Here is a 57,671-nt window from a genome sequence, read left to right on the forward strand (position 1 = left end):
CCGCCCCCCGCCGAGCAAAGCTCGTCGGGGCCTCCACTCCGCGATCCAACCGCAGTTGCCAGAGCGCTTTGCCGCTTCGGGCCTGACGCCCGTCGCCTCGGGAAGCGGACAATGTCCCCGGCCGTATGGATCAGTCCGCGTCGAGGATCTGCTCCACCCCCGTCCCTTCCACCGCCATCCATCCCTCTCCGTCCGCCTGGATCAGCCCATCGCCGCGCTCGGCCAGGGTGGCGGCCACGGCAATCGCCACGGGCCAGCCCATTCCCTCGACGGCTCCCAGATCGACGGCCACCTGCACCACCTCCACTGCCTCTCCGAGGCAATCGAGCACCTCGTCCACGTCCTCTTCGTCGCAATCGTCGAGCGCGGACCGGAGCGCGGCCACCTCGGCGTCGCGCTCGGCACCCTTCTGCAGCCGCACCACGGTGCAGATCAGCCGGTCCTCACCGCCCTCGGCCTCTCCCCTGGGCGCACCTGTGCCTTCGCCGTGGCCCCCCTCCAGCACCGAGAACGCCTCGCCAGGGGAGCGCCGCGCCCCGCCCGCATCGCTCACGAGGAGGCGCGCGAGGAACGTCTCGGGGTCGGGCTCGCCGTAATAGGTCGCGAGCGTCGGCAACCGGAGAGCGATGCCTTCCCGCAGCGCCTCGGCCGACACCTCTCCCAGACCTCTCGTGCAGACCGCGCGAACGAAGATGCTCATGATGCTCCTGGGGATACCCTTGCGCGCGAGACTGCCGTGGCTTGCGGAGAACCTGGCCGCGCGCCGCCCTGCCACCGCGCGAGCGCCTGCATGCGCGAACGCCTGCAGGCCCGAGTGCCGGACCCTACCGGACGCCCTCGGCCACCACAAGCCGGCGACAGGCCGGCCCCGCCGTTGACGGTCCCCACGGCCTGCGATTCCATCTCCTTACGTGTGACCTGCACGTGTTACCTGCGCGGGCCAGGCCCGGCATCAGGCGCTCGCCACCCGGTGATCGCTGCGGAGAGAACGCCATGCAGACCTTTCGCCTCGCCCGTTCCCTGCTCGCCTTCGCCCTCCTCGGCGCGAGCGCCTGCGGGGGTAACGTCGTCGTGGACCCGCCCGCCGACGACCCGCCGCCTTCCACCGGCAGCACCGAACCGCTTCCCCCTCCCACGCCTTTCGAGGATCTCGTCTGGGATCAGCCCGGCGAGGTCGACACGGTGACCGTTCCTGCCGGCGTCACGTCCGTCGCGTTCCTGGTCTGGGGGGGCGGAGGCGGCAGCGGCGCGCCCGGACCCGGCGGAGGCGGCGCGTGGATCAATGCCCGGATCGCCGTCAGCGCGGGGGATGAGCTCGAGGTGCGGGTCGCGAGCGGGGGCGAGGTGTTCGGTGGGGGTGGCGGCGCCTCGTACGTGCTGCGCAACGGGGAGATCATGGTGGTGGCTGCTGGAGGGGGTGGCGGCGGCGTCGACGGGTGCAACGGCTGCGATGGTGGACCCCTCGTGGGCAGCGGCGGCGGCGGTGGCGCAGTCGGTGAGGCCGGACAGAATGGCACCCCGAACAACGAGGACCCCGTGAAGTCCGAGGGCGGCGGCGGGGCCACGGCGAGCACGGGAGGCATCGCGGGCCGCTACAGCCCCCAGGGCCCTGCCAACCCCTGCGCCGCCGACGGCTCTCCCGGCAAGGAGCACGAGGGGGGCGGGGCGAGCATCTGCGGGGGCGACCCCCTCCGACCAGCACAGGGCCACCTCGGCGGCGAGGGGCTGGGCAACGGCACCGGGGGCGGCGGCGGCGCGGGCTTCTTCGGCGGTGGCAGCGGCGCCTCGCAGTACACGTACAGCGGCGGGGGCGGCGGAGGCGGCTCCTCCTGGATTCACCCGAGCATCGAGGTCTTCTCGACCGAAGGCGGCAGCGGGCAGATCGCGGGCGGGGCAGGCATTTCTGACTACCTGGGCAACGCCGGGCGCGGCGGAGATGGGGTGAGGTCCTACGAGATGACGGGCGCCGCCGGATCTCCAGGGCTCATCCAGCTCAAGATCTGATCGAGATTCGGAGCCGGTCCTCTCCTCGTCCTCATCACCGACGCGCTCCGGAGCCGCGCGCCCCCCCCGCGCACGCCGAGCCTCCCGCGCATTCTCCCCGCCCTCTTCCCTCGCGCCCTCCGCCCTCTCCCGTCCCCTTGCCGCCGGCTCTCGCCGCGCCTCGCATCCCATTGCCAGCCCGTCGTCTTTTCTGGTGCGGCCATAGCAATGCGCTCGCCGACCGCACGCCACGAAACCACCGTGGCATTTTTCCCTGCCTGCCCCGCCAAGATTTTTCCAGAAGAGTCCATGGGTTACCGGCATCCTCGATTCACACATCGAAGAAGTGTAATTTTGGATCTTCGAAGAATCGCATCGACGCACTGCATTCGCACTTGCCATAACATGCACCTCGCGAGCACACTGCCACGCCTCTCACCGACGCATTCAACCCCCATACAGGACAGTGGAAACATGACGAAGCACACGAGTCTTCTGTTCGCCGCGGTGTGTCTCACGGGTGTGGCGTGTTCCGTCGATAGCGTCGAGGAACAGGGCCAGGAGGCAGTGCTGTCGGACGCGCAGGAGATTGTCGGCGGCACGGCGGACACGGGGCATACCTTCGTGGTCGGCGTCGGCGACAACAGCGGGGCGTTCTGCACCGGCACCGTCATTTCCAAGCGCACGGTCATCACCGCCGGCCATTGCTACGGCGGCATCACCAAGATCTTCATCGGCAACAACATCAACAGCGGGGGCGGAGCGCAGACGGTGAGCGTCGTGCAGGAGATCCGCCACCCGGGCTACAACAACTCGACGCTGGCGAACGACATCGCCATCCTGAAGCTCGGCGCCGACGCGCCGGTGCAGCCCGCGCCGCTGCTCCGGGAGACGATGGCGAACAACAGCACCTATGTCGGCCCCAATTACACCTTCGTCGGCTACGGCTACGAGAACGGGGTGACGGACACCGGCTTCGGCATCCGCCGGGTCGCCAAGTTCCCCATCAACAAGGTCGGTCCGGCGACCGTGGGCGGCACCCCGGGCTCCATCAACAACACCCAGTTCTATTACAAGGTCCCCAGCAAGAACACCTGCAACGGGGATTCCGGCGGCCCCGCGTTCATCGTCCGCAATGGCGTGGAGATGCACGCTGGCGTCACCTCCTTCGGCGACGGCCCGTGTACCCTCGACGGCGTGCAGGCCCGCACCGACCAGCCTGCGATCACGGGCTGGATCCAGGCGCGCATCGACGAGTTCGAGGGCGCCTCCAACGCCTGCCGCTCGAATGGCGTGTGCCAGGAGTCGTGCAACACCAACGGGAAGATCGGCGACCCCGACTGCGCGGTGAACCACTGCGGCGCCGATGGCATCTGCGCGGAGACGTGCGTGGCTCCCGCCGACCCCGACTGCGGCAGCAGCGGCAGCGGCGGCGCGGGCGGCAGCGGCGGCGCGGGCGGCTCTGGCGGCTCCGGCGGCTCCGGCGGCAGCGGTGGGGGCACCGGGGGGACCTGCGCCCACGACAAGTGCTCGACGGGCACGAAGCTCACCGCCTCCTGCGACCCCTGCGTCGCCAGCATCTGCGCGGTGGACTCCTTCTGCTGCAACAACTCCTGGGACAGCACCTGCGTCGGTGAGGTGCAGAGCGTCTGCGGCCTGAGCTGCGGCTCCTCGTCCACCTGCGCCCACAACAAGTGCTCGACGGGCACGAAGCTCACCGCCTCCTGCGACCCCTGTGTCGCCAGCATCTGCGCGGTGGACTCCTTCTGCTGCAACAACTCCTGGGACAGCGCCTGCGTCGGCCAGGTCCAGAGCGTCTGCGGTCAGACCTGCAACTGACCTGATGCGCCCGGCGCGAGCCGCGGACCCGAGAAGACCTCGGGTCCTGGCTCCGGCGCCGCCGTGAGCACGCCCTGCATGCCCTCCTCGCCCGGCGCGCCCTGCACGACGGGCGCGAGCGGCACCCCGTCCCGGTAGATCACCACGTTCCCCATCACCGACGGCACCCGCGGCCCTGGCGTGACGATGCCCGACAGGTTCAGCGGGTCGCACGCGCACAGGGTGACGATCTCCCCGGCCGGCGGCTCCCGCCGCACCGCCCGCAGCGCGTCCACCGCTTCGGGCAGCGCGAACTGCTCGCCCACGAAGCTCGCCACGAGCCGCCCCCCGCGGATCTCGCCTGCCATCTCCAGCCGCCGGTAGACCCGGAGCAGCGCGCTCCACGGCGGCGCCCCCGGCTCCCGCGCGAGCAGGTCGCGCATCACCACCCCGTAGCGGCACAGGTACTGCCGCGCCAGCGCCTCCACCACGTCTGCCTCGGGCACCACCGCGGGCCGCAGCAGCGCCCAGCGCCCCGAGGCCACCGGCGCTCCCCGCGAGAGCCGCCCCGCAGCGCTCCCGCTCCGCGAAGGCTCCAGAAGAGCCCGCAGCGCTGCGAACCCGTCCGCGGTGACGGCCCCCGCGGCCACCAGCTCCCAGAGCGCCTCTTCGAGCTCCACCGTCGGGCACACCGCCGCAGCCACCAGGTCGGCGTGGAACGACGCCCCCGAGTGCCGCAGCACCGCGAGCACCGCGCGCGCCCGATCCGACAGCAGCACGCCCGCTTCTTCTTCCCTTTCCCCCCCACCCGGAGCCCTTTCCCCCCCACCCGGAGCCCCTCCTCCCTCGCCCATGCGCTCCCCGCGCGGCGAGAGCAGCCACCCCAGGTCTCGCCGCAGTGCCAGCGTGATCGGCGCCGCCCGCGTCGGCCCTGCCGCCGCCGTCGCCCGCGGCACCACCCGCCCCCACGCCACGTCCCCCGACAGGCACAGCGCATCCAGCAGGGCCGGCGCATAGCCCGCCACCCTCGCCGGCAGCACCTCCCGCTCCCAGGCCCCCGCGGCCAGCTCGAAGCCCTGGAGCTGCTCGATCACCCGGAAGAGCCCTCCGGCCCCCCGCCGCTGCGTCCCCGACCGGACCCCCTGCCACCCCAGCAGGAAGCGCATGAACTCCGCGGGCATGGCCGGCTCGATCGCCTTCCGCAGCCCGTCCACCGTCCGCTTGTGGATGCGCGCCAGCAGCCGCCGGTCACACCACTCCAGCGCGCGCGCCTCGCCCGCGCTCTCGTCGCCCACGCTCCCCTCCCCCGCACTCCCGACTTCCGCACCCGCCCCGCTTGCACCCGCCCCGCTCGCACCCGCCCCGACCGCTCCTGCCGAGAAATACCCCCGCAGCGCGGCCCCGTGCGCCTCCAGCCGCCCGAGCGCGATGCGCGTGTCGCCCCCGTCGAGCCCTACCCGCCGCGCCAGCACCGCCTCCGTCACGGGCCCCAGCGTCCCCATCCAGCCGGCCACCAGCGCGTGCAGCGCGTCCTCCCGGCTCGCGGGCGCCGCGGCGCGCACCGCAGGCGGCACCGCCACGTCGGGCGCGAACGCCGCCTCCGGCCAGATCGCCTCGGCCCACGGCCGCCGCTCCGTCGCCACCCAGCGCGGCTCCGGCCCCAGCGACGCGACCAGCATCTCCGCCGCGCGTCCCTCCGCCACGAGCCGCGCGAAGTGCCGCGACCAGCCCGCCCGCGCCCCCTCTGCGCCGCACATCGCCACCCGGTCGAGGAGCAGCTCCAGCAGCTCGTCGTGGCTCCGCACCGCGGGCTGCGCCGACGCCACCACCGCGGCGATGGCCTCTCCGTCCAGCCCCCCGAGCCGCTCCCGGATCACCGGCGGCAGCCCGCGCCGCACCGACACGGCCCGCGCCCGCCGCTCCTCCAGCGGCGCGTCGTCGAGGAAGGTGTACGGGTTGGAGTTGAGGATCTCGTGCGACAGCACGCTGGGCTCCGGCGTCATCCGCGCCACCACCTGGATCCGCCCGTCGCGCAGGCCCTCCAGCAGCGCGCGCAGCCGCGGCACGTCCATCAGCTCCGTCAGGCAATCGCGGAGCGCCTCGTTCACGAGCGGGTGGTCGGGCGGCGTGAGGTGCGCCCCGATGCCGTGGTTGTCCTGGCATCCCGCCTGCTCCGGGAACACCGCCAGCAAGAGGTCATCGGCGCGCATCCGGAGCTGCGCCGGGGGCACCCTCCGCCCCGCGCGCTGGCGCAGCATCATCAGCGAGCGCGAGAGATCCCAGCGCCACCGCACCCGGAACATGGGCGCCTGCAGCGCCGCCTGGGTGAGCACCTCCTCCAGGCCCTCGGGACGCACCAGGTCCAGGATCTCCTCCGGCGTGATCCCGTGCTCGGGCGAGAGCGACAGCAGCACCCCGTCGTCGGTCGCCGCCGCCTGGAGCTCGAAGTCGAAGGACCGGCAGAACCGCTTCCGGAGCGCCAGACCGAGGGCCCGGTTCACCCGCCCCCCGAACGGCGCGTGCACGATCACCTGCGTGCCCCCCGCCTCGTCGAAGAACTGCTCGACCACCAGCGTCTCCTGGGTGGGCAGCGCCCCGAGCGCCGCCTTCCCCGCCGCGAGGTACGTGCACAGAAGCTCCGCCCCTCGCGCGTCGAGCGCGCACGCCTCCGCGACCCAGCGCGCCGCGTCCCCTGCCGCGTCGCCTGCCGCGTCGCCCCCGCCCTGCGCGAGGCGCGCCCCCACCTCTCTGCGCAGCGCCGACACCACCTCGCTCAGCTCCGGCGTGCGCGCGGGCGCCTCGCCCAGCCAGAACGGCACGTTCGGCGGCGCCCCGTGCGCGTCCTCCACCCACACCTTGCCCATCTCCACCCGCCGCACGCGCCACGAGGTGCTCCCCAGCAGGAACACGTCGCCCGCGTTCGACTCCACCGCGAAGTCCTCGTCGAGGTTGCCGACCTTCGTCCCCTCCGGGAGCGCCAGCACGTCGTAGTTGCCGTTGTCGGGGATGGCCCCGCCCGAGGTCAGCGCCGCGAGCCGCGCCCCCCGCCGCCCCCGGAGCTTCCCCCCGATCGCGTCCCGGTGCAGGAGCGCCCCCGCCCCGCGCTTCCCCTTGTCCCGACCGAGCCCCTCCGCCGCCATCGCCACCACCGCGTCGAAGTCGTGGCGCGAGAGCGAAGCGTACGGCGCCGCCCGCCGGCAGAGCGCGAACAGCTCCTCCTCGCCCCGCTCGTCGCACGCGCACGCCGCCACGATCTGCTGCGCCAGCACGTCGAGCGGCGCCTCCCGCAGCACCAGGGTGTCCATCGCCCCCGTGCGCGCCGCCCGCACGATCGCCGCGCACTCCACGAGCTGGTCCCGCGTCAGCGGGAAGAACACCCCGCGCGGCGTGCGCCCGATCCCGTGCCCCGAGCGCCCCACCCGCTGCAGCGCCCCCCCGATCGACCGCGGCGACCCCACCAGGCAGGTGAGATCCACCGCCCCCACGTCGATCCCCAGCTCGAGCGACGCCGTCGCCACCACCACCCGCAGCTCCCCCGCCTTCAGCCGCTGCTCCGCCTCGTGCCGCCGCGCCCGCGACAGGCTCCCGTGGTGGGGCAGCACCGCCCCCTCCCCGAGCCGCATCGCCAGGTGGTGGGCCACCCGCTCCGACAGCTTGCGGGTGTTCACGAACACCAGCGTCGACCGCGACTCCTGCGACAGCGCCGCGATCCGGTCGTAGATCTCCTCCCACTGCTCGTGGGTGCACACCGCCCCCAGCTCGTCGCGCGGCACCTCCACGGACAGGTCCAGCGCCCGCGCCACCGTCGCGTCCACGATCTGCGGCAGCGGCCTCCCTCCCACGAGCAGCCGCGCCGCGACCTCCAGCGGCCGCACCGTCGCGCTCAGCCCGATGCGCTGCGGCGGCGCGCCCCCCGCCTGCGTCACCAGGTCGTCGAGCCGCTCCAGGCTGAGCGCGAGGTGTGCCCCCCGCTTGTCCCCGGCCACCGCGTGGATCTCGTCCACGATCACCGCCTTCACCCCTGCGAGCGCCTTCCTCCCCGAGACGCTGGTGAGCAGGATGAACGCCGACTCCGGCGTGGTCACCAGCACGTGCGGCGGCCGCACCGCGAGCGCGCGCCTGTCCTTTGCCGAGGTGTCCCCCGTGCGCACCGCGATCCGCACCCCCGAGCGCGGCAGCCCCGCCGCCTCCAGGGCCTCGTCGATCTCCGCGATGGGCTCCGCGAGGTTCTTCTGCACGTCGCTCGACAGCGCCTTGAGCGGCGAGATGTACAGGACCTCGATGCGCTCCTCCTCGACGCCCGCGGCCTCGCCTGCCGCCTCACCCACGGCCTCGCCCTTCACCGCGGCGGACAGCACCAGGCGCCGCGCCAGGCGGTCGAGGCACGCCAGGAACGCCGCCAGCGTCTTGCCGGCGCCCGTGGGCGCGACGAGCAGCGTGTCCTTGCCGGCCGCGATCTCCGGCCACGCCGCCACCTGCACCGGCGACGGCGTCCCGAACCTGCCCTGGAACCAGCCCTCGATGACCGGGTGAAACACGCCCGGGAGCCTAGAGCATCACTGCGCCCCCAGCCACGCGCAGCCACCCGCGTCCACCCGCGCCCTCTCCACGCGCGCGGGATTTCTCCAGCCCGCGCCAGCCCACGGCTCCCGTTTCGTACGCTCCCCTCCCTGTCGCGCCGCAGTTCCCGGTTCAGCGCACCGACGCCTGCGCCATCACCGCCGCGTGCCCGCGCTGCAGCGCGCGCTCCCAGAGATCGCTCCGCCCTTCACCTGCGTGCCCCGCGCGCGACAGCTCGGCGCAGATCGCCGCCGTGAACACGTCCCCCGCGCCCTTCGGCCGGAGCGCGCCGATGCCCCGCGGCGCCAGCGCGATCTCCCCGCTCGTTCCCGTCGCCCAGGCGTCGCCCGCGCCGTTGCTCAGCACCAGCACCGCCGCGGGCCGCAGCCACCCGCGCACGGTCGCGGCGTCCGCGCGGAGCACCTCCAGGTCTGCCGCGCTGCACCGCACCACGTCGGCCTCGCGCAGCACCGACCGGATCGCCCTCTGATCCTGCCCCACCCACAGGTGCCACCGCGCGTTGACGTCCACCACCACCAGCGTGCCTTGCCGCCGCGCCGCCCGCGCCGCCTTGCACAGCGCCGCCGCGCGCGCGAGCACCGGCGACAGCCCCGACAGGAGCAGCACCGTCGACGTCCACCCCGGCGGCACCGTGATCGGCACCTCTCCCTCGCGGGTGGAGACCACCGTGCGCGCGCCCGCGATCCCCTCCACCCGCAAGAGGCCCCCGTACCGCGGCGCGAGCACCACCCCGCCCACGTCGATCCCCGCTGCCGCGATCTTGCCGAGGAACGTCCGCCCGAACGTGTCGTCCGTGAGCGCCGTCGCGAGGCCCACGCAGAGCCCTCCCTGCGCCAGCGCGAGCGCCGCGTTCACCGCCCCGCCGCCGGGCTTGAAGCGCAGCGACGCCGACCTCCCGAAGAGCACGCCCCCGGCCTCCGTGAGGTCCCAGAGCGCCTCCCCCGCGCAGATCACGTCGAAACTCCGCGCCGACCCCGCAGCCCTGTTCTGCGATTCCATGGACATCCCCACCTGCTCACCCCTCCTGCAGCCGCGCGTCGCCGCCGGCCGCCCACACTGCCCCGGAACGATCTGCCATCTTACCAGATCCCGGGGAGGCGTGAGGAGCATCACTGCCACGCGCGTGACGCCGTGCACGACGGCGCGCACACCTACATGCGCATCGAGGCGTCCTCGTGGAGGCTCAGAGCTGACTGAGGCGCCGCACGTCGTCGTGCTTGAAGTCGCTCCAGATGTCGTCCGCGGTGTCGAAATTGCGATCGTTCCCCGCGGAGATCACGAAGATGTCGCCGTCCTGGCACTCGATCTCGTACGGGATTCCCCACGGATCGTCGATCCTGGCGCCATCGATCTTCCTCGCTTCCACGAGGTCGTCGATGGTCGGGCAAGCCTGGGCGCCGACGGGCATGTCGAGCTCGATGTAGGCCTCCGTCGCCATCTTGATCACGGAGGCGCCGATGAGCGCGCTCCGGATGCGCGCCTTCTTGTACTCGGGGAACACCAGGTACGTCGCGCCGGAGGAAATCATGGCCATGATCGCGACCACGATCAGCACCTCGACGAGCGACACACCGCGCGAAAGTGAGCGTAAAGCCCGCTGGATCCGTCTGGCGTCGTTCCGCATGTCCTGCTCCCTTGCCCTGCTCACGCAGCGCCCCGCCTCGCGGTGAGACCCCCGCAGACGACGCGCTTCCCCACTCCGGCCCCCCCCCGCGACCCCTTCAACAGGGGGTGGCCACCTTGAAAGGGTTCCAAACGCCCCCCGGAGTGTCAACAGAAACACAGGACTCCAGAGTCTCGCGCACCCTGGACGTAGTGAATGCGGTCCCGGCGACGCCGCGCGCCCCCCCGCGACCTCGCGGTTATCCGCGCCTGCTCACAGCGTCACCGCGCAGACGCCGACCGTGAGCTTCACATCCAGGTGGAATGGCCCCACCGCGAGGGTGCCTCCACCGGCCTCGTTCACGCCTCTCGCGGCGGCTCCACCCGGAGCGCGTGGTCACGGTGCTGAGCAGGTGGACCACCGCCGCGACGCGCATCCCGCTATGCTCGTGCCGCGCGGGCATGATCGTCTTCGAAACAGAGCGCATCCTCCTCCGTCGGCTCACCCCCGACGACGCCCCTTTCATCCTCCAGCTCCTGAACGAGCCCTCCTGGCTCAAGTTCATCGGCGACAAGCAGGTGCGGACCCTCGACGACGCCCGCGCCTACATCGAGCGTGGCCCCGCCGCGCTCTACGAGCGGCTGGGCTTCGGCCCCTACCTCGCCGTGCTCCGCGACGGTGAGGTCCCCATGGGCATCTGCGGCCTGTACAAGCGCGACACCTTGCCCGACGTCGACCTCGGCTTCGCCTTCGTCCCCGCCTTCTGGGGCAAGGGATACGCCCGCGAGGCCGCCGCCGCCGTCCTCGCCCACGCGCAGCACGTCCTCCACTTCCCCCGCATCCTGGCCCTCACCAGCCCCGACAACGAGCGCTCGGCGCGGCTCCTCGAAGCCCTCGGCTTTCACCTGGAGAGCGTGACCCGCCTCTCCAGCGACAGCCCCGAGGTGAAGCTGTTCGTCCGTCAGCAGGGGTGATCCATGGACGTCCTCCTCGACATGGAGACGTGACCCGATGCCTGCCCCGCCTTTCTCTCGGCCCCCTCGCGTGCTCCTCGCGCTCGCCCTCGCGCTCGCCCTCGCGCTCGCCGCCAGCACCACGCCCCCTCCCTCCTTCGCCGCGCCGCAAGGACCTGCGCCCGCTGCACCTGCGCCCGCGGCCCCCCTCACCGGGCGTGACCGCATCCTCGCCGACGTGCCGCGCATCTCCGCCCTCGTCCGCACCGAGGGCGTGCGCCGCTTCCTCGCCCGCGCCGCGATGCTCCCGCGCATCACGCCCCGCACCCTCTTCCACGACGCCGCCCGCACCCGCTACTTCACCGCCGCCGAGGCTGCCGCCCTCCCCGCCTCCGAGCGCGACGCGCTCCTCCGCCGCGTGGTCGACGAGGAGTACTACTACACGACCCGCTACGGCTCCCCGCTCTCCTATGCGCGCCCCCTCGACCTGCTCTTCGCGCGCGGCGTGACCCTCCCCCGCACCGCGCGCATCCTCGACTTCGGCCACGGCTACAGCGGCCACCTCCGCATGCTCGCCGCCCTCGGCCACGACGTCACGGGCGTCGACGTCGACCCCTTGCTCCGCGCCCTCTACGCCGAGCCCTCCGATCAGGGCAGCCTGCGCGGCTCCGACGGCCAGTGGGGCCGCCTCCGCCTCCTGCACGGCAAGTTCCCCGCCGACCCCCACGTGGTGCAGGCCATCGGCAACGGCTACGACCTGATCCTCTCCAAGAACGTCCTCAAGAAGGGCTACATCCACCCCGACCGCCCCGCCGAGGAGCGCCACCTCATCCGCCTCGGCCTGCCCGACGACGCCGTGCTCGCCGCCTTCTTCCGCGCCCTCAAGCCCTCTGGCCAGATGCTCGTCTACAACATCTGCCCCGCCCCCTCCCCGCCCGACAAACCCTTCCTCCCCTGGTCCGACGGCCGCTCCCCCTTCACGCGCGCCCAGTGGGAGGCCGCCGGCTTCCGTGTCCGCGCCTTCGACGAGGACGACACGGCGGCCATCCGCACCCTCGGCCGTGCCCTCGGCTGGGACCAGGGCGAGGACGCCATGGACCTCGACCACGACCTCGACGTCCTCTTCACCTGGGTCGAGCGTCCCTGAGGTGCTCCCCGCGCGCCTGATCCCCGCCGAGCGCGCGCTTCGCCTCTCGCCCGCGCTCCGCCTCTCGCCCGCGCAGTGGCGCATGCTCTTCGTCGTCTGGGTGACGTACGGCGCCTTCTACCTGTGCCGCGTCAACATCGGCCCCGCCCGCACCGAGATCGAGGCCACCTTCGCCCTCGACCCCCTGGAGATGGGCTTCGTCCTCGGCGCCCTCAAGGTCGGCTACGCCCTCGGCCAGCTCGTGAACGGCCAGCTCGCCGAGCGCTTCGGCCCGAAGCGCATCCTCCTCACCGGCATGCTCGGCTCCGTCGTCGCCTGCCTCCTCGTCGCCGGCGCAGGCCCGCTCGCGGCCTCCCTCGGCCCCGCGCTCCCCGTCCTCGCCCGCGGCGTCTCCGCCCTCGTGCACCTCGTCTCCCCGGCCACGACCCTGAGCCCCATCGCCGCCCTGCTGCTCGTCCTCTGGTTCCTGAACGGCTGCTTCCAGGCCGGCGGCTGGCCTCCGACCGTGAAGATCATGGCGAGCTGGTTCACCCCCGCCCAGCGCGGCCGGATGATGGGCATCGTCGGCACCAGCTACCAGCTCGGATCGGCCCTCACCATCGTCGCCTCCGGTGCCCTGGTCACCGCGTTCGGCAGGGACTTCCGCGCAGCCTTCGTGATCCCCGCCCTCTTGCTCACCTTCGCCGCAATCCACGCCGCCGTACGTCTCCGCGAGGCCCCCACCGCCGCCGACCTGCACGCGGACCTGCCCGCCGACGCGCACGCGCCCACGCGCACCGACGCGCGCGCGTCCCTGTCCGACGAGGGCAGTTCCGCGCCGCCCCCCGCTGCTGCGCCGTCCCCCTCCCCCTCTCGCCCGCCGCTCGGCGAGACCCTCTGGATCACCTTCACCAACGGCCGCATCTGGATCCTCGCCCTCGCCCTCTTCGGCCTCGACATCGTGCGCTACGGCTTCCTCGACTGGGCGCCCGGCCACCTCAAGACGCTGCACGGCTCCGGCGTCTTCCTCGCCGCCCTCAAGGTCGCCGTCTTCCCCCTCGCGGGCGCGGCCGGGGCGCTCGCCTCGGGCTGGATCACCGACCGCTACTTCCAGGCCCGGCGCGCGCCCGCCATTGCCTTCGCGCTCCTCATGGTCGGTCTGCTCACCCTCGCTTACGACCGCATCGCGCCCCTCGGCGCCGCGCCCACCATGGCCTGCCTCGGCGCCATCGGCTTCTTCCTCTACGCCGCCCAGATCCTCCTCGTCGGCACCGCCGCCCAGGACTTCGCGAAGAAGCGCGCCACCGCCGCCGCCGCCGGCTTCGTCGACTTCATGGGCTACATGGGCGCGTTCGGTGGCGACGTGGTGACGGGATGGCTCCTCAAGCACCACGATTTCCACGCCGCAATCCACTTCTGGGCAGCCGCCGCCATTGCCGCCGGCCTCCTCGCCGCGACGCTCTGGAAGGCCACGCCGCGCGCGGCGGACGAGGGGTGAGCGGTTGAACGAGCGTGGGGCTCGTGCTTTGCTCGCCCACCACGCGAGGAGCGTCGACGCGCGCGGTGCGGGCAGCGCGGGCAGCGCGGGCAGCGCGGAAGATGCGGGCAGCGCAGGCAGCGCGGGCAGCGCGGGCAGCGCGGACGGTGCGGGCAGCGCGAACGGTTGAGGAGAGATCCCTGCGATGAAACATCCCATCGACGACTACAACGACGCGCAGGAGCCGAGCCGCCGCGCGATCTGCGCCGCGCTCGCAGCGCGGATCAACGAGGCCCTCCCCAAGGCCGAGAGCAAAGTCTGGCACGGCGGGCCCGTCTGGTTTCTCGCGGGCAATCCCGTGGTCGGCTACTGGGTGCGCAAGAGCGCCGTGCAGCTTCTCTTCTGGAGCGGGCAGTCGTTCGACGAGCCCGGGCTCGAGCCGGAAGGAAAGTTCAAGGCAGCGCACGTGCATTATGACGATGTGTCCGAGGTCGACCCCAAAGCGCTCGAGCGCTGGCTGCGCAAGGCCGAGACGATTCAGTGGGATTACAAGAACATCGTGAAGAGGCGTGGCGTCCTCGAAAAGCTGGGCGACTGGTAGCGAGAGATTCTGACCAGAAGATGTCGGAGGTCTGGCTCAGCCCGGCCTGCATCCTCCGAGGAATCATCGCTGCCCTGGCTTGCAGCGACGGATCCGGGCACACTAGATTCCCGCCGACCGCTGCTCCTCGCTCTCTGCTCCCCGTTCGCAGAGCAAGGAACCCGAGATGAACTAGAAACATCCTGGCCGGAGCCAGCGCACCTCCAGATGCTCGGACTCGTTCACCCGCCTCAGCCTCTGTCCCCGGTGCAGGAGACGCTCCTCCGTGCGCTAGCGCTCCTCAATGGCCGAGCTCGTTGCTTCCGTTTCACCGCACTCCATCTGTTCGGTCGCGCCCGTGGCTCGACGGTCTTCGATCGCGCGCACGTCGGCGCTCCCCTCTCCACGGAGGCCTCTCCGACCGCCGCGCTCGACGCCCTGGTCCGGCGGGCTGGAAAAGCGTGGAGCACGGAGGATGCGTCCGTCGATCCCCGCCTCGCCCGGCAGACCCTCCCTGCCCTGACCCACCGCGCGTATGCAGGCGTGCCCCTGCGTGACGACGCCGGCACCACCCTCGGGGTCCTCTGCCACTTCGACGAGGGCCCCGCGCGGCTCGACGAGGGCGAGCACGAGGTCCTCACGGACGCGGCGCGGGAGCTCGCCGCGTGGTTGTCGACGCTGTCGATCAGCGAGCGGGCCCTCGGGTCACCGCAGACCGACGTCGGCCCCCGCGCGCAGCCTGAAGACGAACGGGCGCGCAGCGACAGGCTGGAGCGCGAGCACAGCTTGCTCCTCTCGCTCGACGCCGCGGTGAGCCGGGCTCTGGTCGCGCGGGTCCCGCTGCGGGAGAGCCTCCAGCGCGCCCTCGACGTGCTGGTCCAGAAGCTCGACGTGGCGCTCGCGCGCATCTGGACCTTGAACGACGCCGGGGACGTCCTCGTGCTCCAGGCGAGCGCCGGGCAGTCCACCCGCACCGACGGGGCGCACGCCCAGGTGCTGGTGGGCATGTCCGAGATCGGGGAGATCGCGGCCTCACGGACGCCTCGCCTGCGCAACCAGGTCACGGGGGATCCCGCCACGTCAGGCCCGGACTGGGCGCTTGACGAGGGCGCGGGCGCGTTCGCGGGATACCCGCTGATCGTCGACGAGGGGCTCGTCGGGGTCTTCACCGTCGTCGCCCGCGCGCCGTTCTCCAGCGCGACCCTGCTGGCGCTCGACACCCTCTCGGCGAGCTTCGCGCAGGCCATCGAGCGACGCCAGATCTACGAACGGCTGCGCCTCCGGGAGCGGTGGCTCTCGACCACCCTCACCAGCATCGGCGACGCGGTGATCACCACCGACGAGTACGGCCTCGTGACCTACCTCAACCCCGTCGCCAGCGCGCTCACCGGGTGGTCCACCGAGGAGGCGAAGGGCCACCTGCTGGACGAGATCTTCGCCATCTTCAACGAGCACTCGGGCGTCCCGGCGGAGAGTCCGGTGAACAAGGCGCTGCGCGAGGGCAGGATCGTGGGCCTCGCCAGCCATACGGTGCTCCGGCACCGCGACGGGCGCCTCACTGCCATCGAGGACAGCGCCGCCGCCATCCACATGCCCGACGGTCCGCTGACCGGCGTCGTCCTCGTCTTCCGCGACGCCACGGCGGCGCGAGAAGCCAGCGCCGAGCGGGATCGCCTCCTCGCCCGGGAGCAGAAGGCGCGGCGCGAGGCGGACTACCACCGCGACACCGTGGCCGCGCTCATCGAGGCCGCGCCGATCGCGTTCACCACCTGGAAGGGACCGCAGCACGTCTACGAGACCGCCAACGATCTCTCCCTCCAGTACCTGCGGCGAGGGCGCGAGATCATCGGCAAGCCCTTCGCGGAGGTCGTCCCGGAGCTGCCGCCCGATCACCCCATCTTCGGCCGCTTCGACGAGGTGTACCGGACCGGCAAGCCTTACCTCGACCCGGAGCTTCACCTCACCCTGTCGGGCGAGGATGGCTTGCAGGAGCGCGTCTACGCCTTTCACCTCATCGCCACCCGGGGCATGGGAGGGCACGTGGACGGGCTGATGGCGTGCATCGTCGACACCACCGCCGTCGTGCGCGCCCGCGAGGAGATCTCGAGGGAGCGGGACCGCGCCAGCGCGCTGGCGGCGCAGGAGATGCGCATCCGCGCCTTCGCCGAGGAAGCGCGCGATCGCAACGAGTTCTTGCTGGGTGTCGCCCGGGCGCTCGGTGAGGGCCTGGAGCGCGACACCATCTTGCAGCGCCTCGTCGACACCATCGCCCCCCGGCGCGCGGACGCCGCGAGCGTCTGGATCCTCGGCCCGCAGCGGGCGCTGTCGTGCGCCGCGTGCGCGCCCCCCGGCGCCCACCTCTTCGCTCCGGAGGAGGCGCCGGCTTCACCGGGCCGCCGCGCCACGTCCTTGCCGGTCCAGCACGTGGCCGACACGGGTCGGGCCCTGGTGCTCGACGACATCCCGGAGTGGGCGTGGAGCAGGGCCGCAGAGGGCTCCCCCGACCTCCCCGACGCGACGCCTCCCCTGGATTTCCAGCACGGGATCTACCTCCCCATCCAGCGCCGCAAGGAGGTCTTCGCGGTGCTGGCGGTGACGAACCGGAGCGGGCGGCCGTTCGCGGAGGCCGACCTGACCATCTTCAAGGCCGTCGCCCGCCACACCGCCCTCGCGCTCGACAATGCCCGCCTCTACGGCGAGACCCTCCGCCTGCGCAAGGCAGCCGAGCACGCCACGCTCGCGAAGGATCAGTTCCTCGCGGGGGTGTCGCACGACCTCCGCAACCCGCTCGGGACCATCCTCGGCTGGACCGACCTGCTGCGACGCAAGGCTTACGACGCGGCGCAGGTGGCGAAGGGCCTCGACGTCATCGAGAGGAACGCCAAGGCGCAGGTGCAGCTCATCGAGGATCTCCTCGACGTCTCGCGGATCACCTCGGGCAAGATGAAGCTCGAGCTCTCCACGCAGGACGTGCACGAGGCGCTCGACACGGCCCTCGACGCGGCGCGGCTCGCCGCCGGGGCGAGGCGGGTGAACCTCGCGGTGAGCGTCGAGCCCGACGTCGGCGCCATCGCGGTCGATCCGGACCGGTTCCGCCAGGTGGTGTGGAACCTGGTCTCCAACGCCGTGAAGTTCACGCCCGCCGGGGGGACGGTGCGCGTCAGCGCGCGACGGGAGACCTCCCACCTCGTCCTCGTGGTGGCGGACACCGGGCGCGGCATCGCTGCCGAGTTCCTGCCCCACGTCTTCGGGAGGTTCGAGCAGGCGGAGCCCGGGACCCAGCGCGCCAGCGGCCTCGGTCTCGGCCTCGCCATCGTCCGCCACATCGTGGAGCTCCACGGGGGCACCGTGCAGGTCGAGAGCGAGGGCGAGGGGAAGGGCACCCGATTCACCGTGCGTCTGCCGATCCGCGCCGCCATCCGGCCGTCCGACCTTGCCCCGGACGAGGGCCCCGGGCAGGTGCCGTGCCTCCTCGGCGGGGTGAGGGTGCTCGCCGTCGACGACGACCCCGACGCGCGCGAGGTGGTCACCGCCATCCTCCAGCGCGCGGGAGCGACCGTGATCGCCGCGGGCTCGGTCGCCGAGGCGTTCACCTCGTTCAGGCGAGAGCGGCCCGCCGTCATCGTGAGCGACATCGGGATGCCCCACGAGGACGGCAGCTCCCTCCTCCGCCAGGTGCGCGCCCTCCCCGAGCCGCAGGGAGGCCGCGTGCCAGCCGTCGCGCTCACCGCGCTGGCGCACGCGAAGGATCGCGTCGACGTGCTCTCGGCAGGCTTCAGCAGCCACGTCGCGAAGCCCGTCGAGGCCGAGGAGCTGGTGCTGGTCATCGCCAGCCTGCTCGGCCTGCCCATCCCCGGCGACGTCGCTCACTGATCGCCGTCGACGCACACGGCGCACAACGCCAGACGTGAAGGGGCGCCGGGTAGACTTCCCACGCTCGTGGTGAGCGGCGGGAGGCAGCCGTCTTAGAATTTGTGAAGTGCAATACTGCAGGGGTCAGTGAGGTGACCCCGGCGAGATACCTGCGAGCTTGCAGGGGTCAGTGAGGTGACCCCGGCGAGTTCCTGTGGCTGCGCGCAGGCGCGACCAGGCATCTCCGAGGGAGACGCCCAGGGTCACCGGTAACTGCTTACTGAAGAGGGAGGGACCCCTCCGCGGGTGCGGAGGGGTGGTTCAGGGCTGGATCAGGAGGCCACGCGGCGACGGCGCCGGGACACGAACAGGCCGAGCGCGGCCAGGGCGCCCAGGGAGGCCATGCCCTCGGAGGACGACGAGGACTCGCTGCCCGCCACGGTGCAGCTGCAGCCGCCCTCGGGGACGGGCCCGTCGGGGGGGTTCGTCCCGCCGCCGACGCCGGGCTCGTTGCCGCCGACGCCGGGCTCGTTGCCGCCGGTGCCAGGCTCACCGCCAGCACCACCGATGCCGCCACCACCGACGCCCGGCTCGCCACCGGCACCACCGGCACCGCCGACGCCCGCGCCGCCAGCACCACCGACGCCCGCGCCGCCGACGCCAGCACCGCCAGCACCGCCGACGCCCATGCCACCGCCGACGCCCATGCCGCCGCCAGCACCACCTGCGCCACCGCCACCGCCCGTGCCGCCCTGGCACGTGGCGGCGTCAGCGATGAAGGCGTTGAAGGGCGTGTTGGTGATCCCTGCGACGTTCACGTTGTCGATGTACCAGCCCTCCGCGCCCACGTAGGGGTCGGTGCCGATGCGGAAGCGGATCCGCACGGTCCCGCCAGCGAACGCGGTGCCGAAGTCGAGGCTCACGGCGTCGGAGTTGGGGTACGAGGGATTCGTCGCGACGAGCGCCTCGCGGAGCGAGAGGGGGTTGTCGCCCTCGACGATGGTGCCCTCGTAGCCGGGATCGGCGTAGGTGCTGACGTCGTCCCAGGTGATGCCGCCGTCAGAGCTGATCTCGATGACCGCGCCGTCCCAGAAGGTGTAGGAGCCGTTGGACTCCTGCGAGTACTCGAACTCGTAGAGGTGCTCGAAGGAGAACACGAGGGGGTCGGTCGCGCTGACCGCGAGGTCCGGCGTTTCGAGCCAGGTGTCCGTGATCTCGGCGCTGTCGAAGCCGTGCCAGGCCATGTCGCCAGGGCCCACCTGCTCGCGGCCCCAGATCTCCGCGGGGTCGATGTCGACGTCGGCGCTGCCGAGGTCCCACGCGGTGGTCGGGCTCTCCATGGTGTCACCGGCGCTCACGGCGAGGCCCTCGTCGACGTTGATGCGGACGGCGTCTTCGAAGGTGAGCTGGGGGGCGCAGTTCGAGGCGGCGTCGACGGTCACCTCGTAGTTGAGCCACTCGGGCTGGGTGAACGAGTCGTCGAGGTGGACCTCCACCTCGATGGTGGGGGAGGTGAAGGGCGCGATGGTCGGCAGGGCGACGACGCCGCCAGAGCCGAAGGTCACCCCGGCAGTGGAGGTGGTGATGGTCATCGTCGCGCCGGTCACGGGGACGAGCGAGGGGTTCGAGAGCTGGACCCGCAGCGTGCCGCTCTCCAGCCCGTCGAGCACGCCGTCGTTGTCGCACGTGGGGGTCCCCTCTTCGACGACCGCCGAGACGATCTGGAGGTTCTCGCGGATCTCGAAGCTCTCCGTGACGCCGATGAGGTTCGTGGAGTAACGGGGCGGGGAGATGGCGCAGGAGCCGGCGCCGCGCTTGGCGAAGCCCTGGGCGACCAGGAGCGCGTCGGCCGGGTCCTGGGCGAGGGCCGCGGCGAGGATGCTGTCGCGCATCTCGGTGTGGGTGGTGTCGACCGGCGTGGCGAGGAGGCCACCCACGATGTAGTCGGCCATGCGGCGCCGCGCGTCCTCGAAGGTATAGGGCGCGCCGGGCTCCTCGGTCTCGATGAGGAGGTTCCGGTAGGCGTCGAAGAGCATCGTCGCCCAGACCTCGCCGGCGTTGTGCACCTGCGAGTTCACCAGGGTGTTCGGCCTCATCGGGTGCGTGGGGAGCGGCACGCCGTCCTGGATGTGCCGGAAGCTCAGGCCGTTCCGGGCCGGGTCGGTGGTGTAAGGCTGGCGGCGGATGCCGAAGTAGGCGTGGTTCGCCGCGGCGCTCGTGGCGTAGATGGCGAGCGCGAAGACGCCGTCGAGATCGTCGCCCTCGCGGACCGTCTGGTGCAGGCCGATGAAGTCGCCCCAGCCCTCGCTCATGCCGCGGCAGGCGGGGACGGCGCAGTCGGAGAGGCGGTGGTGGAAGTAGTGGCCCCACTCGTGCGCCACGATCTGGTTGTCGATGGTGCCGTCGTACGCGAAGTGCGACCGCTGCATCGTGGCCGACACGGGCCCCGCCTGGAGCTCGGCCTTGAGGGCCACGCCGTCCTCGTACGAGATGGAGAGCGAGGGGAAGGCGAGCTTCTGCGGGATGGTGGTGTCGTTGCCGAGCGTGTTCGGCCCCGCACCGGGCGCGTTGTTGGCGAGGATCATCCCGATGCCGCCCGCGTTGAGGATGTTGACGGCCTTCACCTTGAAGGTGCAGACGCCGCGGTCGGCGAGGACGATGTTGCCGGCGACAGAAGCCGGCAGGGCCTGGCAAGCGTCGCTGAAGGTACCCGTGGGCGGAGTGCCGAGGGAGCCGTCGTTCGCGAGCACGACGTTGCCCGTGACGTTGAAGTCGCGCTGGCCGAACGAAGCTGCGGCGCTGTCGAGCACCTGGCCGCTGGGGTGGAGGGTGAGGGAGCGGGAGATGTCCGGCCCCATCCAGATGTACATCTGCATCCGCGGGGCGACGCCGTCCGCGGGGGTGTTCATGTTGGCGTTGTCGCTGTTGTCGGTGTCGAGCGCGCCGTCCTGCGCCTCGGCCCGGAGCGCGTCGCCCTCGACGCCGCCGCGGCCGAAGTTCTGGGCCTGGGCGTTGCCCGCCCCCTCGTCGAAGCCCGAGGCGTAGAAGTAATCGTGCAGCCAGTTGTTGTTGTAGAAGAGCTGCGTGATGGCCGCCATCGACTGGGCCTGGCTCGACGTGGGCGACTGGGTGGGGTCGAAGGTGTAGTCGAAGGTCGCCGGCGCGCTGGGCGTGGCGCGGAAGTCGCCCGCCGTGAGGCCGTCGTAGGAGACGTTGTTGTCGACGTACCCGTAGTGGTCGACGTAGGCGTTGACGTTGTTGCCCAGGCTCTCCGTGGCGTTCGGGGGGAGCCAGGAGTCGGAGGTGCCGCTCGGGTTGTTGAAGCTGTCGATGGTGACGAGGTTCGGCGCGATGAAGTCGGGCGCCGAGCCGTCGGGCACGCCGGTGGGGTGCGGGGTGAAGTCCTCGATGGGGCCGTCGAGGGGGCGGAGGTCGCCGGTGGGGTCGGCCCAGACGCGGTAGCTGTAGCTGTCGCTCTCGCCGAGATCCTTGCGGTGAAGGATGCGGCCATCGTCGGCGGCGACGACGTAGCGCACGTAGTCGGTGCCGCGCGAGCCGGCCTTGCGGCCGTAGACCTCGACGAAGTACGCGGGGACGATCTGCTTGCCGACCGGGTAGAAGACCTTCTTCACGCGCGCGGGCTCGACGAACCCGACGCCCGCAGCCTTCATGGCAGGCGTCTGGAGGAGGCTGTAGCGGGTGTAGCCGCCGGGAGCCTGCGAGGGATCGACGAGGGACTTGAGGGGCGTCTCGACGCCGTAGACGTCCGAGAACGCCGTGGCGAGCGCCGCCTCCGGCAGGACGCGGAAGTCGCGCGCGTGGGGCTTGCCCCTGCCCACGGCCGCCGGGTGGAGGTTGCCGGTGATGGCGACGAGCTCGAGGTTCTGGCGGAGCACCATCTTGAGGTCGTTGCGGTAGACCTCCACGCCATCGATGTTCTGGCGCATGGTGACGACCACGGCGCCGCGGCCGAGGTCGTGGACATGGCTGACCTCGACGTTGGCGAGCGCGGCGGGGGCGAGCCCGTAAGCGCGAATGAACCGGGTGAGGTGGTGGCGCGCCGCGTCCTCGGGCTTGCGGACCTGGGCAGGCGCCGGGTGCGAGCCCGTGGCCCACATGAAGGTGGGCACACCGAGGCGCGTGTCGATGGAGGAGATCGAGCCTCCAGCCTTCGCCGCCGCGTCCTTGAGCGAAGCCTGAACGACCTGGGACGGGACGACGGCGTTGACGTCGTACCCCGGGATCTCCCTCTCGTGCGCGGCGGCTGAGCTGGCGACAAGGCCCGCGCAGATCGCCAGGAACTGGATTGAACGCTTCATCTACTCCCTCCAAAGAACCCGCGGGCACAGGGAAGCGCCGCGCCCACCCCAGATAACCTGTCCTCGCGCCGCTTGGAAGCCGCTCGACCCGTGCCACCCGTCACAGGTGTGTCAGGCGTCTTCCTCTTGGAGTGCCAAGGACCCTCAGGTTCACCCCCCCGAGGAGCCGCTCGTTCACAGCCCCAGAGGAGCCGAGCGTCACAGCGCCCACCGCGCCGCGCGCCGCGCACCGCGCACCGCACACCGCGCACCGCCAGAGACCGCCGCCCTCGGTAGGGCCGCAACCGGTGGGCGCGTGAGGTCCGAAAGCCCCCTGATTCCAGGGAGCGCGGTACTAGGATGCGCGCATGCTCGGCGAGGCGCGGCGAATCTACACGGGGACCAGGAAGCGACACGATCAGCTCTTCAACACCTACGTGATGCGGCCCCTCGCCAGCGTGGTGGTGGCGATCGCGGCGCGCACGCCGGTGACGCCGAACCAGCTCACGCTCCTGAACTTGCTCACGTTCCTGGTGGCGGTGGTGCTGCTCGTGGTGCTCGGCGACGCGACCGGCGCGCTGATCGCCGTGGGGGTGCTGGAGCTGAGCTACTGCCTCGACTGCGCCGATGGAATGCTGGCCAGGCACAAGGGGCTGGCTTCCAAGGAGGGCCACCTCTTCGATTTCTTCACCGACGAGCTGAAGGCGACGCTGCTCGCCGGAGCGCTCGCCTGGCGGATGCACCGCACGGGGGGCCTGGGTCTGACCGGAGAGATGTGGCCGGCAGGTGACGCGCGCTTCCTGATGGCCGGCATCGTGGGGGTGACGGTGGTGGCATCCGCCATCTCGCTGACGAACTTCGTGCGCCGGCCAGAGCTGAGCGGCCGGGCCGTGACGGTGGAGGCCTACTACGAGGCCGCGCCGCCGCCGGCGAAGCGCTCGGCCGTGGCGCAGGTGGGGACGCTGGTGATGACGTTCCTGCGCTTCCTCAACCACTACCCGAGCCACATCTGGATCTTCGCGCTCGCAGGGCGGCTCGACGCGCTGCTCTGGATGTACGTGGCGCTGAACCTGCTCTACCTGGGTCGCGGCTGGCTGGGGCTCGTGGTGCGCTTCGGGAGGTTTTCGCGCGCGCGGCCGGAGGGGTGAGGCCTCGGGCGGGAGGACGCGCGGGGAGCACGCGAAGGGGCGTGCGGGGGACGCTGGGTGCGTTCGCGACGCGCGGTGCGCTGGTCGGGCCACCAGGGCTGGAGGTAGAGTGATGGGCATGACCTCCAGAACGGTGCTGATGCGGACCGCGCGCGCGGTGGGGATGGCGATGGGGCTCGTCGCGATGGCGGGCTGCGGGTCCGAGAGCACGGAGGCGCCCGGCGCCACGGAGCCTGGGCCGTGCGCGGAGATGGTGGAGAGCTGTCTGGCGAAGCAGCAGGCGTGCGTGGACACGGGCGGGGAGGCGCGCTGCGAGGCGTGCGCAGAAGGGCAGTACGCGGCGCTGTCAGGGCAGTGCGAGCCGATCGGGGGGTCGGCGATGGTGCACGACTTCGAGGAGTTCACCGTGCAGCCCGGGGAGGAGATCACCGGGCTGTGCCAGAGCTGGACGCTCGACAACCCGGAGGCGATCTGGGTGAACGCGGTGGTGCTTGCGCAGGACGTGGCGTCGCACCACTCGAACTGGACGTACGTGCCCTCCGACAGCTTCGAGGGGCCCGACGGGGTGTGGCCCTGCGCAGAGCGGAACTACGACCAGCTCTCGGCAGCGGTGGTGGGAGGCGTGCTCTACGCGCAGTCGACGCAGGCGACGAAGGAGGTGCAGCGCTTCCCGAACAACGCCGCGGTGAGGATCCCGCCCTACGCGCGGATCATCGGCGACGTGCACCTGCTCAACGCGCGGCCAGAGCCGGTGACGGGGCACGTGAAGCTGACGCTGCACGCGCTCGCCGCCGAGGAGGTGGCGGTGAAGCTGGTGCCCTTCCACCTGGACTACCACGGGCTCGACATTCCGGCGCGGTCGCGGTCGCGGTTCACGGGCGAGTGCAAGGTGGCGGAGCAGCTCGCAGGGATCACGGGGAAGCCGTTCGAGATGGATATCTACTACCTGCTGCCGCACTACCACATCATGGGGAGGCGGTTCTTCCTGGAGGAGCTCGGAGGCGCCGAGGACGGGAAGGTGCTGTTCGACGCGGCCGGGCAAGAGGGCGAGGCGAAGGGTCGGTCCTACGATCCGCCGCAGCACGTGGAGGGAGCCGAGGGGTTCCGGTTCGGGTGCGAGTTCGACAACACGCGGGCCGAGCGCGTGGGCTGGGGGCTGGGCGATCAGGAGATGTGCGAGATCCTGGGGTTCGCCGACATGGGGGCAGCCTTCGAGTCGACGGTGACCACCGCCGAGGAGAAGGGAATGGACGGGGAGTTCCAGCGCTTCGGAGGGGAGTGCGGGACGCTGGCATTCCCGTGGGACCACGACAAGGAGGGCGGCCCCGCGCCGCAGTGAGCACGGCAGGGGTGGAGCCAGGGTCCGGGGGGCCTTGATCCTGGCTCCCGGTGGTCGCTCCCCCTCCTGTCCGGACATGCGCTGGAGCAGGAGGGGCGATGGACGACAAGACGAAGAAGCTGCTGAAGCGGGTGCTGTTCGGGGAGCTGTCGTGGCGGCGGCTCGCGCAGTCGGTGGCGTTCATCTACGGGACGCTGCTGTTGTTCGCGGTGTTCGGCGCGGAGCGGATGCTGTTCTTGCCGCATGAGGCGGGGTACGCGGCAGGGCCCGAGGTGGTGATGCTCGACGCGGGGGGCGGGGTGAAGATCGCGTCGCGGTACGCGGTGGCGCCAGGGGCGCGGTACGCGGTGCTGTACAGCCACGGGAACGCGGAGGATCTGGGCGATGTGGGGCCGCTCGTGGAGTACCTGCAGGGGCTCGGGGTGTCGGTGCTGGCGTACGATTACGCAGGGTACGGGCTGAGTGAGGGGTCGCCGTCGGAGGCGCAGGCGTATGCGGACATCGAGGCGGCGTACGCGCACCTGACGGGAGCGCTGGGGGTGCCGCCGGAGCGGGTGATCGCGTACGGGAGGTCGCTCGGCGGGGGGCCGTCGGTGGAGCTGGCGCGCAGGAAGCGGCTCGGGGGGCTGGTGCTGGAGAGTACGTTCACGTCGGTGTACCGGGTGGCGACGGGGGTGCCGCTGTTCCCGCGGGACCGGATGGTGAGCATCGACAAGATCGGGCAGGTGGGGTGTCCGGTGCTGGTGATCCACGGGCGGCGCGACAGGGTGGTGCCGTTCAAGCACGGGGAGGCGCTGTTCGCGTCGGCGCCGGAGCCGAAGCGGGCGCTGTGGGTGGACGAGGCGGGGCACAACGATGTGATGTTCGTGGATGAGAGGCGGTACGACGAGGCAGTGCGCGGGTTTGTGGCGCTGGTGGCGGAGGAGGAGAAGAGGCGGGGGGGTGGGGACGGGAGTGGGAGGGGGGCGTTGTAGAAGGGGGCGGCATGGTTGGGGGGCGTCGTGGGATGCGAGTGCGAGGTGGTGGTGTGAGCAGCGGCCAGCGGGGGGATGGTCTGGCGCTACATGAGAAGCGCGGCGGGGCTGGGTGGAGGAGCGTCCAGTGTTGGGGGCCCTTTCACGGAGAGCCACGGTAGGCGCTGGGGGGCGGGGGGCATGCCGAGCGCTGGACGGTGGGAGCACCAAAAACTGGACGGCTCGCGCGGGTCGTGGAAACGAGGGTGACCGACATGCATCGAACGCGCGCCACAGAGCAAACCCAGGCGCGTGGGCGCGGCGGCCGGGTGGCCCCGCTCCTGCGATCGTTGACGTTCACCGCGACGTTCTCGGCGGCGTGCACGCTGCTCGCGGGGGTCGGGGGGTGCGGGCGCTCCGATGCCGGGCAGGTGGCGGAGGAGGCGGCGAGCGCGGCTCCGTCGAGCGGGGCGACGACGGAGGTGGCGGCGGCAGTGGCCTCGGCGGCGCCTTCAGGGGCGGCGGAGGATGAGCCGCCGCCGCAGGCTGCGGGGACGCCGGCGGTGGTGGATCTGAGCGGGGTGGCGACGCCTCCACCGCCTGCGCCGGAGGGGAGTGCGCGGCTCGGGATCAAGGCGCTCAGCGTGCGGGCGTATGCGCGGCCGACGGCGAGCTCGAAGGTGGTGGGGTATCTGCGCGCGGGGGCGGTGGTGGCGCTGGAGAGCGCGGAGAGCGCGGGGACGGAGGGGTGCTCGGGGGGGTGGCGGAAGCTGAAGCCGCACGGGTACGTGTGCGTCGGGAAGGAAGCGACGCTGTCGCTCGACGACGAGATCGTGCGGGCGGCGAGCCGCAGGCCGGATGTGACGCAGAAGCTGCCGTACATGTACGGGGTGGTGACGCGGGGAGGGCCCGCGTATGCGCGGCTGCCGGGGGAGGCGGATCTGAAGCGCTTCGAGCCAGGGCTGAAGAAGCACCTGGCGAAGTGGGAGAAGGACAAGGTGAGCGGGGCGGGGTACGGGCTCGATGTGTGGCAGCGGTGGGCCGACAAGCCTGCCCCGCCTGCGCTGGAGGCGCTGGAGCAGAAGCTCACGGAGGGGGTGCCCTGGTACCTGCAGGGGGGGCGGCAGGTGCCGAACCTGTCGGGGCTGGTGAAGAGCGCGGAGGATGTGAGGATCGACGAGGTGTCGCGCCGGAACGGCGTGGCGTTCGTGGACTCGTTCCTCCACGAGGGGCGGCGCTACAACGTGAGCACGGATCTGCGGGTGGCGCCGGCCGACAGGTTCAGGCCGATCCGGGGGTCGGACTTTCACGGGTGGGAGATCGGCAAGGAGATCGATTTCCCGTTCGCGCTGATCCGCAGGCCGGGGGGGAAGACGTGGCGGCTCGACGGGAAGAAGCTCGTGGAGGCGGGGGATCTGGCGTGGCGGAGCGCGGTGCCGCTCACGGGGAAGCAGCAGTTCTTCGGCGGGAAACTGCACTACGAGACGAAGGACGGGGCGTGGGTCGACGACCGGCATGCGGGCCGGATCGATGCGGCGAAGAAGATGCCGGCGTGGGGGAAGAACGGCGAGAAGTGGCTCGACATCAACCTGACGAAGCAGGTGCTGGTGGCGTACGAGGGGACGAAGGCGGTGTACGCGACGCTGATCTCGTCGGGGGAGGCGGGGCTCGCGGATCACGAGGGGACGACGGCGACGCGGAAGGGGATCTTCCGGATCCACACCAAGCACGTGTCGATCACCATGGACTCGGACACGGTGGGGGAGGAGTTCGAGCTGCGGGACGTGCCCTACGTGCAGTACTTCCAGGATGGGTACGCGCTGCACGGGGCGTACTGGCACGACAGCTTCGGTCGGCCGAAGAGCCACGGGTGCATCAACCTGGCGCCGGAGGATGCGCGGCGGATCTTCTGGTGGACGGAGCCGCAGGTGCCGCCGGGGTGGCACGGGGCGGCGCGGTCGCTCACCGGGACGGTGGTGTTCGTTCACCCATGAGGGTCGTCTGGAGGGAGATGACGTACTGGGCGGCGATGCGGAGCAGGCTGCGGAGAGGGTGAGCAGGGTCGTCGAACCACGAAGAAGCCGCCTCGCTCGAAGGAGGCGCGCTCGGGGGTTCGAGAGGGACCTCGAAGACCAGGGTGTCGCGGTCGTCCTCGCGGAGGATGGCGCCGGCGTCCTGGAGCAGGGCGCGCATGGGGGCGTTCTCGGTGAGAACGGTGGTGCGGAACCGGCGGATGCCGCGCTCCACGGCGGCCTCGACGAGGGTCGCGAGGAGGAGGCGGCCGAGGCCCTTGCCCTGGGCCCGGTCGACGACGGTGACCGCCGCCTCGGCGACGTCAGGTTCGTCGGGGAGGCGGATGAAGCGGGCGATGCCGAGGCCCTCGTCGCGCTTGAGGTCGAAGGAGTCGGTGGCGGCGACGATGGCGACGTGGTTCACGCCGTCGACCTCGGTGAGGTAACGGAGGGTGGCGTCGGAGAGGTCGATGGCGAGGGAGTGGAAGCGCCGGTAGCGGGTCTCCGGGGAGAGCAGGCGGAACTGGCGGAGGAGTTCCCCCTGGTCCTCGGGGCGGACCATCCGCAAGGTCACCCGGGTGCCGTCGGAGAGCGTCGCGGTCCGGATGGATTGGGGATCAAGGCCCACGGTTTGTCTCCGTTCGCTGCTGTTCATGCATCCAGAGGTGCGCGACGGGCGCGCGTCAAGTGGGCGCCGCGCACCCGTCGCGAGGTGGTCTGGACGGGACTCGACTTCGTGGTAGCGTCCGCGCCATGCAGCTTGCGGTTGTTGGAACAGGGTACGTCGGCCTGGTCGCCGGCGCGGGCTTTGCCGAGTTCGGCAACGATGTCACCTGCGTCGACGTCTCCGAGGCGAAGATCGCGATGCTCAAGCGTGGGGAGGTCCCCATCTACGAGCCTGGGCTGGAGGAGCTCATCGCCAAGAACGTGCGCGATGACCGGCTCAAGTTCTCGACCGACGTGGCGGGCGCGATCCGCGGCGCGGAGGTGGTCTTCATCGCGGTGGGGACGCCTTCGGCCGATGACGGGTCGGCCGATCTGTCGGCGGTGTTCGCGGTGGCAGAGACCATCGCGAAGAACATGGACAGCTACAAGGTGGTGGCCACGAAGAGCACGGTGCCGGTGGGCACGGCCGACAAGATTCAGGCGATCTTGAGGGCGAACACCACGCAGGCGTTCGGCGTGGCGTCGAACCCCGAGTTCCTCAAGGAAGGGGACGCGGTGAACGACTTCATGAAGCCCGACCGGGTGATCATCGGGTCGGACGACGCGCGGGCGCGCGAGGTGCTGCGGCACCTCTACAACCCGTTCGTGCGCGCGAGTGACCGCATCCACCTCATGGATCCGCGGAGCGCGGAGCTGTCGAAGTATGCGGCGAACTGCATGCTGGCGACCCGGATCTCGTTCATGAACGATCTGGCAATGCTGGCCGAGAAGCTCGGCGCGGACATCGATGTGGTGCGCAAGGCGACCGGCGCGGACGTGCGCATCGGGTCGAAGTTCCTCTTCCCGGGGCCCGGCTTCGGCGGGTCGTGCTTCCCGAAGGATCTGGCGGCGCTGGTGTACACGGCGAAGGTGTCGGGGCACCCGCTGGCCATCGTGGAGGCGGCGCAGGAGATCAACGCGCGCCAGAAGCACGTGCTGGGGCAGAAGGTGCTCGCGTACTTCCAGAGCAAGCGCGCCGAGGGGGAGCGCGAGGAGGGCGCGGCGGACGAGGGGCGAGGGCCGCTCGCGGGCAAGACGGTGGCGCTCTGGGGGCTGTCGTTCAAGCCGCGCACGGACGACATCCGCGAGTCGCCGGCCCTGACGCTGATCGAGGATCTGCTCGCGGCCGGGGCGACGGTGCAGGCGCACGATCCGCAGGCGATGTCGGCGGTGCGGGCGATCTACGGGTCGCGGGTGATGATGAGCGACAACATGTACGGGGCGGCCGAAGGCGCGGACGCGCTGGTGCTGGTGACCGAATGGCACGAGTACCGGCGGCCCGACTTCAAGCGGCTCTTGCGGATCATGAACGCGCCGGCGCTGTTCGACGGGCGCAACATGTGGGAGCCCGACGAGCTGCGGGGCCTCGGCTTCTCCTACAAGGGGATCGGCCGGCCGTAGTACTGCGTACCCAGGTTCAGGGGCCTGTCGGCCCCCACGCTCCCGTTGGTCGCTCCCCCCGCTCCTCCGCAGGCCGCCTCGCCAGGGACCTGGAACGCTGTCGGGCAGCGCGATCGTCGGTATCAGTCGTCGTTGGTCGGGGGGTCGGAGGGAGCCGGCTGGCGGTGGGTGAGGCGGCGGCTGCTCGGAGGGCTCTCCAGGCGGCGGCTGCTCGGGGGGCTCTCCAGGCGGCGGCTGCTCGGGGGGCCTTCGTCACCGGAGGGCGCGCCGCCGACCGTGGAGTGCCGGTCCCAGCGTCGTTCGAGCATCTTGCGGTCCACGCCGATGAGGCGCGCGGCGGCGGCCTTGTTGCCGCCGCAGCTCTCGATGGCCTGGTGGAGGACGGCGCGCTCGATGACGCGGAGCTTGGAGCCGAGGCGCTCGGGGAGCGCGAGGAGGGCGCGGGCGATGCGGTCGACTTCGGCGCTCGTGTCGAGGATGGGGCGCTCCCTGGCCAGCTCTTCGAGGGTGGGGACGTCGATGACGTCGTCGTCGGCGAGGAGGGCGAGGCGCTCGACGAGGTTGCGCAGCTCGCGGACGTTGCCGGGCCAGGAGCGGCGGAGGAGCCACTGGATGGACTCGTCCGTGTAGCGCAGGCGGCGCGGTAGCTCGGCGGTGAAGGCGAGCAGGAGGTCCATCAGGTCGTTCTCGCGCTCCGCCAGGGAGGGGAGATAGATGGTGACCACGTTGAGGCGGTAGAAGAGGTCCTCGCGGAAGCGGCCCTCGCCGATGCGCTTTTCGAGGTCGACGTGGGTCGCGGCGAGGACACGGGCGCGCAGGGGGATCTCGATCTCGGAGCCGAGGGGGCGGAACCGCCGGTCTTCGAGGACGCGGAGGAGCTTGGCCTGCATCTCGCCAGGCATCTCGGCAATCTCGTCGAGGAGGATGGTGCCGGCGCCCGCGAGTTCGAGCTGGCCGCGGGTGCGGCGCTCGGCGCCCGTGAAGGCGCCGCGCTCGTGGCCGAAGATGAGCGACTCGATGAGGGTGCCAGGGAGGGCCGAGCAGTTGACGGCGACGAAGGGCTCGCCGCGCCGGGAGCTGACCTCGTGGAGGGCCCGGGCGACCATCTCCTTGCCGCTGCCGGTCTCGCCGCGGATGAGGACCGTGGAGTTCGACTCGGCGACGCGCTCGATGAGGCGGCGGACGCGCTCGATGGCCGGCGAGGAGCCGAGGATGGCGCGGGTGCCCCAGGTGCGGTCGACGCGCTCGCGGAGGCGCGCCACCTCGCCCTTGAGGGTGAGGCGCTCGCGCTGGCCCTCGACGATGGGCAGGAGCATCTCGGGGCACAGCTCGTCCTTGAGGACGTAGTCCTGGGCGCCGAGGCGCATGGCCTCGCGGATCTCATTGAGCTCGCTGACGGAGGTGACCATCACCGCGGGGGTGAGGCGGCCGGCGGCGCGCACCTTGCGGAGAATGTCGAGGCCGCCGCGGTCGCGGGGGTCGTCGGAGAGGCGGACGTCGAGCAAGAGGAGATCGGGCGGGCTGCGCTCGATGGCCGACATGGCGTCTTCCATGCCGGAAGCTTCGAGGATCTCGATTCCATCCAGGGACGCCAGCATCTGCCGCAGCACCCGCCGGGCACTCCGCTGATCGTCGACGATGAGGATCCTCACGCGACCTCTTCCTCCGGGATCTCGGCTCGCTTCGCCGCGTCGATGACGTCGGATGTGACGTCGGTTGCGGGGATGGATATCACGAACAGCGTCCGTCCGTCGCGGCGCTCTGGGCCGATCGACCAGCCGTGGGCGCGCACGAGGCGGTGGGTGATCGCCAGGCCGAGGCCGGTGCCGCGGGGCTTCGTGGTGTACCAAGGTGCGAAGATGCGCGCAGGGTCGCCGACGATGCCGGGGCCCGTGTCCCACACGATGAGCTCGGCGCCGGCGGCGGTGGCGGACCAGAGGACGCCGACGTCACCCTGGCTCCCGGTGGCTTCGAGGCCGTTCGAGAGGAGGTTGACGAGGACCTGCATCATCTGGTCGGCGTCGCAGTGAAGGTGGGTGGGGCCGTCGGTGCGGAGGTCGATGTGGCGCTCGCCGAGCTGGTCGCGGAGGAGCATCTCGGCCTTGTTGACCAGCTCGTGGAGGGGGCACGGGCGCCGTTCGAGCCTACGGTGGGTCATGCGGCGCAGGCCCATGACGAGGCGTTCGAGGCGCTCGACCTCCTCGCAGCCGATCTCGACCTCCTCGGCGTCGAGGTGCTGCGCGCCGGGGCCGCGCTGGAAGATGGAGCGGAAGAAGTTGATGGGGTAGCGCACCTCGTGGGAGATCTCGGCGGCCATGGTCTCGATGAGCGCGACGCGCTCGTCGCGCCAGGCTGCGGCCTGCTCGCGGCGGCGCTGTTCGAGCTCGGCGTAGCTGAGCGCGTGGGCCATGGCGATGGCGGCGAGGTTGCCGATGGTGCGCAGGAGGCCGATGTCCTCGCTGGTGAAGAGGGCGCCGCCGGCCTTGGGGCCGACCTCGATGACGCCGAGGGGGCGGCCGTCGAAGGAGACCGTGAACACCAGGTCCCCGCCCGCGTGGAGGGAGGGGCGGGAGAGGATGGCGCGCTGGCCGCTCGACTCGGCGCCGTCGAGGCTGTCTTCGTCCCGCTCGGGGTCGACCCGGCGGAAGGCGACCTTCTCGCAGGCGAGCCAGCGGCGCACGGTGCGCTCGACGGCGCCCGCGACGTCGTCAGGGTCGGAGATCTCGGTGAGTTCCTCGCTGAGCTGCTCGATGGTGGGTCGGTACTCGGCATGCGCGGGGAAGAGGGTGCGATCTCCCGTGCGGAGCGCGAAGGCGACGAGGCCCGCGCCGAGCAGGGCCGCGGGGGCCGCGACCTTGAGGGTGCCGATCGCGGTGAGGCCCGCGAGCGGCGCGCTGGCGGTGACGAGGGTGATGGTGAAGGTGAGCATCGCCGCGGCGATGAGCATCCGGGTGAGGGGGCGGCTGAGGAGGGCACGGCTCCCCCAGAGGTCGTACCTGATGAAGGCGAAGAGGGTGGAGAGCGGGGTGAGCGCCAGCGCAGGGATGGCGAACCAGAGGGTGAACTGAGGCAGGCCGAGCATGACGGAGAAGCACGCCAGGCCGAGCACGAGGTGGGGAGGGACCATGGCGAGGAAGAGCACGCGCATGGTGTGGCGGCGCCTGTCGCGGGCCCACAGGAAGCGGAGGAGGACCGAGGCGGCGAAGAAGAGGAGCGAGATGCCGAAGAGGATGGCGCAGACGTCGCGGAGGACGACGGTGGTCCTGCCGGTGGCGAAGAGCGCGAGCATGCCCGCGGCGAGCAGCGCGCCCCCGAGGTCGGCGAGGCGGGGGATGAAGGGCCAGCGCGCGAGCTGCGGGACGTCGTCGGGGAGCCGCAGCGGGAGCACGAAGAAGGCCATGGGCACGCAGGCGTAGGCCACGAGGAAGAGGTGAACGAGGGAGCGGGAGGTGTGGTAGTCGAAGAGGGTGAGCAGGAAGAGGGCCGCGGCGAGGGCGAGCTTCGCGAAGGCCCGGGCGAGCTTGCCGTCGGGGCTGGCGGTGACGGCGGTGAGCGCCGCCATGATGTAGAGCGAGGCGATGAACATCGGCGCGCCCGCGTAGAGCCACCAGGCGCGGGGGTCGAAGCGACGGACGTCGAGCGTCACTTCGCGCTCGCCCTCGCTGGTCGCGAACCTGGCGCGGACGTTGGGTCGCCCTTCGCGCGCGGCGTCCTCGATGGCGCGGTCCCACGCGGTCGCGGGGTGAGGATCGGTGGCCTGGTCCCAGACACTCGCGGGGCGAGGGCCAGCCGGCGGGCGCACCGGCACGCCGTCGATCTCGATCAAGCGATCAGGGTAGCGGAGGCCCTGCTGCATGCCCTGCCACGAGGGCAGTGCGAGGCTCGACACGACGCCCTCGGGATCGACGAGGAGGCCCGCGAAGGGTCGCTCGTACCAGGTCACCGCCCCCCGAAAGCTCACGGCGGCGACGAAGAGCGCGGCGACCGCCACGAGCGCGAGGATCCAGCGCCGGAACGGGGGAGGAGACATCACCGACGGAGGCGCTGTACGGGCTGCACCTTGATTGGACACGTTACGCTGGAACCCGCCTCGAACCAACGGCGCTGGCGAGAAAAGCAGGGTTCTGGTGTGCTCGCTCGGCTAGCCAGAACACGCATGCTCGGAGGGGCGCCCGGCTCAGCGCGCAGCGTCGTCGGGGGGACGCGCGAAGAGGTGGGTGGCCAGGTCGGCGATCGCCGCTTCGAGGGCATCGCGCCGCGCCGCGGTGGCACGGGAGAAGGTGGGGATGCCGGTCACGACGCTCACAGCGGTCGCGCCGGCCGCACGCTCGGCACGGACGTGGAGCGCGTGAAGCTCCGTGGCGGTGCGCCTGGAGGGCCGCGGCGCGAGGCGGCTCGTGGCGAGCTTCCGGAGGATCAGGGCCAGGTGGCGGAGCATGGCGCCTGCACCATGAGCGCGCTGGCGCTCGGGACGGCCGGCGATGAGGCGCGCATGGCGGAGGAAGGCGCGCACGTCGTGGAGCAAGCTCGGGTCGGCGAGGAGGGCGCGGACGGCCCAGCGCGCAAGGCGGCGCGAGTAGAGCGCCCGGAGGGCAGGATCGGCCGCGCGGCGATCGTGCCAGACACACGCGGCGTCGGTGGCGCCCATGACCACGAGGGCGAGGGACACGGGATCGCCAGCCGCGAGGCACGCGCGGCCTGCGTGGATGCGGCCGTAACCGTGCTTGGCATTGTGTCCATCCGCGTCGCGTTCGTCCGGGAGCACGTCGCTCGGGTCGGCGAGCGGCTGGGCGTGCGCCGGGACGGAAGGGGCGACAGGTTCGAGGGTGAGGGTGACGAGGGCGTCGACTTCCTCGGCGCGCAGCGCAGGGTTCGTGGCGAGGACGAGGAGCAGCGCGCCCGCCGCGAGCGCGGAGGCGCCGCTGGACTCGGCGTGATAGAGGCGCTCTGCGGGCGCGGCGGGGGCGCCACCAGCACCGCCAGCACCGCCAGCACCGCCAGAACCGCCAGCGCCTTGACCACCGGCGGTGGGCGCGTGGAAGGGGAAGGCCATATCGTCGCCAGGGGCGAGCCAGCGCATGGCGGGTCCGCGGTTCGCGAAGGGTCGGCTGCGCCCGTGGCGGTCGCGCCAGAGGAACCAGCCGTGGCTGCGTGCGCTGGGACCGATGCAGAAGACGCGCGGGTCGCTCGCAGGGGCGCCCAGGCCGAGGGAGAAGCTGGCGTGGAGGGAGCCGGCGGGGCTGGAGGCCTCGCGTCCGGTGGGGATGACCACGAGGGTGCCGCGGCCCCCACGGCCCCAGCGCCAGGCGAGATCGAGGGCGTCGTCGAGCATGGGGGTCGTGCAGTTCTCGACGTAGGTGGCGCCGAGGATCACGTCGGCGCCATCGAGGACGGCGCGGGCGATGGCGAGGGGCAGGGCGAGGGTCGCCGCGTCCGGCTTGGGGATGAAGTACAGGCGGGGGGAAGCGTCGGGGGCGACCCCGCGGAAGTCACCCGGCTTCTGTCCGCGCCCGACCGACCACGCCACCATGAGGGCGCCATGGAGGGTGCCCCGGGAGAGATGCTCGGTGGCGACGAGGACGGCGCGCTCCAGGTCGACGAGATCGGCGGCTGCGGCGTCGTCGTCGATGACCGCAAGGCGGGTGCCAGCGCCCCCGCCACAGCGTGCGCGGTCGACCCCGAGGCCCCCCTCTTCCGCGCGGAGGAACCAGCGACCGGAGGTGTCGGGGTCCTCGCCTGCGGAGGGGCGGCGCGTGGGCCAGTGGGCGTCGACGGAAGAGCGGGCAGCGCGGGCAGCGGTCCGGAGGGCGCTGGCGGTGAGGGGGTGCGTAGGCGCGACGGCGTGGGAGGGGCAGGTGGCGGAGGCGACATAGCGCACCGGTAGGGCGGCGGCGGTGAGGGCCACCTCGATGGCCGCGCGCGGGAGGGGGCGCTGCGCGCAGGCGCGGTACCAGAAGAGGGGCGCGTGCTCGATGAGGGGTTCCAGGGTGAGGTCAGGAGCGACGCTGCGGAGGTGCTGGGCGATCTCGGAGGCGGGGAAGGCCGTGGAGAGGGCGATGACGAGGTCGAGGGGCGCGCCGTCCTCGCCTGCGCCCCCGTGGTTCGCGTCGCCGTGGTCCGTGCTGCCGTGGTCCGCAAGGAGAGGCGGGAGCGGCGCGTACCCGAAGTCCCAGGGAGGCCGCGCTGGCCGCGCTGGCCGCGCTGGCTGCGCTGGCCGCGCTGGCCGCGCTGGCCGCGCTGGCCGCGAGCCGCCCTGGCTCACGCCAGCACGGTTCTGGCCCAGGCCGAGAGCGCCCTGGCGCGGTGCACGTACCCCGGGCTCTGCTCCTCGCAGCGCGAGAGCTCTCGCAGGTGGGCTTCACGCCCCTGGGCCCAGGCTGCGATGCGCTGCGCGCCGATCACTTCCGCGCGTCGGCGGGCGGCAGACAGCTCGCGCCGGGCGCGCTCCAGGAGGCGCACCAGCACGCCGGACGAGAGCACGAGGCTCCTCGCAGAGGCCAGGGAGGAGGCGTCGTCCGGAGCAAGGCGGGTCACAGGCTGGGTGCCGGAACGGGCAGGCTCGCGGGGCTCCTGGACACCTCGCGCGAGGGCGACGGCCCATGCACCGCCTCGGGCCCAGTCGTCTTCCCAGTCCATGACGTCGTCGTAGAGCTGGAGAGAGATCCAGATGGACTCCAGCATGCGGAAGAGGGCGTGACGCCAGCGCGCGTTCCAGCCCGCGGCGGTCGCCAGGGCAAGCGAGGCCGGGATGCCAGGGCGCTGCTTTCCGCGGGAGATGGTGAGGTAGAGGTCGAAGCGCACGGGGACGCCGCTGCCGAGCAAGCCACGCTCCTGGGTGATGAGCCGCGCGACGTCCTCGTCCACGTCGGAGAAGTCGATGCGGTCGGCGCCGATGATGTCGGGGCCGAGCCGGCGCATGGCAGCGTCACGGGCGCGGCGGACGTGGGCGAGCAAGGTTTCGAGCTGCCAGGTCTGCCGGACCTGACCGTCGGCCACGCGGTCGGAGCCGAAGGCGTCGATGATCGCGAGCATGTGCGCGAGCAGGGCGTCCTGGATCATGGTGCCGCGCACCTGCGGCATGGTCTCGGCGAGCATGGCGGGCGCGGCGAGGGTGATGCCGTGGCTGAACACCGCGCTCCACGGGATGTCGCGGCTCGGCGCGAGGCCGAGGGTGCACGCGAGCCCCTGAGCCTCGGCGTGGAGCATGCCTGGGAGGGTCTGACAGAAGGCTTTGTACAGCTCGTCGACCCACTGAAGCTCATGCATGCCGCCCGACCCGCTGCGAGGAGGCCACCGGGGAGGCTGCCGCACCGGCAGGATGCCCCCGGGAGGGCCTCAGTACATGTTCGAATCCTTCCAGGGAGAGAGGGCGACGTTGAAGCGCTCCTCTACCAGGATGGAGCGCCAGTGCAGCATCTGGACCGCGCTGAGTCCATTGAACGCGCCCACCCAGGCGCGGATGCGCTCGTTGAGGCGCTCGCGGATGTGGGCTGCGTCCTCGGGCTCCTCGTCGTTGTGCTCCGGTGAGGCGCTGTACAGCGCAAGGAGCTGCCTGAACTCGTCGAAGTGCTCCTGGTGCTGGAGCAGCGAGAGGTAGAGCGCACGGAGCTGCGCGTGAGGATCGAACGAGGCCGCGGTGTGCATGAGGCTCCAGCCGTGCCGGCGAACACGCCGACGACGAACAGGCGCATTGCACAGGGCGGGCCGGGCCGCTTAGCTGCTCTAACCCCTCGGAATCGTTGAGGTCATCTCGGGGCTCACACTCGCCGATTACCCGGATCCGACCACCGCCTGCCCGAAAGCGACCATCGCGCTTCGAGGGGGTGGGGTCAGGTCGCCCCCCGTCACTTGCCACCGCCAAAGCTCGGCCCAATGAAGCCGCCTCCTCCTCCACCACAACTGCAATCACTCAGCGCGATCAAAAAGATGATCACCAGGATGATGACGATGACCACCAGCACGGAGGCGACACTGGAGCCCTGACCGCCGCTCAGCGCGGGGGGAGCCACCTGGATGTTGAAGGCGCCCGCGATCTCTTGCCCGGACATGGGCTCGCAGAACGAGTGGGTCACCTCGGTCGGCGCTTCCTCCACACTGACCTTGCCGCCGGGGCCCTCGTACTCGGTGGCGCGGACGCGCTCGCCGATCTCCACCTTCCAGTAGAACTCGCCGACGACGTACTCGACCTCGGCGCTGACGCTCTGCCTGTAGACGTATTGCTGGCCACGGTAGTCGGCGCCAGCGCCGACGCGCACCTCACCGGGCGGGATGGGCGTGACGAACTGCCACGCGCCGTCCTCCTCCATGAGCCACAGGTAGCCGACGCGCGGCCCCGCATAGAGGAGGTACTCGCGCCAGCGGTAGCGCTCCCCTTCGACGGTGCAGCCGCGCACCACGAAGCCGATGCAGATGACGCGGTTGCCGCGGAGCTGGCCCTGGGCGCCGAGAGGAATGTACGGCTCGATGGGAGGCTTCGGAGCCTGACCGAGCGCGACGAGGGCGCCCTGACGCAGATCACTCGCGGTGCCGCAGTAGCGGCAGACGATGCGCTCGGTGGTGCCAGGGGCGGCGAGCGGGAGGTTGCCGCCGCAGGTGGGGCAAGAGACCGCAGTGACCTGGGCTTCGGCCGGCTGGACGGGGGCGCCGGAGTCGAGCTGCATCACCGCGGGGTCGATCTGCCGGCCGATGTAGAGCTTGGGCGGGATGGACTGGCCGTCGCCGTAGTCGAGGGTGCCGAAGGCGCCGTTCGGACCGCCGATGTCTGCGTAACCGGTGACCACGCCAGGCGCGGCGACCGAGGGCATCTCTCCCTCGCCGGCGACGACGCGGCGCCTGCCCACCTCGGCGACGGTGAAGGCGCCGTAGCCCTGGAGGTGGATCTGCGCGCCGGGACGAAGCGCGCTGTATGGAGGGAGGCCGCCCGGCGGGAGGGCCACCTCGCTGGTCGAGTACCAGCGGCCCTGGGCCGAGGCGACCCAGCACCAGCGCCCGCTGTTCGGGAAGGTGATGAAGTGCTCTTGCCAGGGCGCCCCGGGGGCGTTCGCCCGATCGATCTGCACCCGGCCGTCGACCACGAAGGGCTCGCCAGCCCAGCGCCCGGTGACGCCGAGCTGGAGGGGCGTGGGGATGTCCACCAGATCGGACATGCGCCCCACGGCCTGCAGGTTGCGGTCGGTGCGCGCGACGACGAACTTGCAGTGCTTGCACACCTGCGCCGCCGCTCCCGCGAAGCGGAAGGTCATGGGCGCGCCGCACGAAGGGCAGGCGGCGGTGCGGTCGAACGGCGTGCTCACTGCGGCAACATACTAAAAGCCCGGCCGGGCGCGGCGCCATGCTTTCCGTTGACCGGCCCGATCCCCCGATCTGGCCGGGAGCCGCGGAGGCAGGGAGGGTGAGGCCACGACGCGAAAGGGGAGGATATGGGGCGCTCCGGGCGCGCCGGGCTGTACCGCCGCCCGAGCAGTGCTACGACCGCCCGCGATGTCGGCCAGCGAGGCCAGTGTGCCCCCTCCGAACGAGGCGCCCGAGGTGCCCGAGGCGCCGGGCCAGGATGCCGTGGCCGGTCCGCCGAGGCGCGCCGCCCGGGCCGCGCTGCTCGCGAGCGTCTTCGTCATCGCCACCTCGGGGCTCATCTACGAGCTGATCACCGGGACCCTCGCGAGCTACGTGCTCGGCGACTCGGTCGCGCAGTTCAGCTTCGTGATCGGCCTCTACCTGTTCGCGATGGGGATCGGGTCGTACCTGTCGCAGTACCTCGAAAGCAAGCTGCTCGAGCGCTTCGTGGAGATCGAACTCGGGGTCGCGCTCGTGGGGGGCCTGTCGGCGCCGCTGCTCTTCAAGGTGTACACCGCGTCCGGCGCGTTCCGGGTGCTGCTCTACGGGCTGGTGCTGCTCATCGGGATGCTGGTCGGCCTGGAGATCCCGCTGCTGATCCGGCTGCTCAAGTTCTCGCTCGACCTCAAGCAGCTCGTCGCCCGGGTGCTCACGCTCGACTACATCGGCGCGCTCGTGGCGAGCCTGCTCTTCCCGTCGCTGCTCTTGCCGCGGCTCGGCATCCACCAGACCGGCCTGTTCTTCGGGCTGCTCAACGCGTTCGTCGCGCTCGGGAGCACCTTCCTCTTCCCGATCACCAGGGCCGACAGGTTCCGGCTGCGGGCGCTCTGTGCGCTGACCGTGCTGGTCCTCGGCGCGGCGTTCGCCATGGTCACCCAGTTCGTCGAGCGCGCCGAGGCGATCTACTTCGGGGCCCCCGTCGTCCACTCGGCCCAGTCTCCGTACCAGCGGATGGTGCTCACCCAGAGCCCGCGCACCACCCGGCTGTTCCTCAACGGAAACCTGCAGTTCTCCTCCGACGACGAGTACCGCTACCACGAGGTGCTGGTCCACCCGGCCGTGGCGGCGCTCGGGCGCGATCCGCGGCGGGTGCTGATCCTGGGCGGCGGCGACGGGCTCGCGGCGCGCGAGCTGCTCCGCTACCCGTCGGTGGAGCAGGTGACGCTCGTGGATCTCGATGCGGTCGTGACCGACGCCTTCCGCACCCTGCCCATCGCCACCCGCCTCAACCAGGGAGCGCTCACGGACCGCCGGGTGACGGTGCGCAACGAGGATGCGTACAAGTTCCTGGAGGGGTGCACCGAGTCGTTCGACCTCGCGATCGTGGACTTCCCCGATCCGGGCAACTACGCCGTGGGGAAGCTCTACACCGACGCCTTCTACCAGCTCCTGCGGGAGCGGCTCGGGGTGCGCGGCGTGGTGGTGGTGCAGGCGACGTCGCCCCAGTACGCGCGCGAGTCGTTCTGGACCATCGTGACCACCATGGAGGCCGCCGGCTTCATGACGGCGCCGCTCCACGTCTACGTGCCGAGCTTCGGCGAGTGGGGGTTCGTGCTGGCAGGCGGTGAGGGGCTCGCCGCCCCTGGCGGGCTCCGGATCGAGGCGTCCACGCTGCGCTACCTCGACAGCGCGGGGCTGCCGGAGCTGTTCCGCTTCCCGCGCGACATCGGCCGGGTGGCGGCGCCGATCAACCGGTTGAACGATCAGAAGCTCGTCGCCATCTACACCCGCGAGTGGTCCGTGTGGACGAGGTGATCGCATGGATCGTCGCGCATTCCTGAGCGCCCTCGGGACGGGCTGGCTCGTGCAGACCGCAGGCGAGCACCCGCCGCGGATCGCGGGGCAAGTGGTGGGCGCGTCGCACGCCGCCGGGCACCTCCTGCGTGGCGGTGCGCCCGTGGTCTCGAGCGCGGTCGTGCGCGCGGTCGTGCAGGAAAAGGCCGATGTGGTGATCGTCGGGGGTGGGGTGAGCGGGCTGTCGGCGGCGTGGCGGCTCGCGCCCGCGGGGCTGGACGTGGCGGTGCTGGAGCTCGAGCCCCGGCCCGGCGGGACGAGCACCTGGGGCGAGGAGGGCGCGGTGCCCCACCCCTGGGGAGCGCACTACCTCGCCGCGCCCAACGTGGAGGCGCGCGCTGCCCTGCGGCTGCTTCAGGAGATGGGCGCCGTCACGGGCTGGGATGCGGCGGGGCGTCCGGTCTTCGATCCGCGGCGGCTCTGCCACGCACCGCAGGAGCGCCTCTTCTACGACGGAGAATGGCACCAGGGGCTGGTACCGACGGACGCGCTCTCGATCGCCGAGCGCGACGAGATGGCGCGGTTCCTGGACATCGAGGAGGCGCTCACCGTGCGCCGCGGGGCCGATGGACGGCCAGCCTTCCAGATCCCGCTCGACATGTCCTCGCGCGATCCGGATCTCCTCGCGCTGGATCGGCTCAGCATGGAGGCGTGGCTTGATCGGGAGGGGTTCCGGACGCCGTTCCTGCGCTGGTACGTGCGCTACGCCATGCTCGACGACTTCGGTGGCGCCCCGGAGGACGTCTCCGCGTGGGCGGGGCTGCACTACTTCGCGGCGCGCAAGCTGCGGACGCCGGAGCTGGAAGGGAGCCACTTCCTGGTCTGGCCAGAGGGCAACGGGCGGCTGGTGAAGGCCCTCATCGAGCGCGCCAGGCCCCGGATCATGCTGGGCTCACTGGCGATGGCGGTGCACGACCTGCCCCAGGGAGGCGTCGCCGTGGATTACCTCGACGTCGCGCGCCACGAGGTGCGGCGCATCGAGGCAAGGGCCGCCGTGCTCGCGACGCCCGCCTTCGTGACGCGGCGCCTGTTCCCGGCCGCGGCGCCCATGCTGCCCGTGCGCACCTCGTCGCCGTGGCTGGTGGCCAACCTCCACGTGGAAGACAGGTTCGAGCCGAACCTGCCCTGGGACTCCATCCTCTACGAGGCCGAGGGGCTCGGATACGTGGACGCGGCCCATCAGCTCACGGATCTCGCCGCCACCACGGTCCCGGCCTCCGCTCTCCGCGCGCCCAGGCGCCAGACGGTGCTCACCTACTACCGGGCGTTCGGCGGTGCCGACACGACGGCGGCGCGGTCGATGCTGCTGGGCAGCGCGTGGGAAGGCCTCGCCGACGGCGTGCTGCGCGATCTGGCCCCGGCCCACCCCCACCTGCGGGAGGTGCTCGGACGCATGGACCTGATGCTCTGGGGCCACGCCATGCCCCGGCCCCGACCCGGGTTCCTGGGGGAACGCCCCTTCGAGACCACCTGCGCGCTCGGCCCGCGGATCGCGTGGGCGCACGTGGATCAGCCGGGGATGGCCCTGTTCGAGGAGGCCCAGGCCCGCGGGGTGAGGGCTGCCGAATTGCTGGCTGGCGACATGGGCGTCGTGCTCGGCGAGAGCTGGCTTTAGCGCGCCGCTCCATCCTGGCTCAGGGAAAGTTGCACCCTGAGCAGCCTCTCGCGGGGAGCGCTGTCCTCACGGTCTCCGCCCGAAAGCGGCGAGAACGGCCGGCGTGCCGCACGAACGACCATGGCCGTCGCACGCAAGAAAAGCCGGTGATGTGCGGGCCAAGCCCCCTCGGACAAGCGCTCTCCGGGGAGGATCGGCACGACCCCCTCGTCAGGCGCTTGCACTGGACCCCGCCTCTCTGTCTACTCTCTGCCCATGCTGCGGACCCGGTTTGCCGGGAAGACCGATACTGGGCTGCTTCGGGACCACAACGAGGACAACATCCTCGTCAGCCCCGAGTACCGCATTGTCGCTGTGGCGGACGGGATGGGCGGCCACCGCTCGGGCGACGTCGCGAGCCAGCTCGCGGTGTCCACCCTCGAAGACTTCCTGTCGGTGACCGTGGGCCGAGACGCCACCTGGCCGTTCCCCGCGGACCCGAACCTCACTGAGGAAGAAAACTACGTGGTGACGGGTCTCCGCCTGGCGAACCGTCGCATCTTCGACCGGTCGCTGCGAACGCTCGCCGACTTCGGGATGGGGACGACCATCGTCACCGCGATGTTCTCGAAGGACAACACGCACGTCACCGTGGGCCACGTGGGCGACAGCCGCTGCTACCGGCTGCGCGACGGGGCGATCGCCCAGCTCACGCGCGATCACTCGCTGGTGAGCGACGCGGTGCACATGGCGCCCTGGATGACGGAGGAAGAGGTCCGTCAGCTCCCCACGAACGTGATCACCCGGGCCCTCGGCATCCGCGAAGACGTGCTGGTGGACCTGGTGACGGACGAGACCCGCCACGGCGACGTCTACCTGCTCTGCTCGGATGGCCTGTCGGGCATGGTCGCCGACGAGCAGATCCTGGAGCTGGTGATGTCGAGCGAATCCCTCGAAGACGCCTGCACCTCGCTGATCGACCGCGCGAACTACTTCGGCGGGACGGACAACATCACCGTGGTGCTGGTGCGCGTCGAGGACTCCTTCGAGGACCTGAAACGCTCCTGAGTCTCCACGAGGGAGTTCGCGTCCCTTCGCCCCGCCAGGAGTGAATCCCGACAGGTCCCCGCGCGGGGGTTCACAGGACGAAGTGATCGAGGAGCTGCACGACCTGCATGTTCAGCCCGCGCAGCGCGGCGCACTCGCGCTCCACCTCGGACTGGAACACCGGCTTGATGTGGTAGAGCAGCGTGGGCAGGTCCTGCGGTGCCCGGTACTTGCGGAGATCGATGCCGAGCGTGCGGGGGGTGTGGTGACCGCTGATGGTCGCCAGCCCTTGCTCCCGGTTGGGGAAGCTCACCTCCATGAGGAGGGCGCGCAGGTTCTTCTGCTCGTTCAGCACCTCCCAGAGGCGGTCCGTGGGCCCCGTATCGCCGCTGTAGCCGATGGCTCCGTCATCGCCTTCGACGACGAAGCCGGACGCCTCGATGGTGTGCGTCACGCTCACGGCCCGCACCCGGTGCCCCGCGATCATCGTGGGCTGCTCCGGCTCCAGCTCGAGGTAGCGGATGGTCGGGTTCGTGCGGTTGGGGATGACCGCGAAGTCGGGCCAGACCATGTTGTTGAAGAAGTGCTGCTGCAAGGCCCGCAGCGTCCCGCGGGTCCCGGCCACGATGAGCGGCGCGCAGCCCATCTGGCAGCGGTTGTCGGCGATCGTCGCCAGATCCCGGATGTGATCGAGGTGGGCATGGCTCACCAGGCAAGCCTGAAGGCGGGCCTGGTCGCCGACCTCGAGCCCGCTGGTGAGCGAGCCAGCGTCGATGGAGAGCACGTCGTCGAGGACGAACGCGCACGTCCGATGCTTGGGGGTCTCGCCGCCGTGGCAGCCGATGACGCGCAACTCCACCTGGACTCAGCTCTCTCCGCCGAATTTCTGCGGCATCTCGAGGAACTCGAGGAAATCCTGAAGCCGCGACACGTCGGAGATGACCATCGCGTTCTGCTCTTCGGTCACGAGCCGGAGCCTCCTCAGCCGCGCGACCACTTCGCGGACCACCCAGGCGTCCACGTTGACCTCCTGGGCGAGATCCTCGGGCGAGGTGCGGATCCGGATCCCTTCCGGCGTCGCCTCGCCGAAGGCCTCGGCATGACGCGCCAGCGCGAGCATCACCCGCGCCTTGGGATCCCGGTGCATGAGGATCTCGATGAGGGCGTTGGCCGAGTCGAGGCGCTTGGAGAGCTTCTTGATCAGCCGGATCGCCACCTCGCCGTTCCGCGACACCATCGTTTCCAGCATGCGCGCTTCGATCACCAGACAGCGCGTGGGCTCGACGATCGTCGCTGTCGCGGCGCGGGGCTTGGAATTCAGGATGGCCATCTCCCCCACGAACTCTCCGGGCCCCAGCACGGCCAGGACCTTCTGCTCTCCCGAGACCGCTTTCGTGATCCTGACGGCGCCCGACTGGATGACGAACATCTCGGCGCCCGACTCGCCTTCATTGAAGAGAACGTCACCGGCCTGGTACTCGCGGCCAAACCGGTCGAAGAGCGGATCCGACACACCAAGGAGTCTACTGCCCGCCGTGCCGCCGGGTCAAAAACCCCGGGACCGGGACATCATGCCCGGCGCGTCGGGAGACACTGGCCTGCTGAGCAGGTGTTCGGGGGAAGGCGGCGCCCTGCTACCTGGATGCGGTGCGCCAGCACGCAGGGAGGTCGCTCTGACCCACAAAGTGCGAAAGGCCTGCAATGCAGGCCTTCACGCAGACAAGGAGGTCTGCAGCCCGCCCGAGGGCAGGCCACAGCCTTCCATCACATGTCGAAGCCGCCCATGCCGCCCATGCCGCCCATGCCGCCCATGCCGCCCATGCCGCCCATGTCCGGCATGCCGCCACCGCCGCCCGCCGCAGCAGCCTTCTCCTTCTTGGGCTTCTCCGCGATCAGCGCCTCGGTGGTGAGCATCAGGCTCGCCACGCTCGCCGCATTGGCCAGCGCGTGCCGGACCACCTTCGCGGGATCGATGACGCCAGCGGCGAGGAGGTCCTCGTAGGTGTCGGTCGCGGCATTGAAACCGAAGTTCCCCTGCCCTGCCCGGACCTTCTCGAGCACCACGGCACCCTCGATGCCCGCGTTCGCAGCGATCTGCCGGATGGGGGCCTCGACCGCGCGCCGGATGATGCCCACGCCCGCGCTGCGCTCGTCGTCGAACTTGAGCGAGTCGAGTGCGCTCGACGCCCGGAGGAGCGCCACGCCGCCGCCGGGGACGATCCCTTCCTCGACCGCTGCCCGCGTCGCGTGGAGGGCATCCTCGACGCGCGCCTTCTTCTCCTTCATCTCCGTCTCGGTGGCTGCGCCGACCTTGACCACCGCCACGCCGCCGGCGAGCTTCGCCAGGCGCTCCTGGAGCTTCTCCCGGTCGTAGTCGCTGCTCGTGTCGCCGATCTGCTTGCGGATCGACTCGATGCGCCCCTTGATGGCGTTCTTGTCACCCGCGCCGTCGACGATGATGGTGTTGTCCTTGTCGATCTCGACGCGCTTGGCCGTACCGAGATCGCTGAGGGTCGCGCTCTCGAGCTTCTGGCCGAGGTCCTCCATGAAGGAGGTGGCGCCGGTGAGGACGGCGATGTCCTTGAGCATCTCCTTGCGGCGATCACCGAAGCCGGGGGCCTTCACCGCCGCCACCTTGATGGTGCCGCGGAGCTTGTTCACCACCAGCGTGGCGAGCGCCTCTCCCTCGATGTCCTCGGCGATGATGAGCAGCTCCCGGCCGTTCTTGACGACCTGCTCCAGCACGGGGAGCAGATCGGCCATGGCCGCGATCTTCTTCTCGTGGACCAGGATGAGAGGGTCGATCATGACCGTCTTCATCTTCTCGGTGTCGGTCACGAAGTAGGGGGAGAGGTAGCCGCGGTCGAACTGCATGCCGTCGACGGTCTCGAGCTCCGTCGTCATGCGCTTGTTCTCCTCGACGGTGATCACGCCCTCCTTGCCGACCTTCTCCATCGCCTCGGCGAGGATGTCGCCAATCTCGCGATCGCCGTTGGCGCTGATGGTGGCGACCTGGGCGATCTGCGACTTGTCGCGGGTCGGCGTCGCGCTGTCGTGGACCACCTGGAGGATCTTCTCCACGGCCGCGTCGATGCCGCGCTTGAGGTTCATCGGGTTGTGGCCGGCCTCCACGAGGCGCAGGCCGTCGGCGAAGATCGCCTGGGCGAGCACGGTGGCCGAGGTGGTGCCGTCGCCGGCCTTGTCGCTGGTCTTGGAGGCGACCTCGCGCACCATCTGCGCGCCCATGTTCTCGAGCTTGTTGTGGAGCTCGATCTCCTTGGCGACGGTCACGCCGTCCTTGGTGACCACCGGAGAGCCCCAGCTCTTCTCGATCACGACGTTGCGGCCCTTGGGGCCCAGGGTCACCTTGACGGCATCGGCGAGCGTGTTGACGCCCTTCAGGATCAAGGAACGGGCACTGCGGCTGTAGATGATCTGCTTGGCAGACATGATTTCTCTTTTCTTTCGCGGCATCTCGCGCCGCGCGACGAATTGACGGTCAACTCAAGGCACGGGCTCAGGACGCCGCGGCCGACTCCTGGGTCACGGCGAGCACATCGTCCTCGCGGAGCAGCACGTGCTCCTCGCCATCGATCTTCACTTCGGTCCCGCTGTACTTGCCGAACAGCACGACGTCGCCGACCTTCACCTCCAGAGGACGCGCGGTGCCGTTCTTGAGGATCTTCCCGTTCCCCACCGCGACGACCCGACCCTCGATCGGCTTCTCCTTCGCGGCGTCGGGGATGATGATGCCCCCCTTGGTCTTCGACTCCCCCTCCAGACGCTTGACGACGATTCGATCCTGCAGCGGCCTGATCTTCATGGTGCGCTCCTACATCCTCCCCACCAGCGACGAAGGACATTGCCAGCACGGTCGAGAGACAGGGAGGCCCCGGGGTCGCCGGCGCCACACCTCTCTGTCCCTGGACCGCGTACCTCCTGATCGACAGCGCCAAGCTGCCGGAACCCGAGGCGATTGGCACTCTCCCTGGCTGGTGGCTAAAGCCGCGCGGAAGGTAAATCGAACACAGGCTCCGTCAAGAGACAGAACGAAAGCCGACCATCGATTTTTCCGGTTGACAGATGGGACAAACCTAGTAGTTTCCGCGGCCCGTCGGCACTGATTGCCGCGGCGCGAACGTCCCTTGGGGGATCGTCTAATGGCAGGACGCCAGTTTCTGGCACTGGCTATCAAGGTTCGAATCCTTGTCCCCCAGCAAATCGATCCGGTAGTGTCCCTGTCGGGTTGATGTTTGGTCCCATCGTCTAGCGGTTAGGACGCCGGCCTCTCACGTCGGTAACGCGGGTTCAATTCCCGCTGGGATCGCCACACTTCATCTTCCTTCGCGCCATGGCCCTGCATCTGGCCAACGAGCGTCTGCTCCGAGATCTGGAGCTGTTCGTCGTCGCCACTCCGGCGAACCGAGCGCACTTCGAGCTCAGCCCCTTCGGCCTCCCGCTGGCGCATGACGGCGTCGTCGACCCGCTGCGCCGCGAGTCCCTGGCTTTCCTCGACCTGCTCTCGGTGCTCGACGCCGCGGCGTTCGGCCCCGAAGGCATGCCCATGCCGCGCTGGGTCTTCTACGACGCGGCCGAGCTTCCTGGCGGCATCGTGGGCTTCGGCCGTCGCGCCGAGACGCTGACCCCGCACCTGCGCGACCGCCTCCGGATCCCCTCCAGCTACGCAGGGCTCGTCCCGCTCTCGATGTACATCGCCATCCCGACGCTCGCGCCGGGTGTCTGGGTGGGGCACAACCTCTGCAGCCTGCGCGATCAGCTCGCCGACGAGGCGCTGCAGGGCATCGGCAAGCTGACCAAGGCCATCGCGCTCAAGGTCTTCCGGACGACGAGCCAGATCGGCGTCACTCAGTGGAACAGCCGCGCGCTCGGCCTTCACGCGCGCCTGGGTCCCCTCCGCCTGCTCACGGCCTGGACACCGGCGCACACGTACCCGGCGAGCCTGACGTATCAGGTGACCGTCGATGATCCTGCGCTTCGTCACCTGGCCGGAGAGCCAGGCGCCTCGATGACCTTCCCCGTACCCGAGCAGTGGATCGAGGGGATGGACCATGGCGCCATGGAGGCCCTCCAGGCCCGCATCGAGGAGGGCGAGCATTTCTGTGTGGCAGGCCTCCCGGAGAGTGCGGGCTCGGACCGGCAGCGCGTCCCTATCGCGCGCCTCCCGGCACCTTGATCGCCGTTCTTTTGGAGAAGCACGGACCTTCGCTGCAGAGTGCTCGGCGGAGGTCCCCATGGTCGAGCGTCGCAAGCTGCGCAGCAATTTCCCCCAGGAAGCCATCTCGCTCCTCCTGAGCGCCGCGGCCGCACGGAGCGGTGCGCTGGCTGCCGTCCTCTCGGACGAGGAGGGAATGCTCCTCGGGGGTGCTGGAGAGCACCACGATCTGGAGCACCTCGCAGCCCTCGGTGTCGAGCATGCCCGGGGAGGGACCGATGCACCTGACGAGGTCCAAGAAGGGCTCCTCGAGGCGCTCGTCGGCGCCGAGGACCTCTACGCCTCGCCCATCCAGCTCGGTGACGACGTGGTGTACCTGACCTCCCTGGGAGCACGGGTCAGGCGCCACTGCGACATCGCGGCGGGCCTATCCCGCATCTTCGGCGCATTCTGCACCGACCTCGGCGACGATCATCCCTTCCACGTCGTCGCCGCAACCTGAGTCGTCACCGCAACCTGAGCCGTCACCGCAACCTGAGTCGAGCGTGGCGAGCACCACCCCTTCGGTCGGGTGCGGTGAGAACCCGCATCGCCGCGAGATGTGCAGCGCCACCTCGTCGCGCGCCCCGACGACCGCATAGAAGCTGTCGACCTTGAGCCGCGCGCGCGCTTCGCGCAGGGCAGCGCTGGCGAGCACCGCCGCGAGCCCCCGTCGCCGCGCATCGCGCCTCAGGCACAGGCTCACCAGCGCTCCCGGACCTGCATCGGCCCTCCCCACCGTCGCGGCCCCCGCGAGCCTCCCTTCGGCGTCCTGCAAGATCACCGTCAGCGCCCTCCCCTCGGCGCCCCGCAGATACCACCCCGGCACGGGGACCAGACCGGCTCCCTCCTGCAGTTCCTGAACGGCCTCCACGGCCGCCGCCGGAGCATCTGCGGACAGCTCCATCAACCTCCAGCCTTCGGGGAGGGGGCGCGCGCGCGCCACGGCCGCTGCAGCGGCGCACACGTCGGACCCGCCCCCCACGCACAGCAACAGGTCCTCCCCGATCGTCGCGCCCGCGCCTCGCAGCCGCCGGGTGAGCCCCGGCATCTCCGACAGCGGTGCGTGCGCGAGCACCTGCTCGAAGCAGCGCACCCACGCCTCCACGTCGGCGGGCTCCCCGCGCTGCGCGTGCAGCAGCATCAAGCCCTGCCCGAGGGACACCATCCGATCCTGCTCCGAGAGCCAGCCGCGCGCCGCGAAGAGGACGCGCTGCACACGGACGGCCGACGGATCGCCGTAGCACTCCACCACACTGCAATCGGGAGCCATGTTCACCGGTACCCTCCACCATGCGAGCGCAGGACGGCCCTGGCACCACACCCGTCCCACCACGGGTGTGTGCCGCGACCAGCCCCACGAAGGATGCAGAGCCTCGCCACGAGTGCGTGCTCGCGAAGCTCTGACGTCCACCATATGCGCGCCCACGTGCCGTGCAAGATCGAGCAGCACGGCCCGGAATCACCGTCCCTGATCGCGCGCACCGCGCCGACAGATCGCTAGACCGCCAGAAACACAGCGTTTTTGGCCATCAACTGTCGGCTGACGCCCGCATGTGCATGCCCTCATCCGGGCGCCTCATGGACATTCCTCGTCCCACGAACCGGCGCATTCTCCGGTCGGCGCACGGCCCGCACGAGGAAGCGCGCGTCCCTTCCTGGAGACTCAGGAGGAGGTCGAGGACGACGCGGGGAGCACCCGCTCGAGGACGAGCATCACCTCATCCTCCGTGGAGCGCCCTCGATTCCCCCCTCGCAACTGCCAGCCGGGGCGCCGCTTCAGCGCGGCCACGGCAGCGCTCACGACCTCTCTCGTGATCTGGGGGAGCTCCTCCGCCCACGCATATCCGTCGAGCTCACCCTGGTAGTCCTCCGGAAACTCGCAGCGCACGACCAGGTGCAGATCGAACTCTCGCTCCTCGGTGTACTTCATTCTTCCCTCCTACCACGCCGCCCTCAGGGCCAGCCGAGAGCCAGCGCGGCGCCACCCAGGAGTACCGCCAGCGCCCCCGCAGCCACCGCGCGCACTGCTGGAAACGCGAGCAGCGGTGGGAGCCGCAAGATCGCGACGATCACGCTCGGACCGATCACGGTGATCTTCCAGAGCACCGCTGGCCAGACGATCATCCCGAGCACCACGAGGAACGCCGCGGCCCAGGAGACCACCACCAGCGCCGGGCGCGTCACGGCGGGGGCGAAGTAGAACACCAGGCCATCCGTCACCAGGAACACCGCCGCGCCCACGAGCAGGAAGCGCGGCACCACCTCTGCGCCGTACATCCAACGGAACACGGAGAGCGCGACCGCCAGCAGCACCACCAGCACGCCCGTCGCGGCGAGCCAGCGCCGCAGAGCCCGCGCCTCGTTCCCCGTGGCCGCCACCACCTCCCGCGCGGTGAAGCTCTGCAGGGCGACGTTCGCCATCAGCACCAGCGACCAGTACAGCGTCTGCTTCCCCACGCTGGTCGCCCCGTACAGCGCGATCCCCCGCCTCAGCGCCTCCGGGTACACGATCGCCGTGGCCATGCTCGGCAACGCCAGCGGCACCGCGTGCCGCACCAGCCACAGCGCCAGGCGCAGCGACCTCCCCACGCGCACCCGCCCCAGCATCGCCCCCATCGGCAAGGCCCCCCCGAGCCCCACCAGCGCCACGACGGGCCAGGGCGCGCCCGCCAGCGCGGCCGCCGAGCTGAGGACTGGCGTGACCAGCAGCGACACCCCGAGCACCCGCGCGAACCTCCCGCTTGACTGCCAGAACGCCCACGCCGCGGGCGCGCAGTTGTAGAACACCGTCGAGCACGCGTAGAGCGCCGCCGCGAGCCCCAGCCAGCCAACCGGCTCACGCACCGCGCCCACGATCAGCGCGATGAGCAGCGCGGCCACCGCGATCCAGCCGACCGCACCGGCGACCAGCGCGCGCCCCCGCCGCGTCGTGAAGAGCCGCCGCCGCGCCACGATCACCGGCGTCATCCCCGGCCCCACCAGGGCGGCCACCGCCGAGCCGTTGGAGATGCACGTCACGAACAGCGCCCCGGCCGCATGCCCCGCCGCGAGCGACAGCAGCCACTGCGCGGCCACGGACGACACGCGCGGCGCGAGCGACACCACGGCCGTGCCCACGCCCCCGCGGGACACGGCCGTGACCGCACCACGCAACCGGCCGACCAGCGCGCTCATGCGCCCTGTCGCCCCGTCGCTCGCCCCGCCGCTCGCCCCGCCGCTCGCCCCGTCGCTCGCCCCGCCGCTGCCCTCGCCTCTGCCTCTGCCCCGCGCCCTGGTCCCACCGCACGGAGCGGGACTACACTCCCTGCCTCGGGGAACCACCCACCACCATGCTCAGGACCGCACGAGACACCCTTCGCGAGACCGTCGCCCGAGGCCTTCACCGGAGCGGCCTCTCCACCCGGCTCCGGCGCGCGCAGGAGCGCGGGCGCGTCGCGACCCTCCTCGTCTACCACGACCCCTCGCCCGAGGTCCTCGACGCCCACCTCCGGTTCCTCTGCCAGCACTACGACATCGTACCGCTCGACGCCGTCGTCGACGCCCTCCACCGCCGCGACTGGAGCGCGCTCCCCCCGCGCCCCCTGGTGCTCACCATCGACGACGGCCACCGTGGCAACGCCGCCCTCGCCGACGTCCTCCGCGCCCACGGCGTGCGCGCCACCATCTACGCCTGCAGCGCCCTCGTCGGCACCCACCGCCACTTCTGGTGGACCCACGCGGGGAAGCGCGCCCATGCCTTCATCGAACTCTCCCAGGAAGACCGCCTCGCCGCCCTCGCCGCCCTCGGCGTCGACCCCGAGGAGGAGCACCCTTCTCCCCAGGCCCTCAGCCGCGACGAGATGGAGCGGCTCCGCCCCTGGGTCGACTTTGGCTCCCACACCCGCACCCACCCGATCCTGCCGCACTGCGACGCGCCCACCGCCCGCCAGGAGATCCAGGCGAGCCGCGCCGAGATCCGCGCCCTCACCGGCGCCCCCTGCGATCACTTCTGCTTCCCGAACGGCGACTTCTCCCCCCGCGACCTCGACCTCGTGCGCCAGGCCGGCTACCGCTCCGCGCGCACCACCCGCGTGGGCCGCGTGGACGAGACCACCGACCCCTTCGTGCTCCCCGCCATCGGCGTCGGTGACGGCGACTCCATCGACGTCCTCGCCCTCAGGCTCGCCACCTTCTACGGCGTCCTCGGATCGAGCACCGTCAGAGCATGTCGGCATATGCTCCGGAGATGGACCAGGTCGAGGCACGCAGCACAGGCCGCAGATCCTCGTCGGCCCGATGCGGCCGGTAGGTGAACGGGAAACGCCGCACCGGCACGAACCCCGCCGCGAGCAGCGACCGCCCCAGCGCACTCCCGGGTGTCGCCAGCGCCTTCACCGCGTCTCCCTCCGCCGCCACCTCGTCGAGGAACGCCGCGAGCAGCGCCGCGCGCGCCCCGTACCCCGCCGCCTCCAGGTCCACCAGGTTCACGGCGGGCCGCCGCCCCGCGCGCGCATCATGGCTCCACACCAGCACCCCGGCAGGCTCTCCATCCGAGCGCGACGCCACCAGGTACCGGTACGACGCCCGCGGGTTCTCCTCGAACCGCCACTGGAACCATGCCCCCGTCTTCTCCAGACCGATCGGCGTCACGGGCCGCCGCAGCGCCCACAGCCTGTCGACCCAGGCCGCGTCCACCGCCCCCACCGCCTCGACCCGCCACCCTGCCAGCCGTGCCAGCGCCCCGGCTGGACGCGGCAGACGTCGCGCGAGCCCTGGCCCCAGCACCGCGTGCGGCAGGGGCCGCACCAGGAGGTACACCCCGAACGGCTCCTCGAAGCGGAGGTTCTTCGTCAGCCCGTGGTGCGACTTCTCGTTCGGGAACCCGATCGTGAACCGGCACCCTGCGGCCCCCGCCTCCTGCAGCACCGCCTCGCCGAGCCCCGCGAAGATGCCCTGCCGCCGGTAGTCCTCGTGGGTGAACGTATCGAGCGACAGCGCCGCCTTGAACGACTGCCCCCCCGCCACCATGTCGATCGGGATCACCACGTACTGCCCGGCGATCACCTCGCCATCCATGGCCAGGTGACAGAACGGCGGCCCTGCCGGGTTCGCGCCGTACAGCCAGTCGACGTACGCGTCGCTCGACTGCCCGTAGAACTGCGCCCGCGCCTGGCGGAGCAGCGCCTGATCCGTGGCGAACGCGAGGCGCCTCGGTTCCCATGTCCGCGGAGGTCGAGCCATCGTCCGGAGGGGATCCCGCGCGGGCGGAGCGCGCCACGAGAGCCCCCGCGATCCCCAGCGACCGCGGGCACTCCCGGCGCGCGCACGCCTCAGTCGACGATCTTCGTCTCGTGCTTCTCGGGGTCGGGCGCGACGCACTCCTCGGCGGTCGCCATGGCCACCTCGATCTCCTCGGTAGGCACCGACGACGCGAGCTTCTGCTCCGCCGGCCCCGTGGCTTCCCAGAGGAACCCGCGCTTCACGCCGGGCTTCTCGGGCACCCACCACACCTTGAGGTTCCAGCCGCGGATCTCCGCCGAGTAGCTCCCGTCCTCGTGGTTCCTCTGCCACGCTGCGAGCGTCGGGTGTCGGAGCTTGCTCATCGGCCCGCCTCCTGCGACGCGACTGCCGCCGAGGTCACCGACGTCACCCACGTCAACGGCGCTGCGAGCGCACAGGGCGCCTCCAGCACCACAAAACAGAAATCCCCGATCAGCGGCGCTCCCCCCCCGAGCAACGCCGCCAACCGGGGACCACAGGAAAGTAGCAGCTGCCTGGCGTCCATCGAGCCGGACGCGCCCGCATTCGTCATGGGGCCGCACCTTACCTCAGCGTCTTCGCTCGGCATAGACCTCGGCCTGCACGCAACCCGCTGGATTTCTGGCGGTCGGCCCGCCTACCCTCCCGACCCCGACGGAACATGGAACACCAGCTAGACGTCCCCGCCACCGAGCCCACTTCGAGCAAAATCATCCTCTGCGTCGCGAGCTTCTACAAGGGCAACGACTTTCTCGACCAGTGCAAGCGCGAGGGCTGGAAGGTCGTCCTCCTGACGCACGAGTCGCTCCTCACCAAGCCCTGGGTCCGCGAGTCCATCGACGAAGTCTGGGCCATGCCCAGCTTCACCGACTGGCGCGCCGTCGAGAACGCGGTCTGCTACCTCGCGCGCACCCGTGACTTCAGCCGCATCGCCCCCCTCGACGACTACGACGTCGAGCTCGTCGCCCACCTCCGTGAGCACCTCCGCATCCCCGGCATGGGTGAGACCACCGCGCGCTACTTCCGCGACAAGCTCGCCATGCGCGCCCGCGCCAGGGACCGCGGCATCAACGTCCCCGAGTTCATCCACGTCCTCAACCACGACCGCATCCGCCGCTTCTGCCGCGAGGTCCCTGCACCCTGGCTCCTCAAGCCCCGCGCCGAGGCCTCCTCGGTCGGCATCCGCAAGCTCCAGCGCGAAGAGGACATCTGGCCCATCGTCGAGGAGCTCGGCGACAAGCAGCCCGCGTACCTCATCGAGCGCATGATCCCCGGCGACGTCTTCCACGTCGACGCCATCATCTCCGAGCGCAAGGTCGTCTTCGCCGAGGTGCACCGCTACCGCAAACCCCTGCTCGAGGTCACCCACTCCGGCGGCATCTTCGCCAGCCGCACCGTCGAGCGTGGCAGCGAGGTCGAACGCAAGATCCTCGACACCCACCGCCAGGTCGTCGAGCAGATGAGCTTCGTCCGCGGCGTCATGCACGCCGAGTACATCCTCGGCCGCGACGACGGGAAGGTGTACTTCCTCGAGACCGCCGCCCGCGTCGGCGGCGCGCACATCGTCGACCTCGTGCAGGCCTCCACCGGCATCAACCTCTGGCGCGAGTGGGCCCGCGTCGAGCTGGCCCAGGGCGAGCACCCCTACACCCTCCCCGAGCACCGCCGCGACTACGGAGGACTCATCGTCTCCCTCGCGCGCCAGGAGGTCCCCGACACCAGCGCCTTCAGCGACCCCGAGATCGTCTGGCGCCTGGAGAACCACCCCCACCACGTGGGCTTCGCCCTGCGCGCCCCCACGGGAGAGCGCATCGATGCGCTGCTCGACGAGTACGAGCCCCGCATCCTCCGCGACTACATGGCCGTCCTCCCGGCCCCCCTCACCCCCACCGCCTGATCACGCACCCAGCGTCACGCCTCGCTCGCCCCGCCCTTCAGGTAGCCGATGAAGCTCGTCACCGGCGTCCCCGTCGGCCGCCCGAACTGCCAGTCGGCGCCCTCGCACACCACCCCGCCGATATCCAGGTGCGTGAAGGGCAACGCCGACCCCTTCATGCCCGACGCCACGTCCATGAACGCGAACGGGAACTGGTGCCCCCGCGGCGTGTTCACCGATGCCAGCCGGTTCGCTGACACCACGTCTTCCGCCGGCGTCCTCGGCGCGATCAGGGCGTAGTCTTCCCGCCGCGGCCGCACGTGCTCGAACGGCTCCGCCCACTGCTCGCCCACCTCCGCGAGCCGCGCGATCTCCTTCCGCCCTGCCCCGTTGCTCAGCGCGCCCACGTACGGACCGTGGGCCCGGTACACGTGCCCCGTCAGCGTCGCCACCGAGAACACCACCGGATCCACCGCCCCCGCCGTCGCCAGCTCCCGCGCCACCGCCAGCAGGTCCGCCAGCACCAGCCTCCCTTCCGCGTCCGTGTTCCCGATCCGCACCCGCACCCCGGCCCGGCTCCGGATCACCTCGTCGCTCACGAACGACTCTTCCCCCACGCTGTTGCGCACCAGCCCCAGGATCCCCACCACGCGCACCCCTTCCAGCCCCAGCGCCGCCGCCGCGCGCACCACGCCGGCCACCGCGCCCGCGCCGCCCTTGTCCCGCGACATCCCGGCCATGTGCCCGTCGGTCTTCAGGTCCGCGCCCCCCGTGTCGTACGTCACCCCCTTCCCTGCCAGCAGCACCGTCCGCTTGATCTCCCCCTTCGGCCGGTAGTCGAGCCGCACCACGCACGGCTTGTGCCGCTCCACCACCCGCGAGGCCCGCGCCACCGCGCTGAGCAGCGGATAGTCCTCCACGTTGCGCTCCACCTTCACCCCCACCCCGGTGCGCGCGAACGCCGCCTCGCACAGCTCCGCCACCCGCCGTGGCGCCATCCGCTCCGGATCCCCCGCCGTGATGTCCCGGCACAGCGCGCGCCCCACCTCGATCGCCGCCAGTTCCCGCGCCCGCGCTTCCGAGAGCCCCAGCACCGCCACCGCCTCTGCCGGGCTCGGCGCGTGCTCCGACTCCCGCGCCTCCAGCGCCGCCCACTGCGTCCCCAGCACCGCGAGCGTCGCCACCTCCACGGCCCGCGCGAACCGCGGATCTGCCGGAGCCCGCACGAACAGGAGCGGCCGCCGCGCCCCTGCCGCCACCGCGCGCGTCATCGCCGCCGCCGCCGCCTCTGCGACCGACCGCACGTCGTCGGTCTCCTCCTGCAGCGCGCTCATCGGGGCCACCACCAGCCGACCACCAGGCACCCCCTGAACCGCGAGCACCACCGGCGCGCACTTCCCTCCCAGCGCCGCGTCGAGCTTTGCTGCCCCGGCGATCGCCCCCTGGATCTCCGCCCCCAGCGCCTCCACGTGCGCGGCGACCGGTGAAGGCGTCACCACGACCAGCGCATCGCACCCCATCGCTGCCGGGCTCCCTTCCAGAAGGGCGCGCTCGGGCAATCCCACCACGGACGTCACGTTCACCATGGCCGCGGAGTCTCATCCAACCTGCCGGCCTTGGAAAGAAAGATGGTCCGCATCTGGACAGTCCCCCGGCCAGGCACCATGGACCGGTCTGGGAGGTCGTCAGTGCGCTTGCTGGGACGAGACATTCACTGGGCCGGGGTCAAGAAATTCCTGGCATCC

Annotated in this window: 42 protein-coding genes and 2 tRNA genes (1 of these 44 running past the window's edge); 22 read left to right on the top strand and 22 right to left on the bottom strand. The window is 71.2% G+C overall.

The features are described from left to right. Window positions 1–130: 130 nt before the first annotated feature. On the bottom strand, window positions 131–700 hold the full coding sequence (locus CAP_RS19640; protein WP_044243337.1) for a hypothetical protein: 570 nt from the start codon (window positions 698–700) through the stop codon (window positions 131–133). Between the two features lie 293 nt (window positions 701–993). Here CAP_RS19640 and CAP_RS19645 point away from each other — a divergent pair, with 293 nt between their 5' ends. Both CAP_RS19645 and CAP_RS47100 read left to right on the top strand, forming a co-directional pair. Continuing rightward, window positions 994–2,004 (top strand): glycine-rich domain-containing protein, encoded by a 1,011-nt coding sequence (locus tag CAP_RS19645; protein WP_044243340.1) that lies wholly within the window; start codon window positions 994–996, stop codon window positions 2,002–2,004. A gap of 453 nt (window positions 2,005–2,457) precedes the next feature. Beyond that, window positions 2,458–3,822, top strand: a complete 1,365-nt coding sequence (locus CAP_RS47100) for a S1 family peptidase (protein ID WP_063748723.1) — start codon at window positions 2,458–2,460, stop codon at window positions 3,820–3,822. Here the strand turns inward: CAP_RS47100 and CAP_RS19655 are convergent. From CAP_RS19655 to CAP_RS19665, 3 genes are all read right to left on the bottom strand, one after another. Beyond that, window positions 3,807–8,339 (bottom strand): DEAD/DEAH box helicase, encoded by a 4,533-nt coding sequence (locus tag CAP_RS19655; RefSeq protein ID WP_063748724.1) that lies wholly within the window; start codon window positions 8,337–8,339, stop codon window positions 3,807–3,809. The genes CAP_RS47100 and CAP_RS19655 overlap by 16 nt on opposite strands. 154 nt (window positions 8,340–8,493) lie before the next feature. Then, complete coding sequence (locus CAP_RS19660) at window positions 8,494–9,387, bottom strand: PfkB family carbohydrate kinase (RefSeq protein ID WP_044243342.1); 894 nt, start codon at window positions 9,385–9,387, stop codon at window positions 8,494–8,496. Window positions 9,388–9,565: 178 nt separating this feature from the next. After that, window positions 9,566–10,006: a type II secretion system protein gene (locus CAP_RS19665; RefSeq protein WP_044243343.1), complete on the bottom strand. Its 441-nt coding sequence runs from the start codon at window positions 10,004–10,006 to the stop codon at window positions 9,566–9,568. Window positions 10,007–10,446: 440 nt separating this feature from the next. Between CAP_RS19665 and CAP_RS19670 the strand changes: the two genes are divergently transcribed. The 5 genes from CAP_RS19670 (at window position 10,447) to CAP_RS45010 (ending at window position 17,994) form a co-directional block, all read left to right on the top strand. Next, the gene (locus CAP_RS19670) at window positions 10,447–10,959 is read left to right on the top strand and encodes a GNAT family N-acetyltransferase (protein WP_044243487.1); all 513 of its coding nucleotides are present in this window, start codon (window positions 10,447–10,449) and stop codon (window positions 10,957–10,959) included. Window positions 10,960–10,996: 37 nt separating this feature from the next. Next, window positions 10,997–12,085, top strand: a complete 1,089-nt coding sequence (locus CAP_RS19675; RefSeq protein WP_044243345.1) for a class I SAM-dependent methyltransferase — start codon at window positions 10,997–10,999, stop codon at window positions 12,083–12,085. Window position 12,086: 1 nt separating this feature from the next. After that, window positions 12,087–13,562, top strand: coding sequence for an MFS transporter (locus tag CAP_RS19680; protein WP_044243347.1), 1,476 nt, complete (start codon window positions 12,087–12,089; stop codon window positions 13,560–13,562). 184 nt (window positions 13,563–13,746) lie between these two features. Beyond that, window positions 13,747–14,142, top strand: coding sequence for a DUF1801 domain-containing protein (locus CAP_RS19685; RefSeq protein ID WP_044243349.1), 396 nt, complete (start codon window positions 13,747–13,749; stop codon window positions 14,140–14,142). A 207-nt stretch (window positions 14,143–14,349) separates the two neighbouring features. Continuing rightward, complete coding sequence (locus tag CAP_RS45010) at window positions 14,350–17,994, top strand: ATP-binding protein (protein WP_052375525.1); 3,645 nt, start codon at window positions 14,350–14,352, stop codon at window positions 17,992–17,994. Window positions 17,995–18,305: 311 nt separating this feature from the next. Here CAP_RS45010 and CAP_RS55020 read toward each other — a convergent pair whose 3' ends face one another. Next, window positions 18,306–22,292, bottom strand: coding sequence for a M36 family metallopeptidase (locus CAP_RS55020; protein ID WP_052375526.1), 3,987 nt, complete (start codon window positions 22,290–22,292; stop codon window positions 18,306–18,308). Between the two features lie 347 nt (window positions 22,293–22,639). On the opposite strand from CAP_RS55020, the gene CAP_RS19700 reads away from it, so the two are divergent. The 4 genes from CAP_RS19700 (at window position 22,640) to CAP_RS19715 (ending at window position 27,705) form a co-directional block, all read left to right on the top strand. Next, window positions 22,640–23,419, top strand: a complete 780-nt coding sequence (locus CAP_RS19700) for a CDP-alcohol phosphatidyltransferase family protein (RefSeq protein ID WP_044243351.1) — start codon at window positions 22,640–22,642, stop codon at window positions 23,417–23,419. Between the two features lie 118 nt (window positions 23,420–23,537). Then, window positions 23,538–24,758, top strand: a complete 1,221-nt coding sequence (locus tag CAP_RS19705; protein WP_156040953.1) for a hypothetical protein — start codon at window positions 23,538–23,540, stop codon at window positions 24,756–24,758. 98 nt (window positions 24,759–24,856) lie between these two features. Next, window positions 24,857–25,732 (top strand): alpha/beta hydrolase, encoded by an 876-nt coding sequence (locus CAP_RS19710; protein WP_044243355.1) that lies wholly within the window; start codon window positions 24,857–24,859, stop codon window positions 25,730–25,732. 254 nt (window positions 25,733–25,986) lie between these two features. Next, window positions 25,987–27,705: a L,D-transpeptidase gene (locus tag CAP_RS19715; RefSeq protein ID WP_081865072.1), complete on the top strand. Its 1,719-nt coding sequence runs from the start codon at window positions 25,987–25,989 to the stop codon at window positions 27,703–27,705. Here the strand turns inward: CAP_RS19715 and CAP_RS19720 are convergent. Further along, the gene (locus CAP_RS19720) at window positions 27,674–28,351 is read right to left on the bottom strand and encodes a GNAT family N-acetyltransferase (RefSeq protein ID WP_052375527.1); all 678 of its coding nucleotides are present in this window, start codon (window positions 28,349–28,351) and stop codon (window positions 27,674–27,676) included. The genes CAP_RS19715 and CAP_RS19720 overlap by 32 nt on opposite strands. Window positions 28,352–28,476: 125 nt before the next feature. Here CAP_RS19720 and CAP_RS19725 point away from each other — a divergent pair, with 125 nt between their 5' ends. Further along, window positions 28,477–29,829 (top strand): UDP-glucose dehydrogenase family protein, encoded by a 1,353-nt coding sequence (locus CAP_RS19725; protein ID WP_044243357.1) that lies wholly within the window; start codon window positions 28,477–28,479, stop codon window positions 29,827–29,829. 122 nt (window positions 29,830–29,951) lie between these two features. Here CAP_RS19725 and CAP_RS19730 read toward each other — a convergent pair whose 3' ends face one another. The 6 genes from CAP_RS19730 to CAP_RS19755 form a co-directional block, all read right to left on the bottom strand. Then, window positions 29,952–31,481 (bottom strand): sigma-54-dependent transcriptional regulator, encoded by a 1,530-nt coding sequence (locus tag CAP_RS19730; RefSeq protein ID WP_044243358.1) that lies wholly within the window; start codon window positions 31,479–31,481, stop codon window positions 29,952–29,954. After that, window positions 31,478–33,859: a sensor histidine kinase gene (locus CAP_RS19735; RefSeq protein ID WP_044243360.1), complete on the bottom strand. Its 2,382-nt coding sequence runs from the start codon at window positions 33,857–33,859 to the stop codon at window positions 31,478–31,480. Before CAP_RS19735 ends, CAP_RS19730 begins: the two co-directional genes overlap by 4 nt. A gap of 147 nt (window positions 33,860–34,006) precedes the next feature. Further along, on the bottom strand, window positions 34,007–36,091 hold the full coding sequence (locus CAP_RS19740; protein WP_044243363.1) for a S8 family serine peptidase: 2,085 nt from the start codon (window positions 36,089–36,091) through the stop codon (window positions 34,007–34,009). Then, window positions 36,088–37,095 (bottom strand): hypothetical protein, encoded by a 1,008-nt coding sequence (locus CAP_RS19745; protein WP_044243364.1) that lies wholly within the window; start codon window positions 37,093–37,095, stop codon window positions 36,088–36,090. The genes CAP_RS19740 and CAP_RS19745 overlap by 4 nt, the downstream gene beginning before the upstream one ends. Before the next feature lie 69 nt (window positions 37,096–37,164). Beyond that, a complete protein-coding gene (locus tag CAP_RS19750) occupies window positions 37,165–37,473 on the bottom strand; it encodes a hypothetical protein (protein ID WP_044243366.1) in 309 nt (102 codons plus the stop codon). 200 nt (window positions 37,474–37,673) lie between these two features. Further along, window positions 37,674–39,122: a DUF4178 domain-containing protein gene (locus CAP_RS19755; RefSeq protein ID WP_044243368.1), complete on the bottom strand. Its 1,449-nt coding sequence runs from the start codon at window positions 39,120–39,122 to the stop codon at window positions 37,674–37,676. A gap of 187 nt (window positions 39,123–39,309) precedes the next feature. On the opposite strand from CAP_RS19755, the gene CAP_RS19760 reads away from it, so the two are divergent. From CAP_RS19760 to CAP_RS19770, 3 genes are all read left to right on the top strand, one after another. Further along, a complete protein-coding gene (locus CAP_RS19760) occupies window positions 39,310–40,917 on the top strand; it encodes a polyamine aminopropyltransferase (RefSeq protein ID WP_081865061.1) in 1,608 nt (535 codons plus the stop codon). Window positions 40,918–40,921: 4 nt separating this feature from the next. Beyond that, window positions 40,922–42,571 carry an FAD-dependent oxidoreductase gene (locus CAP_RS19765; protein WP_052375528.1) on the top strand — a complete coding sequence of 550 codons (1,650 nt, stop codon included), beginning with the start codon at window positions 40,922–40,924 and terminating at the stop codon, window positions 42,569–42,571. A 255-nt stretch (window positions 42,572–42,826) separates the two neighbouring features. Continuing rightward, window positions 42,827–43,618 carry a PP2C family protein-serine/threonine phosphatase gene (locus CAP_RS19770; protein ID WP_052375529.1) on the top strand — a complete coding sequence of 264 codons (792 nt, stop codon included), beginning with the start codon at window positions 42,827–42,829 and terminating at the stop codon, window positions 43,616–43,618. A gap of 70 nt (window positions 43,619–43,688) precedes the next feature. On the opposite strand, the gene CAP_RS19775 is transcribed toward CAP_RS19770, so the two are convergent. From CAP_RS19775 to groES, 4 genes are all read right to left on the bottom strand, one after another. After that, a complete protein-coding gene (locus tag CAP_RS19775; RefSeq protein ID WP_044243370.1) occupies window positions 43,689–44,456 on the bottom strand; it encodes an MBL fold metallo-hydrolase in 768 nt (255 codons plus the stop codon). Between the two features lie 6 nt (window positions 44,457–44,462). Further along, window positions 44,463–45,110: a Crp/Fnr family transcriptional regulator gene (locus CAP_RS19780; protein ID WP_044243372.1), complete on the bottom strand. Its 648-nt coding sequence runs from the start codon at window positions 45,108–45,110 to the stop codon at window positions 44,463–44,465. A 251-nt stretch (window positions 45,111–45,361) separates the two neighbouring features. Next, complete coding sequence (gene groL / locus CAP_RS19785; RefSeq protein WP_044243374.1) at window positions 45,362–47,047, bottom strand: chaperonin GroEL; 1,686 nt, start codon at window positions 47,045–47,047, stop codon at window positions 45,362–45,364. Between the two features lie 67 nt (window positions 47,048–47,114). Next, the gene (gene groES / locus CAP_RS19790; RefSeq protein ID WP_044243376.1) at window positions 47,115–47,420 is read right to left on the bottom strand and encodes a co-chaperone GroES; all 306 of its coding nucleotides are present in this window, start codon (window positions 47,418–47,420) and stop codon (window positions 47,115–47,117) included. A 323-nt stretch (window positions 47,421–47,743) separates the two neighbouring features. Here groES and CAP_RS19795 point away from each other — a divergent pair. The 4 genes from CAP_RS19795 (at window position 47,744) to CAP_RS50630 (ending at window position 49,272) form a co-directional block, all read left to right on the top strand. Next, window positions 47,744–47,814 (top strand) — tRNA-Gln (locus CAP_RS19795). 38 nt (window positions 47,815–47,852) lie between these two features. Further along, window positions 47,853–47,927 (top strand) — tRNA-Glu (locus CAP_RS19800). A gap of 21 nt (window positions 47,928–47,948) precedes the next feature. Beyond that, window positions 47,949–48,791, top strand: coding sequence for a hypothetical protein (locus CAP_RS19805; protein ID WP_044243378.1), 843 nt, complete (start codon window positions 47,949–47,951; stop codon window positions 48,789–48,791). A 58-nt stretch (window positions 48,792–48,849) separates the two neighbouring features. Further along, a complete protein-coding gene (locus CAP_RS50630) occupies window positions 48,850–49,272 on the top strand; it encodes a hypothetical protein (RefSeq protein ID WP_044243380.1) in 423 nt (140 codons plus the stop codon). Here the strand turns inward: CAP_RS50630 and CAP_RS19815 are convergent. From CAP_RS19815 to CAP_RS19825, 3 genes are all read right to left on the bottom strand, one after another. After that, window positions 49,198–50,082, bottom strand: a complete 885-nt coding sequence (locus tag CAP_RS19815; RefSeq protein WP_231511580.1) for a GNAT family N-acetyltransferase — start codon at window positions 50,080–50,082, stop codon at window positions 49,198–49,200. The genes CAP_RS50630 and CAP_RS19815 overlap by 75 nt on opposite strands. Before the next feature lie 393 nt (window positions 50,083–50,475). Beyond that, window positions 50,476–50,742 carry a hypothetical protein gene (locus CAP_RS19820; RefSeq protein WP_044243381.1) on the bottom strand — a complete coding sequence of 89 codons (267 nt, stop codon included), beginning with the start codon at window positions 50,740–50,742 and terminating at the stop codon, window positions 50,476–50,478. Window positions 50,743–50,765: 23 nt separating this feature from the next. Next, a complete protein-coding gene (locus tag CAP_RS19825; protein WP_044243384.1) occupies window positions 50,766–51,986 on the bottom strand; it encodes a hypothetical protein in 1,221 nt (406 codons plus the stop codon). Window positions 51,987–52,141: 155 nt separating this feature from the next. Between CAP_RS19825 and CAP_RS19830 the strand changes: the two genes are divergently transcribed. Then, the gene (locus CAP_RS19830) at window positions 52,142–53,104 is read left to right on the top strand and encodes a polysaccharide deacetylase family protein (RefSeq protein WP_052375532.1); all 963 of its coding nucleotides are present in this window, start codon (window positions 52,142–52,144) and stop codon (window positions 53,102–53,104) included. Here the strand turns inward: CAP_RS19830 and CAP_RS45020 are convergent. Together CAP_RS45020 and CAP_RS19840 are read right to left on the bottom strand one after the other, a co-directional pair. Further along, window positions 53,010–54,032, bottom strand: a complete 1,023-nt coding sequence (locus CAP_RS45020) for a GNAT family N-acetyltransferase (RefSeq protein ID WP_052375533.1) — start codon at window positions 54,030–54,032, stop codon at window positions 53,010–53,012. The two genes, CAP_RS19830 and CAP_RS45020, sit on opposite strands and share 95 nt — an antisense overlap. Window positions 54,033–54,121: 89 nt before the next feature. Next, window positions 54,122–54,394, bottom strand: coding sequence for a hypothetical protein (locus CAP_RS19840; RefSeq protein ID WP_044243387.1), 273 nt, complete (start codon window positions 54,392–54,394; stop codon window positions 54,122–54,124). Between the two features lie 317 nt (window positions 54,395–54,711). Here CAP_RS19840 and CAP_RS19850 point away from each other — a divergent pair, with 317 nt between their 5' ends. Beyond that, window positions 54,712–55,947 carry an ATP-grasp domain-containing protein gene (locus tag CAP_RS19850; protein WP_044243393.1) on the top strand — a complete coding sequence of 412 codons (1,236 nt, stop codon included), beginning with the start codon at window positions 54,712–54,714 and terminating at the stop codon, window positions 55,945–55,947. Between the two features lie 14 nt (window positions 55,948–55,961). On the opposite strand, the gene CAP_RS19855 is transcribed toward CAP_RS19850, so the two are convergent. Then, window positions 55,962–57,512, bottom strand: coding sequence for a M17 family metallopeptidase (locus CAP_RS19855; protein WP_044243396.1), 1,551 nt, complete (start codon window positions 57,510–57,512; stop codon window positions 55,962–55,964). A gap of 102 nt (window positions 57,513–57,614) precedes the next feature. On the opposite strand from CAP_RS19855, the gene CAP_RS19860 reads away from it, so the two are divergent. Further along, on the top strand, window positions 57,615–57,671 hold the beginning of the coding sequence (locus CAP_RS19860; protein ID WP_044243398.1) for a YihY/virulence factor BrkB family protein. The gene runs 975 nt beyond the window's last position; only the first 57 of its 1,032 coding nucleotides appear in the window; it begins with the start codon at window positions 57,615–57,617; its stop codon lies beyond the right edge, outside the window.

The sequence above is a fragment of the Chondromyces apiculatus DSM 436 genome, assembly GCF_000601485.1.
Lineage (GTDB): Bacteria > Myxococcota_A > Polyangia > Polyangiales > Polyangiaceae > Chondromyces > Chondromyces apiculatus.

Excerpts from the sequence above, each read along its gene's own strand:
- CAP_RS19815 (WP_231511580.1), bottom strand. The coding sequence starts at position 50,082 with ATGGCTCCCGATTGCAGTGTGGTGGAGTGCTACGGCGATCCGTCGGCC.
- CAP_RS45020 (WP_052375533.1), bottom strand. The coding sequence starts at position 54,032 with ATGGCTCGACCTCCGCGGACATGGGAACCGAGGCGCCTCGCGTTCGCC.
- CAP_RS19670 (WP_044243487.1), top strand. The coding sequence starts at position 10,447 with ATGATCGTCTTCGAAACAGAGCGCATCCTCCTCCGTCGGCTCACCCCC.
- CAP_RS19640 (WP_044243337.1), bottom strand. The coding sequence starts at position 700 with ATGAGCATCTTCGTTCGCGCGGTCTGCACGAGAGGTCTGGGAGAGGTG.
- CAP_RS19710 (WP_044243355.1), top strand. The coding sequence starts at position 24,857 with ATGGACGACAAGACGAAGAAGCTGCTGAAGCGGGTGCTGTTCGGGGAG.
- CAP_RS19745 (WP_044243364.1), bottom strand. The coding sequence starts at position 37,095 with ATGCATGAGCTTCAGTGGGTCGACGAGCTGTACAAAGCCTTCTGTCAG.
- CAP_RS19840 (WP_044243387.1), bottom strand. The coding sequence starts at position 54,394 with ATGAGCAAGCTCCGACACCCGACGCTCGCAGCGTGGCAGAGGAACCAC.
- CAP_RS19735 (WP_044243360.1), bottom strand. The coding sequence starts at position 33,859 with ATGTCTCCTCCCCCGTTCCGGCGCTGGATCCTCGCGCTCGTGGCGGTC.
- CAP_RS55020 (WP_052375526.1), bottom strand. The coding sequence starts at position 22,292 with ATGAAGCGTTCAATCCAGTTCCTGGCGATCTGCGCGGGCCTTGTCGCC.
- groES (WP_044243376.1), bottom strand. The coding sequence starts at position 47,420 with ATGAAGATCAGGCCGCTGCAGGATCGAATCGTCGTCAAGCGTCTGGAG.
- CAP_RS19700 (WP_044243351.1), top strand. The coding sequence starts at position 22,640 with ATGCTCGGCGAGGCGCGGCGAATCTACACGGGGACCAGGAAGCGACAC.
- CAP_RS19820 (WP_044243381.1), bottom strand. The coding sequence starts at position 50,742 with ATGAAGTACACCGAGGAGCGAGAGTTCGATCTGCACCTGGTCGTGCGC.
- CAP_RS19705 (WP_156040953.1), top strand. The coding sequence starts at position 23,538 with ATGACCTCCAGAACGGTGCTGATGCGGACCGCGCGCGCGGTGGGGATG.
- CAP_RS19760 (WP_081865061.1), top strand. The coding sequence starts at position 39,310 with ATGTCGGCCAGCGAGGCCAGTGTGCCCCCTCCGAACGAGGCGCCCGAG.
- CAP_RS19830 (WP_052375532.1), top strand. The coding sequence starts at position 52,142 with ATGCTCAGGACCGCACGAGACACCCTTCGCGAGACCGTCGCCCGAGGC.
- CAP_RS19750 (WP_044243366.1), bottom strand. The coding sequence starts at position 37,473 with ATGCACACCGCGGCCTCGTTCGATCCTCACGCGCAGCTCCGTGCGCTC.
- CAP_RS19850 (WP_044243393.1), top strand. The coding sequence starts at position 54,712 with ATGGAACACCAGCTAGACGTCCCCGCCACCGAGCCCACTTCGAGCAAA.
- CAP_RS19685 (WP_044243349.1), top strand. The coding sequence starts at position 13,747 with ATGAAACATCCCATCGACGACTACAACGACGCGCAGGAGCCGAGCCGC.
- groL (WP_044243374.1), bottom strand. The coding sequence starts at position 47,047 with ATGTCTGCCAAGCAGATCATCTACAGCCGCAGTGCCCGTTCCTTGATC.
- CAP_RS50630 (WP_044243380.1), top strand. The coding sequence starts at position 48,850 with ATGGTCGAGCGTCGCAAGCTGCGCAGCAATTTCCCCCAGGAAGCCATC.
- CAP_RS19805 (WP_044243378.1), top strand. The coding sequence starts at position 47,949 with ATGGCCCTGCATCTGGCCAACGAGCGTCTGCTCCGAGATCTGGAGCTG.
- CAP_RS47100 (WP_063748723.1), top strand. The coding sequence starts at position 2,458 with ATGACGAAGCACACGAGTCTTCTGTTCGCCGCGGTGTGTCTCACGGGT.
- CAP_RS19765 (WP_052375528.1), top strand. The coding sequence starts at position 40,922 with ATGGATCGTCGCGCATTCCTGAGCGCCCTCGGGACGGGCTGGCTCGTG.
- CAP_RS45010 (WP_052375525.1), top strand. The coding sequence starts at position 14,350 with ATGCTCGGACTCGTTCACCCGCCTCAGCCTCTGTCCCCGGTGCAGGAG.
- CAP_RS19660 (WP_044243342.1), bottom strand. The coding sequence starts at position 9,387 with ATGTCCATGGAATCGCAGAACAGGGCTGCGGGGTCGGCGCGGAGTTTC.
- CAP_RS19645 (WP_044243340.1), top strand. The coding sequence starts at position 994 with ATGCAGACCTTTCGCCTCGCCCGTTCCCTGCTCGCCTTCGCCCTCCTC.
- CAP_RS19675 (WP_044243345.1), top strand. The coding sequence starts at position 10,997 with ATGCCTGCCCCGCCTTTCTCTCGGCCCCCTCGCGTGCTCCTCGCGCTC.
- CAP_RS19855 (WP_044243396.1), bottom strand. The coding sequence starts at position 57,512 with ATGGTGAACGTGACGTCCGTGGTGGGATTGCCCGAGCGCGCCCTTCTG.
- CAP_RS19665 (WP_044243343.1), bottom strand. The coding sequence starts at position 10,006 with ATGCGGAACGACGCCAGACGGATCCAGCGGGCTTTACGCTCACTTTCG.
- CAP_RS19725 (WP_044243357.1), top strand. The coding sequence starts at position 28,477 with ATGCAGCTTGCGGTTGTTGGAACAGGGTACGTCGGCCTGGTCGCCGGC.
- CAP_RS19770 (WP_052375529.1), top strand. The coding sequence starts at position 42,827 with ATGCTGCGGACCCGGTTTGCCGGGAAGACCGATACTGGGCTGCTTCGG.
- CAP_RS19715 (WP_081865072.1), top strand. The coding sequence starts at position 25,987 with ATGCATCGAACGCGCGCCACAGAGCAAACCCAGGCGCGTGGGCGCGGC.
- CAP_RS19825 (WP_044243384.1), bottom strand. The coding sequence starts at position 51,986 with ATGAGCGCGCTGGTCGGCCGGTTGCGTGGTGCGGTCACGGCCGTGTCC.